This window comes from [Flexibacter] sp. ATCC 35208, assembly GCF_001975825.1.
Taxonomy (GTDB): domain Bacteria; phylum Bacteroidota; class Bacteroidia; order Chitinophagales; family Chitinophagaceae; genus Chitinophaga.
Genome location: NZ_MTKN01000024.1, coordinates 57672 through 110126, shown reverse-complemented (window position 1 = coordinate 110126; position 52455 = coordinate 57672). Strand labels below are relative to the sequence as shown.

General features: G+C 44.6%; 52 protein-coding genes (1 of these 52 cut by a window edge). 19 read left to right on the top strand and 33 right to left on the bottom strand.

The features are described 5' to 3' along the window. Positions 1-297: 297 nt before the first annotated feature. A complete protein-coding gene (locus tag BW716_RS16830; protein WP_143708880.1) occupies positions 298-1026 on the top strand; it encodes a hypothetical protein in 729 nt (242 codons plus the stop codon). Positions 1027-1135: 109 nt separating this feature from the next. On the opposite strand, the gene BW716_RS16825 is transcribed toward BW716_RS16830, so the two are convergent. The 11 genes from BW716_RS16825 to poxB form a co-directional block, all read right to left on the bottom strand. Next, positions 1136-1420 (bottom strand): chaperone modulator CbpM, encoded by a 285-nt coding sequence (locus BW716_RS16825; protein WP_072362329.1) that lies wholly within the window; start codon positions 1418-1420, stop codon positions 1136-1138. A gap of 4 nt (positions 1421-1424) precedes the next feature. Beyond that, positions 1425-2345, bottom strand: a complete 921-nt coding sequence (locus tag BW716_RS16820) for a DnaJ C-terminal domain-containing protein (RefSeq protein ID WP_083724022.1) — start codon at positions 2343-2345, stop codon at positions 1425-1427. Between the two features lie 729 nt (positions 2346-3074). Further along, positions 3075-3740 (bottom strand): response regulator transcription factor, encoded by a 666-nt coding sequence (locus tag BW716_RS16815; protein WP_083724020.1) that lies wholly within the window; start codon positions 3738-3740, stop codon positions 3075-3077. Between the two features lie 58 nt (positions 3741-3798). Continuing rightward, entirely contained in the window at positions 3799-5580 is a 1782-nt protein-coding gene (locus tag BW716_RS16810; RefSeq protein WP_179091164.1) for an ATP-binding protein, read from the bottom strand. A 46-nt stretch (positions 5581-5626) separates the two neighbouring features. Next, positions 5627-6334 (bottom strand): urea ABC transporter ATP-binding subunit UrtE, encoded by a 708-nt coding sequence (gene urtE, locus BW716_RS16805; RefSeq protein WP_083724016.1) that lies wholly within the window; start codon positions 6332-6334, stop codon positions 5627-5629. Then, positions 6331-7086: an urea ABC transporter ATP-binding protein UrtD gene (gene urtD / locus BW716_RS16800; protein ID WP_083724014.1), complete on the bottom strand. Its 756-nt coding sequence runs from the start codon at positions 7084-7086 to the stop codon at positions 6331-6333. The genes urtE and urtD overlap by 4 nt, the downstream gene beginning before the upstream one ends. Continuing rightward, entirely contained in the window at positions 7077-8114 is a 1038-nt protein-coding gene (urtC, locus tag BW716_RS16795; RefSeq protein WP_083724012.1) for an urea ABC transporter permease subunit UrtC, read from the bottom strand. The genes urtD and urtC overlap by 10 nt, the downstream gene beginning before the upstream one ends. A gap of 26 nt (positions 8115-8140) precedes the next feature. Beyond that, entirely contained in the window at positions 8141-9757 is a 1617-nt protein-coding gene (gene urtB / locus BW716_RS16790) for an urea ABC transporter permease subunit UrtB (protein WP_220388777.1), read from the bottom strand. Positions 9758-9782: 25 nt separating this feature from the next. Further along, a complete protein-coding gene (gene urtA / locus BW716_RS16785; protein WP_083724010.1) occupies positions 9783-11072 on the bottom strand; it encodes an urea ABC transporter substrate-binding protein in 1290 nt (429 codons plus the stop codon). Positions 11073-11105: 33 nt separating this feature from the next. Beyond that, positions 11106-12380: a hypothetical protein gene (locus BW716_RS16780; protein ID WP_083724008.1), complete on the bottom strand. Its 1275-nt coding sequence runs from the start codon at positions 12378-12380 to the stop codon at positions 11106-11108. Positions 12381-12607: 227 nt separating this feature from the next. After that, positions 12608-14332 carry a ubiquinone-dependent pyruvate dehydrogenase gene (gene poxB / locus BW716_RS16775; protein ID WP_083724006.1) on the bottom strand — a complete coding sequence of 575 codons (1725 nt, stop codon included), beginning with the start codon at positions 14330-14332 and terminating at the stop codon, positions 12608-12610. A 338-nt stretch (positions 14333-14670) separates the two neighbouring features. On the opposite strand from poxB, the gene BW716_RS16765 reads away from it, so the two are divergent. Further along, positions 14671-15822, top strand: coding sequence for a putative sensor domain DACNV-containing protein (locus BW716_RS16765; protein WP_083724002.1), 1152 nt, complete (start codon positions 14671-14673; stop codon positions 15820-15822). A gap of 344 nt (positions 15823-16166) precedes the next feature. Further along, complete coding sequence (locus tag BW716_RS16760; protein ID WP_083724000.1) at positions 16167-16373, top strand: hypothetical protein; 207 nt, start codon at positions 16167-16169, stop codon at positions 16371-16373. A gap of 255 nt (positions 16374-16628) precedes the next feature. On the opposite strand, the gene BW716_RS16755 is transcribed toward BW716_RS16760, so the two are convergent. After that, complete coding sequence (locus BW716_RS16755; RefSeq protein WP_083723998.1) at positions 16629-17489, bottom strand: hypothetical protein; 861 nt, start codon at positions 17487-17489, stop codon at positions 16629-16631. Between the two features lie 224 nt (positions 17490-17713). Between BW716_RS16755 and BW716_RS16750 the strand changes: the two genes are divergently transcribed. From BW716_RS16750 to BW716_RS16715, 8 genes are read left to right on the top strand one after another with little or no spacing between them, the layout of a single operon-like run. Beyond that, a complete protein-coding gene (locus BW716_RS16750; protein WP_083723996.1) occupies positions 17714-18826 on the top strand; it encodes an NAD(P)/FAD-dependent oxidoreductase in 1113 nt (370 codons plus the stop codon). 12 nt (positions 18827-18838) lie between these two features. Beyond that, entirely contained in the window at positions 18839-19549 is a 711-nt protein-coding gene (locus tag BW716_RS16745) for a methyltransferase domain-containing protein (RefSeq protein ID WP_220388776.1), read from the top strand. After that, positions 19546-20598, top strand: a complete 1053-nt coding sequence (locus BW716_RS16740; protein ID WP_083724034.1) for a type III polyketide synthase — start codon at positions 19546-19548, stop codon at positions 20596-20598. Before BW716_RS16745 ends, BW716_RS16740 begins: the two co-directional genes overlap by 4 nt. A 57-nt stretch (positions 20599-20655) precedes the next feature. Further along, positions 20656-21549, top strand: coding sequence for an SDR family oxidoreductase (locus BW716_RS16735; RefSeq protein ID WP_083723994.1), 894 nt, complete (start codon positions 20656-20658; stop codon positions 21547-21549). Positions 21550-21552: 3 nt separating this feature from the next. After that, a complete protein-coding gene (locus BW716_RS16730; RefSeq protein WP_083723992.1) occupies positions 21553-22002 on the top strand; it encodes a 3-hydroxyacyl-ACP dehydratase FabZ family protein in 450 nt (149 codons plus the stop codon). A 17-nt stretch (positions 22003-22019) separates the two neighbouring features. Next, positions 22020-23297 carry a beta-ketoacyl synthase gene (locus BW716_RS16725; RefSeq protein WP_083723990.1) on the top strand — a complete coding sequence of 426 codons (1278 nt, stop codon included), beginning with the start codon at positions 22020-22022 and terminating at the stop codon, positions 23295-23297. Next, positions 23290-23538 carry an acyl carrier protein gene (locus BW716_RS16720; protein WP_083723988.1) on the top strand — a complete coding sequence of 83 codons (249 nt, stop codon included), beginning with the start codon at positions 23290-23292 and terminating at the stop codon, positions 23536-23538. The genes BW716_RS16725 and BW716_RS16720 overlap by 8 nt, the downstream gene beginning before the upstream one ends. After that, on the top strand, positions 23535-24173 hold the full coding sequence (locus BW716_RS16715; protein WP_220388775.1) for a 4'-phosphopantetheinyl transferase superfamily protein: 639 nt from the start codon (positions 23535-23537) through the stop codon (positions 24171-24173). Before BW716_RS16720 ends, BW716_RS16715 begins: the two co-directional genes overlap by 4 nt. Here BW716_RS16715 and BW716_RS16710 read toward each other — a convergent pair. From BW716_RS16710 to BW716_RS16700, 3 genes are all read right to left on the bottom strand, one after another. Beyond that, positions 24157-24519, bottom strand: coding sequence for a four-helix bundle copper-binding protein (locus BW716_RS16710; protein WP_235643745.1), 363 nt, complete (start codon positions 24517-24519; stop codon positions 24157-24159). The genes BW716_RS16715 and BW716_RS16710 overlap by 17 nt on opposite strands. A gap of 153 nt (positions 24520-24672) precedes the next feature. Next, complete coding sequence (locus BW716_RS16705) at positions 24673-25692, bottom strand: aldo/keto reductase (protein ID WP_083723986.1); 1020 nt, start codon at positions 25690-25692, stop codon at positions 24673-24675. A 69-nt stretch (positions 25693-25761) separates the two neighbouring features. Next, positions 25762-28227, bottom strand: a complete 2466-nt coding sequence (locus BW716_RS16700) for a hypothetical protein (protein WP_083723984.1) — start codon at positions 28225-28227, stop codon at positions 25762-25764. 121 nt (positions 28228-28348) lie between these two features. Between BW716_RS16700 and BW716_RS36785 the strand changes: the two genes are divergently transcribed. Both BW716_RS36785 and BW716_RS16695 read left to right on the top strand, forming a co-directional pair. Continuing rightward, the gene (locus BW716_RS36785; RefSeq protein WP_179091163.1) at positions 28349-28522 is read left to right on the top strand and encodes a hypothetical protein; all 174 of its coding nucleotides are present in this window, start codon (positions 28349-28351) and stop codon (positions 28520-28522) included. Positions 28523-28531: 9 nt separating this feature from the next. Further along, positions 28532-29113, top strand: coding sequence for a Crp/Fnr family transcriptional regulator (locus BW716_RS16695; protein WP_083723982.1), 582 nt, complete (start codon positions 28532-28534; stop codon positions 29111-29113). Positions 29114-29189: 76 nt separating this feature from the next. On the opposite strand, the gene BW716_RS16690 is transcribed toward BW716_RS16695, so the two are convergent. From BW716_RS16690 to BW716_RS16660, 7 genes are all read right to left on the bottom strand, one after another. Next, positions 29190-29810 carry an alpha/beta hydrolase gene (locus BW716_RS16690; RefSeq protein ID WP_083723980.1) on the bottom strand — a complete coding sequence of 207 codons (621 nt, stop codon included), beginning with the start codon at positions 29808-29810 and terminating at the stop codon, positions 29190-29192. 50 nt (positions 29811-29860) lie between these two features. After that, positions 29861-30154 (bottom strand): GNAT family N-acetyltransferase, encoded by a 294-nt coding sequence (locus tag BW716_RS16685; protein WP_083723978.1) that lies wholly within the window; start codon positions 30152-30154, stop codon positions 29861-29863. A gap of 96 nt (positions 30155-30250) precedes the next feature. Beyond that, positions 30251-31186, bottom strand: a complete 936-nt coding sequence (locus BW716_RS16680) for a ring-cleaving dioxygenase (protein ID WP_083723976.1) — start codon at positions 31184-31186, stop codon at positions 30251-30253. 55 nt (positions 31187-31241) lie between these two features. Further along, on the bottom strand, positions 31242-32090 hold the full coding sequence (locus BW716_RS16675; RefSeq protein WP_083723974.1) for a pirin family protein: 849 nt from the start codon (positions 32088-32090) through the stop codon (positions 31242-31244). A gap of 124 nt (positions 32091-32214) precedes the next feature. Next, positions 32215-32526, bottom strand: a complete 312-nt coding sequence (locus BW716_RS16670) for a hypothetical protein (protein WP_083723972.1) — start codon at positions 32524-32526, stop codon at positions 32215-32217. Positions 32527-32538: 12 nt separating this feature from the next. Then, positions 32539-33117, bottom strand: a complete 579-nt coding sequence (locus BW716_RS16665; protein ID WP_083723970.1) for a nitroreductase family protein — start codon at positions 33115-33117, stop codon at positions 32539-32541. A 63-nt stretch (positions 33118-33180) separates the two neighbouring features. Further along, on the bottom strand, positions 33181-33897 hold the full coding sequence (locus tag BW716_RS16660; protein ID WP_083723968.1) for a pirin family protein: 717 nt from the start codon (positions 33895-33897) through the stop codon (positions 33181-33183). A gap of 109 nt (positions 33898-34006) precedes the next feature. On the opposite strand from BW716_RS16660, the gene BW716_RS16655 reads away from it, so the two are divergent. Together BW716_RS16655 and BW716_RS16650 are read left to right on the top strand one after the other, a co-directional pair. Beyond that, complete coding sequence (locus BW716_RS16655) at positions 34007-34300, top strand: hypothetical protein (RefSeq protein ID WP_083723966.1); 294 nt, start codon at positions 34007-34009, stop codon at positions 34298-34300. A gap of 71 nt (positions 34301-34371) precedes the next feature. Further along, positions 34372-34974 (top strand): hypothetical protein, encoded by a 603-nt coding sequence (locus BW716_RS16650; RefSeq protein WP_083723964.1) that lies wholly within the window; start codon positions 34372-34374, stop codon positions 34972-34974. Between the two features lie 46 nt (positions 34975-35020). On the opposite strand, the gene BW716_RS16645 is transcribed toward BW716_RS16650, so the two are convergent. Continuing rightward, positions 35021-35185, bottom strand: coding sequence for a DUF1328 family protein (locus BW716_RS16645; protein WP_083723962.1), 165 nt, complete (start codon positions 35183-35185; stop codon positions 35021-35023). A gap of 476 nt (positions 35186-35661) precedes the next feature. Between BW716_RS16645 and BW716_RS16640 the strand changes: the two genes are divergently transcribed. After that, positions 35662-36807 (top strand): PAS domain-containing sensor histidine kinase, encoded by a 1146-nt coding sequence (locus tag BW716_RS16640; RefSeq protein ID WP_083723960.1) that lies wholly within the window; start codon positions 35662-35664, stop codon positions 36805-36807. A gap of 386 nt (positions 36808-37193) precedes the next feature. After that, entirely contained in the window at positions 37194-37553 is a 360-nt protein-coding gene (locus tag BW716_RS16635) for a hypothetical protein (RefSeq protein ID WP_083723958.1), read from the top strand. Positions 37554-37915: 362 nt separating this feature from the next. Here the strand turns inward: BW716_RS16635 and BW716_RS16630 are convergent, their stop codons facing one another. From BW716_RS16630 to BW716_RS16585, 10 genes are all read right to left on the bottom strand, one after another. Next, a complete protein-coding gene (locus BW716_RS16630) occupies positions 37916-38527 on the bottom strand; it encodes a hypothetical protein (protein WP_083723956.1) in 612 nt (203 codons plus the stop codon). Between the two features lie 257 nt (positions 38528-38784). Further along, complete coding sequence (locus BW716_RS16625) at positions 38785-39966, bottom strand: TlpA disulfide reductase family protein (protein ID WP_083723954.1); 1182 nt, start codon at positions 39964-39966, stop codon at positions 38785-38787. Positions 39967-40027: 61 nt separating this feature from the next. Continuing rightward, a complete protein-coding gene (locus BW716_RS16620; protein ID WP_083723952.1) occupies positions 40028-41383 on the bottom strand; it encodes a RagB/SusD family nutrient uptake outer membrane protein in 1356 nt (451 codons plus the stop codon). Between the two features lie 70 nt (positions 41384-41453). Continuing rightward, positions 41454-44795 (bottom strand): SusC/RagA family TonB-linked outer membrane protein, encoded by a 3342-nt coding sequence (locus BW716_RS16615; RefSeq protein WP_083723950.1) that lies wholly within the window; start codon positions 44793-44795, stop codon positions 41454-41456. 398 nt (positions 44796-45193) lie between these two features. Beyond that, entirely contained in the window at positions 45194-46330 is a 1137-nt protein-coding gene (locus BW716_RS16610) for a FecR family protein (protein WP_083723948.1), read from the bottom strand. 80 nt (positions 46331-46410) lie between these two features. Then, the gene (locus BW716_RS16605; RefSeq protein ID WP_083723946.1) at positions 46411-46992 is read right to left on the bottom strand and encodes an RNA polymerase sigma factor; all 582 of its coding nucleotides are present in this window, start codon (positions 46990-46992) and stop codon (positions 46411-46413) included. A gap of 19 nt (positions 46993-47011) precedes the next feature. Beyond that, positions 47012-47653: a bifunctional 2-polyprenyl-6-hydroxyphenol methylase/3-demethylubiquinol 3-O-methyltransferase UbiG gene (locus BW716_RS16600; protein ID WP_083723944.1), complete on the bottom strand. Its 642-nt coding sequence runs from the start codon at positions 47651-47653 to the stop codon at positions 47012-47014. A 28-nt stretch (positions 47654-47681) separates the two neighbouring features. Next, positions 47682-49226, bottom strand: a complete 1545-nt coding sequence (locus BW716_RS16595) for a DHA2 family efflux MFS transporter permease subunit (protein WP_083723942.1) — start codon at positions 49224-49226, stop codon at positions 47682-47684. A 28-nt stretch (positions 49227-49254) separates the two neighbouring features. Further along, positions 49255-49998 (bottom strand): SDR family oxidoreductase, encoded by a 744-nt coding sequence (locus BW716_RS16590; RefSeq protein ID WP_083723940.1) that lies wholly within the window; start codon positions 49996-49998, stop codon positions 49255-49257. 51 nt (positions 49999-50049) lie between these two features. Then, positions 50050-50634, bottom strand: coding sequence for a TetR/AcrR family transcriptional regulator (locus BW716_RS16585; RefSeq protein WP_083723938.1), 585 nt, complete (start codon positions 50632-50634; stop codon positions 50050-50052). A gap of 270 nt (positions 50635-50904) precedes the next feature. Here BW716_RS16585 and BW716_RS16580 point away from each other — a divergent pair, with 270 nt between their 5' ends. Together BW716_RS16580 and BW716_RS16575 are read left to right on the top strand one after the other, a co-directional pair. Next, positions 50905-51672 (top strand): hypothetical protein, encoded by a 768-nt coding sequence (locus BW716_RS16580; RefSeq protein ID WP_083723936.1) that lies wholly within the window; start codon positions 50905-50907, stop codon positions 51670-51672. A 65-nt stretch (positions 51673-51737) separates the two neighbouring features. Continuing rightward, on the top strand, positions 51738-52455 hold the 5' portion of the coding sequence (locus tag BW716_RS16575; RefSeq protein ID WP_083723934.1) for a heavy metal translocating P-type ATPase. The gene runs 1190 nt beyond the window's last position; the window shows 718 of its 1908 coding nt (coding positions 1-718); it begins with the start codon at positions 51738-51740; its stop codon lies off the right edge, out of view.

Genomic DNA, 52455 nt, shown 5'->3' with positions numbered 1-52455 from the left:
GGATGGTTGTGATTTAATGGTAAATGCGGTGATTGCTAAGGCTGAATGCTGATTATAGTACGGGTAGGACATCTTTGTGGATGCGAGGCTGGCAGGTATTGAATGGAAAAAGCAGTGATGCCTGCGGCTGAATGCTGATTATAGCACAGGCAGGACATCTTTATGGATGCGAGGCTGGCAGGTATTGAATGGAAAAAGTATTGATGCCAGCGGCTAAGTGCTGATTGATGATAACCTGGCCAGTAGCAACCATATGGATGCATTACTGAGCTACAATGATTGGAAAAAATTGCGACCATGCGTTTATTGTTATTACTATCCCTATGCGTGGCTTCTTTTCAGGATGGAGGTTTACTCCTGCGAAACTGGAAGTCACAACCTATCCCGAAGGACTCTACTACTTTGTCAAAGTATGAAAAGAGTGCTGTCGACTATGTCGTTTACATGAAATACGGAGAGGTGTATGCCACAAAAGATTTGATTGGTGCTAATCAATTATTACCTTTTTTAATCACGCCTACGCCAGAAGATTCAGGTAAACTGACAGGTAATCGTTCTGTTTTGAAAACCGATGATGGCTACTTGGTGGCTTTTTACAGGGCAGCAGGAGGAGGGAGTCTGTATAGGTTTGCCCCGAATGGCAAAAGCAAAAACAAATTAGCCGAACTACCGGTTATTAAATTGCTGGAAGGGGAAAATCACACCTATGGCGTTGTTGCTGACACTACACATGGTATTGTGAAAATATCAAAAGGGAAAGTAAAGCCGTTTAAAAAGCTTTCTGCTATGCCACTGGCGGCAGACTTAGATGAAGCAGGTAATATTATTGTCATTACAGAAAAGTCATTGTTGTCAATTGATAAGAATGGCGTATCGCATTCGTTGATAGAGAAAGGGTTTTGGAAAGGGTATTTGTTTCCGCGGTCATTGGTGGTATATCAGGGTAAGGTATATGTGGGGATGAGAAATGGGGTGCTTACTTATGAGTTGGGTACGAAGAAAACAGCATGGCTAATGGAAGAGTAAAGGGCCGTCCATAAAACTGGCTTGAGCCTAAGGAAGACTGCGTGACTATAAAAAAGGTAAATAACTGAAATAGAAAAAGCTACCGGGCACCCCGGTAGCTTTTTCTATTTCAATCCCCATCTTCATACAACCGTAACCGCATCCTGAGATTATGCATCTCCTGCTGCATGTCACGCACTCTCCCCAACAAATGCCTGATCACATCAATTCCTTCCGTATTCACGCCCATCTCATAATGCCAGCGTGTATAACTTTCCAGATCAGGCAACTGCTCTTCTTCTATAAAAGGTCCGTCAGTTGCAATGGTGAGTACAATTAATCCCTCATCTGCTAATGCATGTATAAAAGATGTATCGATATTATGAATCGTGCAATAATGCGTAATGGAAATCATGATACTAGTTTTTGGATGAAATATTAGCCAACTCACGGATCAGTTCTTTCTCTTTCTCACTCAGTCCAGTAGGTAATTTCACATTGTACGTGATGATAAGATCACCAGATTCCCCGTCCTTCTTGTAAATAGGGAACCCTTTACCTTTCAGTCTCACCTTCGTGCCACTCTGCGTTTCAGGTTTTACCTTCAGTTTTACTTTTCCATTCAAGGTATCAAATGTGATATCACCACCCAGCAATGCTGTATAAAGATCTACATCTACTGTAGCATACAGGTCATCACCAGAGCGTTTAAAGTTTTCATCATCCTCCACTATAAAGGTGATATAAAGATCCCCGGCGGGACCACCATTACCACCCGGTGCACCATGTCCTTTCAGTTTGATGACCTGGCCATTCGCTATACCCGCAGGAATAGTAATGCGCACGTTCTGGTCATTTACTTTCAGGGTGTGCTGATGCGTAGTCGCTGCTTCCCTTAAACCAAGATGTAACTCAGCCTGGTAATCCTGTCCACGATATTTACCACGTGTACGACCACCAGCACCTGCGCCGCCACCGCGACCAAAAAGTGATTCAAAGAAATCTGAGAAATGCTCTTCTGAGAAATTTCCGCCAAAGCCTTCAAAACCCGTTTGACCACCATAGGTGTAGCCCTGTTGCTGTTGTTGCTGCTTCGCATGTTCAAACTGCTCCGCATGACGCCAGTTTTCGCCGTACTCGTCGTATTTCTTACGCTTTTCAGGGTCGCTTAACACCTCGTTCGCTTCGTTGAGCTGTTGAAATTTCAGGTTCGCATCCTTGTCATTCGGATTCATGTCGGGGTGTAGCTTCCTCGCCAGCTTACGGTACGCTTTCTTGATATCATCTGCTGAAGCTGTCTTTGCCAGTCCCAGTACTTTATAATAATCTATAAAAGCCATATGTAATATTTGTTCTCTTGTGATAGTTATAACAAAAGTCAGTCCGGAATGGATGCAGGTGACGGAAAGTCCGGTTCGCTATAAAAACCTGACCAAATGACAAAAGCCGGAATATGAGTATTCCGGCCATTTCTTAAACCTACAACTGTTACACTGTTTTGTAACTGTTTATTTTTAATATGATGATGATCAATTTAGTAACACAAAAATAGGAAGGATAGGCAAGGGGGACAATGCACAAAACACGGAAAAAATTGTACAAATTGATCCTAACTATCCTAAAAAGCTCAAAACCGGTAGAGAATTCAATATTGCAGGATGCAAAACTGAATTCTCTACCGGTTTTATTAAAAGGAAATAAAACATTCATGAAAGAGGGAATTCACCAACGTGGGATGAAAACCATTTTCAGAAAAAAACATTCATGAAAGAGGGAATTCACCAACGTGGGATGAAAACCATTTTCAGAAAAAACATTCATGAAAGGGGGAATTCATCAACGGGGGATGAAAACCATTTTCAGCAAAAATATTCATGAAAGGGGGAATTCACCAACGGGGGATGGAAACCATTTTCAGGAAAAAGGTCAAATAAATGCAGGGGAAAAGGCTATAAGATCTTGTAGCTATAAAATGAAAAGGCAATAAGGTTATAAGATCAAAAGGCCGCAAGGTCATGAGGTCATAAGGTTATAAACCTATAAGACTATAAGGTCCGTGAACCAGACACCTACTCCTCCTTCAACAAATTCGCATTTCTGCAATACTCAATCACCTCTTCTATACTATTCACCTGAAACTTCCTCAGTATATTCATTCTATGCGCCTCTATCGTTCTAATACTCAATCCCAGGCTCTCTGCTATATCTTTATTGTTCAGCCCATTATTCACCATTCTGATGATCTGCTCCTCCCTTCTGGACAATGATATATCCGCTGCCTGCGGCCCGGGTTGTGCTGCACTCAGCCTCGCCGCCTGGTATTTCTTGACCAATACATCACTTACCTCTCCAATAAAATAGTACTTCCCATTATGTATCGTCCGGATCGCATTCAAAAAGATCTTATTGCTCGTATCTTTCAAAATATACCCACTCGCCCCCATCTCCAGCGCCGCCGCTACATAATCCGGTTCATCAAATAAACTAAAGAACAGGATATGCGTGCGCGGACTCGCCTTCAACAATGCCGTACTCGTTTCCAGACCATTGATACCCGGCATACGGATATCCATAATCACGACATCAGGTTGTGTACTGCTCAGTGCATGCAAAGCATCTTCGCCAGTACTGGCTTCTCCTGATACCTCCATATCCGGCTCACTGTTTATCAATTGTTTCAAGCCATTCCTGAAGATTTCATGATCGTCTACTAAAAATACCGAGATTTTATCCATGGGTGTAAAATGAGATTTCTAATTGTTTAATCGCGCTCAGGCGAAAAGTCCTTCAACCTTAAAATGAGATTTCCAGCTGTATATTTGTGCCCTTTCCGGGTTGTGATTGGATGCTAAGGGTTCCTCCCAGCAAGTCTGCCCGCTCCTTCATATTCCGCAACCCATTTATTTTCTTCACCTGCTCTCTCGAAAAGAAATGCTGACTGTCATAATAAAACCCTTTTCCATCATCATGGATCATCAGGTTCAGGAAATTCTCTTCCCTGTCTATATGCACATCCACCTGCGTAGCATGCGCATGTTTTATCGCATTGTTCAGCGCCTCCTGCAAGATGCGATATACGCCAATCTCCACTTCTCTTGGCAAAGGTTGTGACAGGTTACATTCTTCCAGACTAAACACCACATTGCGTGCCGTTTCTCTACAGGTTTTTATCAGTTCTTCTATCGCTGCACGTAGTCCGAAGTCCTCCAGCACACTAGGCAGGAGGTCAGAACAGATCCTTTTTGTCTCCGTAATAATACTAAACAGCAACCCATTCACTTTGGTGATCTCCGCATTGGGTGCTGGCAGTTTATCTTCCACCTGTTCCATCTTCATGCGCAGACTGGTCAGCATCTGACCAATCCCATCATGGATCTCTGCCGCTACCCGTTTCCGTTCTTTCTCCTGTCCGCTGATCATGGCATAACTACGGATCTTTTGCTCCATATCATGCCTGCGTAGTTTCTCTTCTGTCAGCTGGTGGATTTCCCGCTCTGTATTTTTACGTTTGGTAATGTCACTGCAAATTACCATATACTGATATAATCTGCCTGTGTTGTCAAAGACTGGTATCATCGTTACATCCAGCCAGAATCCCGTACCATCAGCGGCATGGTCAAAGATCTCTCCCTGCCATACTTCCATCTTGCGGGCGGGGTCATTCAGGTGATCGAAGTAATGGTGAAAAAGCGGTTTGCCACGCAACTCCGACATACTATATCGTGTTACATGGCAGTATTTATCATTGGCATAAATTATATGCCCTTCATGGTCTGTTTTTACAAGATAGGTCGCCCTGTCCAATGCATACGTCACTTCCCGCAACTCATTATGGGATTGCTCCATCAGCTTATTGGCCTCCTGTAGCTGATCCGCAAGTTGTTTGGAAGTTTCTTCGGATGCGATCAACCCCTTAATCACTTTCCGGATCCGCATGGATAGCGGGTAAAAGATCACCGCCGCCTCTATCAGCAGTGTGCACAATACCAATGTCAGCATCAGGAATTCCACCTGTTTTAACTTCCGTACCCGCTCTTTCGAAAACCGGTCATAGTCAAATACAATCAGCTCCATCCCCAGTAAATAGGACTTTTCATATGCCAGAATAGTCTGTACATAAGGATGGATCACCGCCGTATCCACAGGTTTATCGCTGCTCAATATCAAGCTCATTGCTGAAGCCGCCTTCCAGATCTCCTGGTGCGGCGTCCGGATGATGTCGAACATCTGTTTCAGCTCATCCTGGTCATTAGCAGGCAAATTCAGGAAATTACTACCACTTTGCAGCCCTTCGTGCGACTTCTGCCATTGCATGAAGGTATTGGTAAACTCCTTGCGGTTCGTTTCAATATCCTGCCCTGATTCGATCAGGAGTGCCAGTTTGCTCAGCGTCTGACTGTAGGTACGTAGTCGTGCGGCAAAGTTGATCACGTGTGAATCGTGCATCTGGTGGCTCAATGCCTGCTGAATTCCGATCTGGCTCACGATGGAGAGCACGGCCAGCGTAGTGAGCGCTACCGCATACATAGCAGTGAAAAATTTAAATACCCGGCGGTCTTCTGAGATACGATGCATATAGCTATGAAGATAGCAAAATTCTGTCCTGCCTGGTAGACTTTTATTATACCGCGATATGCCTTTCCAGTGAAGCAAAGTCCATTTCCTCCGCACTGCCATGATTTATCATTTTGCCTCTGTCCATAAAATAATAATAGTCGCTCACCTGTCTGGCGAAGTCAATCTTCTGCTCCACCAATAGTACGGAGATCCCTTTTTCCTGTACCAGTCGTTGCAGAATATGCCCGATTTCCTGTGCTATACTGGGTTGTATGCCCTCAGTCGGTTCATCCAGCAGCAGGAGGGAAGGCCGGCTTACCAGTGCCCTGGCAATGGCCAGCTGTTGCTGTTGCCCTCCACTTAGGTTCCCGCCAGCTCTCTTCCTGAAATCTTTCAGGATAGGGAAGAGGTGGTAAATTTCTTCCTCCTGGATACCTGCTTTTCGATCGGGGGCTGCTTCAAGACCTAGTAAAAGATTTTCGTATACGGTGAGTTTTGGGATGATTTCCCTTCCTTGTGGTACGTAGGCGATCCCTGCTTTGGCTTTGCCGGCAGGTCCGAGGGGAGTAAGGTCCCTGTCTTTAAAGATAATGCGACCTTCACGGGCAGTGATCACACCCATAATTGTTTTTAAGAGAGTGGTTTTACCCACGCCATTTCTGCCCATTACCGTCGTTACCGCACCAGCCTTTACATCCAGACTGGTACCCCACAAGATGGTACTCTGACCATAAGCGGCCACTACGCTTTGTACCTGTAAGATCTGACTCATAGATTTTCAAGTTGAGTATTGTTACGCCCCAGGTAGCAGTCTATTACACGCTGATCATTTCTGATGTCGTTAAAACTCCCTTCTACCAGCAACTTCCCTCTTTCCAATACTGTTACCCTTTCCCGGGCAATCTGTTGAACGAATTTCATATCATGTTCTATCACGATGATGCCGTGATTGTTAGAGAGCTCGAGTAGTAGTTCGCCTGTTTTGTAAGTTTCTTCATCACTCATGCCTGCAGCAGGTTCGTCAATCAGTAATAACTTTGGATCCTGCAGGACCACGATACCGATTTCCAGCCATTGCTTTTGTCCGTGAGACAATGCGCCGGCGATGGAAGAAAGTACTTTTGTAAGCCCGATCTTTTCTGCTACTTCATGAATGCGTGCTTTCAAGAGCTGCGATGGTCTGAAAAACAAAGAAGAAAGAATATCCTTCTTCATTTTTGCCGCCAGCAATAAATTGTCGTAAACCGTGAGTCCCGGAAATATCGATGGCTGCTGGAATTTACGGCCTATGCCCAGTCTGGCGATGCTTACTTCTGTCATGCCTGCAATGGGTTTGTGATTGAACAAAACTTCGCCTGTATCTGGTTTTGTTCTGCCACAAAGAATATCCAGAAAGGTACTTTTGCCAGCGCCGTTAGGGCCGATGATCACACGTAATTCTTTGTCCCGCAGACTAAACTGGCTGAGTGATAAAGCATGCACACCACCAAAGGATACTGCCAGGTTATTTACACTTAATAGCATGGTTCTTTTCTTTTAGTCAGGGTATCGATCAATCCTACAAAGCCTTTGTCAAAGAATAATACCGTGATCACAAACAGGAAGCCCAGTATATATAACCATGAATCGGGGAATAAACTGGTACAGATGCTATACAGGAAATTTACAAGTAAAGCACCGGCTATAGCGCCTTTCAGTTTGCCACGGCCACCGAGGGCTACCCACATTACCATCTCTACAGATGCTTTTACATCCATGCGACCGGGGGTGATAATACCCGTTTGAGGGGCATAGAGCATACCACCCACAGCCGCCAGCAGTGCAGCGATGACGAAGACCGCCAGTTTATAATCCATGACTTTGTATGCTGTAAAACTTACCCTGGATTCACTGTCGCGGATAGCTTGTAATACCTTTCCGAATTTGGATTGGGTCATTTTATTACAGGCAAAATAGGCGACGCATAAAAGCAGTAAGGATACTAAGTATAATCCCAGTTTTACATAAGGGCTGGATAGCGGTAATCCTATCAAAGTTCTGAAATCAGTCAATCCATTCGTACCTCCCAAACCTGTTTCATTGCGCAGGAATAACAACCACATAGCCAATGCCAATGCCTGTGTAATGATGGCCATGTATACGCCTTTGATCCTGCTACGGAACAATACATACCCTGTGATGAAAGCAAAGAGAGAGGGGATGATCAGACATAAGATCAATGTCAGTCCCAAAGACTGAAACGGTACCCAAAAGAAAGGAAGTGATTCTACCTTGTTCCATACCATAAATTCTGGTAGAGAAGCACCGGCAGTTTTCAATAGCATATGCATCGCAATGCCATAACTACCTAAACAAAAAAACAATGCCTGACACATAGATAGAATACCGGTATAGCCCCAGATCAGGTCAATGCCCAATGCTGCAATGGCAAAACAAAAATACCGGCCCCACAATGATATTGTATTGATAGAAACCAGTCCCATCAGGTGTCCTGCCGGCAAAAGCAGGGCGAAGATAGCGATGAAGAGCAGGTAATAAATTTTCTTTTCCATAAAATTATTCTTCTGATAAAGCCATTTCAATCCTCTGCCAATCTCCCTTTATAAGGAAACAGGCCTTTCGGTTTGTACTGCATAAACAACATGATGAACAAGAGGATGCATACCTTTCCATACACTGCCTGGAAAAAGGCTTCTAATATTTTCGTAAAGAATCCAATTCCTAACCCTGACACAATCGTTCCTACAATTTTGCCAACACCACCCGTCACTACCACGAGGAATGAATCTACGATATACGTTTGCCCCATATCAGGTACTACATTTCCAATCAACGTCATCGCACAACCGGCTATACCGGCTAGCCCTGAGCCAAAGAAGAAGGTCAGTGCGGCTACTCTTTTTGTATCAATACCAAGGCATGCACTCATACCCCTGTTTTGTGTCACCGCTCTGATCTGTAGTCCCAGTCTGGTTTTGTATAGCATAAAATAAGTGAGCGCCACAATCAGAGTAGTCAAACCGATAATGAAAATGCGGTTATATGGTAATACAAGATGAGGTGATACGGCCAATCCTCCTGATAAAAAAGCAGGTGTTTTCACTGCTGTCAAATCACCAAACAGGGATCTTGCTGTTTGAATTAAAATCAAACTCACGCCCCATGTAGCCAGGAGACTTTCCAGGGGCCGTGCGTAGAGATGCCTCACCACCAGTCTTTCCAGTAAAAGCCCCAAAAGACCTGCTACCAGGAAAGACAGGGGGAGGGAAATGATAAAGAGCAGGTCAGTGTAAGGTACCTTCAGTACGTCTGTAAATAATGTTTGAATACAATAAGTGGTATAGGCGCCAATCATAAGGAACTCTCCATGGGCCATATTGATAATGCCGGCAAGGCCATAGACAATCGATAAGCCAAGGGCGATAAGGATCAGGATACTTCCCAAACTTAATCCACTAAAGAGGTTTTGTACTTTTTGCAGGTAGTCATACCTGCGTTCTAATTCTACTGCTTTTTTAGCAGCATAAGCAGCCTGTGGTTTGTTGGTTTTTGCATATTCGGAAAGGAAAACCGGGGCATTATCGCCCCAGTTTTCTGCCAGACTGTCAATGTATAATTTGGCAATACTGGCATCAGCAGTCGTATTCAATTCAAGGTAGTACAAGATGTCTTTACCTGCGCGTAAGGCATCTTTATTGCTTTCCCGTGCAAGTGCCATCCGTAACAAATCTAAACGGTTGGGGGCATGACTGTCTTTCAGCTGGCCATATGCGAGCATTCTTTTCGCAGGCTCAGGGTTGAAAATTTCCAGCATGGGTAGTATACCGTTGAGCAACAGCCTGTCAGAGCGGTTGATCTCTACTACCGTTAACGCATCAATGGAGGTGTGAAGCGGTTGACCATTCGTGTTGACCAACAATTCGTTTTTCGGATATAAAGAATATATTTCGTAGGTCGCAGACGCCGTTTTTTCTCCGGTGGTTACGGCCTGATTATTTAATAGATACAATTTTTTATTGTTAATCGCACTCAGCAGGGGAAACGTTGCCGGGTCCTGCCTGGCAATAATCTGATTGATTGCGTAGGTCTTTTGTGTATCGTGTAATATCTGTGATACGAATATGGTCGTGCTATCGGTAGCAGCCATCGCCCACTGCGTCCAAAACACAAGGGCTGCTATGAGCAATTTTTTCATGATTCCGGTTGTTAAATACGATCTACTATTTGGTATAAGTTCCCTTATGGTTCACCCAGTCACAATCTTTATCAGGAGATGTCAAGGGCGACCATGGTTGCGGGCTTACCAGATTGTCCGTCTTTGAAATAATATCGAACTGTCCATCCGGTTTGATCTCTCCAATCATAACCGGCTTTGCCAGATGGTGATTGCCTGCATCCATTTTTACTTTTCCATCAGGAGAATCAAACTCCAATCCTGACAAGGCAGCTCTTACTTTACTGACATCAAAAGATCCTGCTTTCTCTGCCGCTCTTGCCCACAGATACACACCAGTATACGCCCAGCAAATAGGATCATCAGTTACTCTTTTATTTCCGCCAGGCAGGCCTTTTTTCTCACAAAAAGCTTTGAATGCGTCTACGAATTTTTTATTCTCAGGTGAATCGTTTGACTGGAAGTAATTCCACGCTGCCAGATGACCTACTAAGAACTCAGTATCCATGGAACGTAGTTCATCTTCCGCTACAGAAAATGCCATTATCGGGCAAGTGGCTGAAGACAATCCCTGATTGGCAAACTCCTTATAAAAAGGCACGTTGCTATCGCCATTGATTGTAGACAACACACAGGCCTTTCCATCTGCCGCAAAGCGTTTGATCTTAGATACGATGGTCTGATAATCCTGGTGATGGAAGGGAGTGTATTCTTCAATGATATTTTCTTTAGGTACGCCTTTAGACAACAAATAAGCTTTCAGAATTTTATTGGCCGTACGGGGAAATACATAGTCTGTTCCTAAGAGATAAAATTTCTTATATCCGCCACCTTTCTCACTCATCAGGTATTCTGCCGCAGGGATCAATTGCTGATTGGGCGTAGCTCCGGTATAGATCACATTATTAGAACACTCTTCTCCCTCATACTGCACAGGGTAAAAAAGCAATCCATTATTTTCTTCAAACACCGGTAGTACTGATTTACGGGACACAGAGGTCCAGCAACCAAACACCGCAGATACTTTTTTATCGATCAATAGTTCCTTTGCTTTTTCAGCAAAGAGGTCCCAGTCAGAAGCCGGATCTACGATCACTGGTTCGATCTTTTTACCCAGCACACCACCAGTAGCATTGATCTCGTCCACTGCCATCTGCACGGCATCGCGCAGCGATACCTCAGAAATAGCCATGGTGCCACTCAGCGAATGCAATACCCCGATCTTCACCGTCTCACCATTGTCACTTGTATTTTCACTGGTTTTGGTCGCATTGTTATGACAGGAAGCAAATGCGGCCAATAAGAAACAAAAGAATAAGAAGCGCGTTGTTTTCATATGTGTAATTACATGTAGGGTAAATAAAGTGGATCAGAATATAAAGAACTGCACCTGCAGCCATACCTGTCCGAATGTCTTATTAGCATAGCCGGTGGATTCCAATACATTGTAGGAGCGGGTGGTATACGATAAACGTAGGTTGGTGCCCGTACCATTATAGAAGTAATTGAGTCCTCCGCCTAAAACATAGCTAGAATTAGTTTGGTCGAAATCATACGTTGTGGCGCCGCTTGTTTGCACTTGCTGAGAAATGATGTGTTGATTTTCAAATCTCACCCATGGTTGTAGTTTCGGCTCCTTAAAATAATACCCTAATTCGAGAAATTGTACGGTTTGTCTCGGAATCATTCTGGCAAATGAATATTTCGAAATCGTGTCCGTACCTCCCGTCATGTATTGAAAAGCGGCATTGAGTGTCAGGGAGCCTGCCTGTCCCAATGGTTTGTCTACAAATACATCGGTGCTTAGGTTGTAATAAGATCCTTGTGCATCAAACCCCGCACCCCAGGTAAATGTTTTGCCGTTTCCTAATTTTGTGCCGGCATAATAATAATCCTTGTCCGGTTCCAGAAAACTATAAGCTACTCTGCCAACTGTACGCAAAGGAGCTTTGCCATCTGTATTCCTGCCTGTGAATACCCCAAGGCGGTATTCCAGTTTGTCTTTAGCGAGGAATCCGCGGGCATTGACACCAAGGTCACGGCCAAAGTTCCCGCTCAGTGGACTGGTGGCAAAGAGGTTGTAAGGGTACTGGAAGAAGGTGAAATCGTTCGCCATCAAACCGGCAGCGCCCTGTAACCCATTCCTGTTGTTGGAGACCAGTTGCATACCAGCCACCAGCTGAAAGGCATTTGAGAAATCGTACTCATACTGGCAATCCAGCAGGATAGGGGATACTTTTACATTTTTGTTGCCGGTCGTCAGCTGTACCCCAATGGCTGATGGCAGGTCTGTTTCCATAAAAAAGCTCCCTTTTTTAGAGAGTTGTCCGCCTACGAGTACACGGGCGCGATACAGGGTGAAGCTTTTGCTCCAGTCTTTGGCAGCCGGATCGGCGGTTGGGCTACCAAATCCATCCTGCTCTGCGCCGGCGAACATGTGCACAATGGCGCCCACCTGGATACTGGGCTTGAAAGGGGCAGTTTCACTGCCGGTTACTTCGTTAGCTGTGTCCTTGTTAATAGATGCAGGTAGTTCCTTTAGCAGCTGACTCTTCCTCTTCTTCCTGGGTGGGTTTTCTTCCGCTCGGGCAACATGAGCACATACAATGAAGATAATTAGCAAAGTGGTAGGGAAGAATTTCATAAACACATTTTTATAAAATTAATATTACACTTAAGTAGATGTTTGGTTGAATTTTCGGTATTACTTAAGTATAAAATTAATATTTAGTTTGGTTTATGCAAGTTTTTTTGAGGTTTTGGGCTTTAAAAATGGATATAATGCTGATTGATATGTTGTATATAATTTATTTTAATGCAAAGAGGTGACTACTTAAGTAGTCACCTCTTTATCCTTTTATAAGATGTTTGTTATTCTTTTTGTAAGAAGTTTGTTTTCAATGTATCCCAGACTTCACCTCCTTTTCCGTTCCAAACCTGTTTCATCATATAGATGCCGAACCCTTTCGCCTGCTTTACATCTATCTTCGGTGGCATGACCAGTGCGGAAGAATTAACGACCACATCCACCAGTACGGGGCCATCATGCATAAGGGCCTCGTCAATAGCTCCCGGTAGTGCTGCAGGATCTTCGACCCTGATCCCTTTCATGCCAATGGCAGCAGCCATTTTTGCAAAGTTGGGGTTCTTCAGGTCGGTGGCGTATGGGGGCATGCCTGCCACTTTCATTTCCATGGCTACAAATCCCAGTGAGCTATTATTATAGATAACAATCTTCACAGGCAGGTTATATTGAAGAATGGTGAGGATATCGCCCATGAGCATCGCAAATCCTCCATCGCCGGACATAGAGATGACCTGTCTTCCGGGGTATTCTAATTGGGCACCAATTGCCTGTGGCATCGCACTCGCCATAGACCCATGATTAAAAGAGCCAATGAGTCTGCGATCCTTTGTCATATCAACATATCTCGCTGCCCACACGGTAGGTTCCCCTACATCACATGTAAAAATGGCATCCGGATCTGCTGCGGCACTCAGTACCGTGGTCAGGTATTCCGGATGAATGGGGGTATTGGTACTGCTGGCATGTGTCGACAACTCCTTTTTACTATTTATATAATTATTGAGAGATTGTTCCAGGTGGCTGCGGTCATCTTTTTGCTCAATCAGTGGCAGCAGGGCGGCGAGGGTTTCTTTTATTGTGCCAACGAGGCCAAGGTCCAGTTTACAACGCCGGCCCAATCTCTCAGGACGCAGGTCTATCTGTACTATTTTAGATTTTGTAGGGTACCAGTTGGTATATGGGAAGTCAGTACCCAGTAATAATAAAAGGTCGCTATCTTCCATGGCATGATAGCCGGAGGCAAATCCAATCAACCCGGTCATACCTACATCATAGGGGTTATCGTAGGCCACGTGTTCTTTACCCCTAAGTGCATGTACCATGGGCGATAAGGTCTTCGCTCCAAAGTTGATCAGTTCATCATGGGCACCTGCGCAACCGCTTCCACATAATAAGGTAATTTTCTTCGCAGTATTGATCATGCCTGCCAGCAGATCCAGGTCTGCGTCATGAGGGCGGACAGCCGGTAAACGTTGCATGAGCGTGTGTTCCAGGGAATCGTCTTCTATTTCTTCCAGCGCTACATCACCTGAGATTGCAATGACAGCCACGCCTCGTTGGCCAACGGCATTTTGCATCGCGATCTGCAATACCCTTGGCATTTGCCGGGCTGAAGAAATCGTTTCGCAGTAGTGGCTACATTCTTTGAACAGCAGTTCGGGGTGGGTTTCCTGAAAGTACCCTGTACCTATTTCCATGCTTGGAATATGTGCGGCGATGGCCAACACCGGGGCCATGCTTCTATGACAATCGTACAACCCATTGATGAGGTGCAGATTGCCGGGGCCACAACTTCCGGCACAAACGGCGAGGGTACCTGTCAATTGTGCTTCGGCACCTGCCGCAAATGCTGCTGCTTCTTCGTGTCGGTAATGGATCCATTCTATATTTCCCTGTTTCCTGATTTCATCGACGAAGCCGTTCAGACTATCGCCTACTACGCCATGTACACGCTTTACACCGGCCTTTGCAAGCTGTGCAACGAGTTGGGCTGCTATTGTCTTTGCCATGTATTTTAAGTTTTTATTAGGGACGCAAATTTGTTGCCAGCAGGGGGTAGTGTGTGGATTTTGTCAACAATAAGAGGGAATTATACGAGTTATGCAATTTCAGGTTTGTTGTGAGTTGGGGATAGGAGGCGGATTTTGTCGGCATTATGAGGGGATTTACGGGTTATGCAATTTCAGGTTTGTTGTGAGTTGGGGATAGGAGGCGGATTTTGTCGGCATTATGAGGAGATTTACGGGTTATGCAATTTCAGGTTTGTTGTGAGCTGGGGGGTAGGAGGCGGATTTTGTTGGCAATTGGAGGGGATTATACGAGTTATGCAATTTATTATCTTTGGTATATGGAAGTAACTTCATTTGAATCTACATATCAGGCAGCGTCGAAAGTTGCCGGCACAATAGCAACCCATTTCTTACACCATTTAAATCTGGCCAGCGAAAACGGGGAGGAGGATTTGGCGCATGCGCCTGAGGCGGGCGTGATTGAAAAAATAATTGACGTGGCATTCTGGGCCAGTCTCCGCAGAGAAGAAGGGGCACCGATCCGGATCTCTCTTGCATTTTTGCCACCCTCGCAGGCGGGGAAACCTTTGTTGTTTGAACAACCGATGCCATTGGATCCGAGAGTGCTGACAAAGTTGGCTCCCGGTGTGGAAAGAGCAGGGATTCATATTGGGGTGTGGTACGAAGGTGAGGAGTTGTATATATGGGGAACTACCATGAAACTCCCCAATTATTGTTTTGTACTGGATGTTTCGGAACCGGGGTTGCTGGTGGTGAAACACCGCCGGATAATCGGGATGGGCAAATTTGCCAATGTGGCGATGTTAAAAGGAGACCAGGTAAAGATCGTAGATGAAAACTGCGCACGGAGAATTGATACGCCGGCTATACTTACTTCACTTTTGGGCCAGGATTCTTCTGGTGTATGGAATGACCCTGTCAATGTATTGATCCAGATTGCAGTTTCTATGCGTGCACATCGCCGGGGAGGTATATTATTGGTGGTACCTGCGGAGCATGATAACTGGAAGAATTCGATCATACATCCTTTACAGTATCCGGTGGCGCCGCCTTTTTCTGGTGTAGCGGATCTATTAAGACAAAATTGTGGTAAAGTAACTGAGTTATACTGGCAAAATGCGTTGCGGAGAGAGGTTGAGAATATCTCAGGACTCACTGCTGTAGATGGTGCGACGGTGATCAATGACAAGCATGAGCTGCTGACTTTTGGGTCTAAGATAGCGCGTGCCAGTGATGGTACGACGGTGGACCAGGTGTTGTATATAGAGCCGGTGACGGATGGAACGCCTAAGTTAATGCATCCTTCGAATATTGGAGGGACGCGGCATTTTTCAGCGGCACAGTTTATTCATGATCAGCGGGATGCGCTGGCGCTGGTGGCTTCGCAGGATGGGTACTTTACAGTATTCTCATGGTCTCCGTTGGATCAGATTGTGCAGGCGCATAGAATAGATATATTATTGTTGTAGTTATAGATGCTGTGTGGTCAGATTGTGCAGGCGCATAGAATAGATATATTATTGTTGTAGTTATAGATGCTGCGTGGTCAGATTGTGCAGGCGCATGGAATAGATATATTATTGTTGTAGTAATAGATGCTGCATGGTCAGATTGTGCAGGCGCATAGAATAGATATATTATTGTTGTAGTTATAGATGCTGTTGGATCAGATTGTGCAGGCGCATAGAATAGATATATTATTGTTGTAGTTATAGATGCTGTGTGGTCAGATTGTGCAGGCGCATAGAATAGATATATTATTGTTGTACTGCTGATCTCCGGTTGATCCTATAGAAATCTTATTTGTGTAATAATGAATGGAATAACGTTTATACCCGAATTTATTAATCATGCAGGGGAGCTGTATCAGTTCCTGCATGATCATGCTGACTGGGATACAAGCATGTTGGCCCGCAAAACCGTTAGTTATGGGAAGGCTTATAATTATTCTCAGATGAGAATACCACCTACGGATACACTGAATGGAAGAATGAGTCTGACATTCAGGCAAATCAGCTAGGGTTAGGTCTGTAGGAGTAAGTATTACTCTTATCATTTCTTATAAGTCTCGTAAGGTTATCGCTGCTTAACCTGATCTTTTCTACCATATCACGTCAGATAATCCCCTGTTGGTATTTCGGTATTAATCACCTCCCCATTCATCTCTCTCAATGAATACCTCCTGAAAAAGAGAAAAAGCTGGCCTGAAAAGACCAGCCAGCTCATCCCTCTTATAATCCGGGAATAATAGATTCAGACGACAGAGGGCCCGGAATTATGGTTGCGATGCAACCACACTATTGCTATTCGTTATTGGCCATACACCCGGACCTGGTACGCTCACCCCCTTGTTCTTTCCTCTTGTCATTGCATCTGCACCAAAGTAGTACAGCGGCCATCCTTTGTAAGTCAACTGTACATGTCCATAAATATGTATGGTGTCAAAATCACTTTTCGTCAGCAGTGAAGGTGCGAATTTAAAAGCATCAGACTCATACACCGGCCAGGTAGCGTTATTAGACCAATCTGACTTTGTAAATGTGTTTGTGTTAAACTTATCCGGCGAGAATGCATACAGTGTTCTGCCATAAGCATCAGTAATGTATTGGGTGACTGCATCACCTGCTACATACGCGCTGGTATAGTTTACACCATCATTACCTACCAGCTGTGCATTCACCAGCATCACGCTGTAATCAGGTTTTGCCACATACCAGATGTTACCAATTTTTTCACCCAGCGTTAGCTTTGGCAAAGTATCTTTTACATAATAATACAATGGCCATCCTTTGTAAGTAGTTTGTTTTAAACCATCACGTCTTACGATTGTAGCGAAATCTGAGGTGTGCAGACTTGTATCAGTCAGGCTCAGATTAGCATTGTAAAAAACCGGCCATACAGCCAGACAGCCACCTGTGCAGGTAGAGGTATCGCCTGCATCTTTCGTATAAAAATACAGGGTTCTGCCTGCACTGTCTGTCAGCACTTTTCCTAAAGTCGCATCTGCAGACACCTGTACTTTTGCTACAGGTGTTTCAGGAGGAGTAGTTGTGTTGTTGTCATCCTTACTACAAGCTGTGAGGAATGCACACGATATTGCTGCTACAGCGATCAGGATAGATGTTTTAGATTTCATCTTTTTACGGTTAAATGATTAAATATGGATGTGCACTCCGAAAATGTAATACGGTAATTGAATTCAAAAGGTTGCCTTAGGTGAAAAAAATAATTTATTTCTCCTGGAAATAATACCTTCTATGCCCCTCGCAGGTGATTACCGCCTTGCAAAATCGCATTTGCCGAAAGCGATTTTTTCGCTTGTAAAAAAAAATGTGTACACTTGCTTCAGAATTCTAAACTATGCAACCAGTTCGCGAAGTCATTATCATAGGTGGTGGACTGGCAGGCCTTACCTCCGCTATTCATCTGTCAAAAGCAGGGTTGCATGTAACTGTCATCGAGAAGCATTCCTACCCCAGGCACAAAGTATGTGGTGAGTACATCTCAAACGAAGTATTACCTTATTTACAATGGCTGGGTGCCGACCCTGCTGAACTGTTGCCTGCCCTGATTGAAAGGGTATGTATTTCCACAGTTTCCGGCAAAAAGGTGGAGACCCGTCTTCCTCTCGGGGGGGTCGGTATCAGCCGTTACGCATTGGATGCATTTCTAATGGGAAAGGCAGTGAACAATGGTGTCAACCTTCTACAGGATACGGTCATTAACATTTCTTTTGTAAATGAACAGTTTGCAATCGAAACGGTAGCAAACGGTACATTGTTTGCCGCACATGTAATCGGCGCTTATGGCAAGCGGGCCGCCCTCGACCAACAGCTGAACAGGGATTTCATTTCCCGGAAATCTCCCTGGCTGGCAGTCAAAGCGCATTATCAGGGTCCTTTCCCCGACGGACTGGTGGCATTGCATAATTTCAGAGGTGGTTATTGTGGGGTATCAAAAATAGAAGATAACATTATCAATATCTGCTACCTCGCAAGTTATGAGACCTTCAAAAATTATAAGAATATCGACGACCACCGCCGGGAAGTACTATACGAAAATCCCTATTTAAAAGAGATCTTTTCCAATAGTGAACCGCTCTTTGAGCGGCCATTGACGATCAGCCAGATCTCTTTTTCAGAAAAGGAAAAAGTAGATCGGCATATATTGATGACGGGTGATACCGCTGGTTTAATTCATCCGCTTTGTGGCAATGGTATGGCGATGGCGATAAGTAGTGCCCAGCTGGCGGCTCAGCAAATTTTACAGGGGCAGCCGAGGGCGATATTGGAAAGAGAATATACGCGGCAGTGGAATCAGCAGTTCGCTAAACGTATGAAGGCCGGTAGCTTGCTTTCATCTATATTCACGCATCCATGGCTTTCCGGAATGAGCATGAGAACAGTGGTTGCAATGCCTGCATTATTGCCATTCATCATCAGGCAAACGCATGGAAAGCCGTTAACAGTGTAGTATAAAAAATTAATGATCAATACCAGTCAAAGAACATCCGCACCTGAGAGCATGGACGACTTCCAGATGGAAGGAGACAGCCTGCGACAAACACTTGATGAAATAGCACGGATCAACCAGTTACTTGGAGGTAACCGTATTACAGTTCAGGGCGTAAATCAGTTACTGCAATCCATTCCTATAAGCAATACCGTTAGTATAGCAGATGTAGGTTGTGGGAATGGAGATATGTTGCGTATACTGGCAGATTGGGCGCGCAAAAAAGGGCGCTCTGTACAGCTGAGGGGGATCGATGCAAACTGTTTTACCATCGAACATGCCATTACATTGTCCGCAGGTTATCCTGAAATTAGTTATCATTGTACAGATATCTTTTCTGAAGAATTTACTTACAGTGAATATGATATTGTATTGTGCACATTGACCTTACATCATTTTAGCGAGGCAGCAATAAAAAACTTATTGCAACTGTTACAGCGCAATGCAAGGATAGGGATAGTGATCAATGACCTGCATCGTAGTAAAGTAGCTTATTACCTGTTTTGTCTGTTTAGTTTTGTGTGGGGATTGGGGCCGATGGCAAAGGAGGATGGACGCATTTCTATACTGCGTGGTTTTAAAAGAAAGGAGCTGATCGCGCTGGCAACATCGTTAAATATCGTTCAATATACCCTCAGGTGGAAATGGGCTTACCGCTACCAGTGGATAATATCAAAATTATGAGTGTAAAAATTCAGTCGGTAGCAAAGGCTTTGCCACCATATACCCGTACTACAGAAGAAATTATGCCTTTCCTGGATATTTGGTTGTCCGGACAGGAGGAGCGCTTTGCCAGGAAGGTGAAGAAGATCTTTGAGAATGCGGCGGTGGAGAGGCGATATTCTATTATGGGGCCGGAAGATGTGTTTAGCAAAACCAGTTTTGAGGAGAAGAATGATCTGTATGTCAGAGAAGTGATCAAACTGGGAAAGGAATGTCTGGAAGGGGCGCTGGCTAAGGCGGGTTTATCGCCTCAGTCATTGGATTACATTATTACAGTGAGTTGTACGGGTATCATGATTCCTTCGCTGGATGCTTACCTGATCAATGCGTTGCAATTAAAACAGGATATTATACGACTTCCCGTAACGGAAATGGGTTGTGCGGCAGGGATCTCCGGAATGATTTACGCCAAGAAATTTTTGCAGGCAAATCCGGGTAAGCGTGCGGCGGTTATTGCGGTAGAGTCGCCTACGGCTACTTTTCAGCTGGAAGATTTTTCCATGCCGAATATTGTGAGTGCGGCGATCTTTGGAGATGGGGCGGCTTGTGTGATATTGTCTTCTCATCCTGATGATGAGGGGCCGGAGATATTAGGGGAGGAGATGTATCATTTTTATGAGGCAGAACACCTGATGGGATTTCGTTTGACGAATACGGGTTTGCAAATGGTGTTGGATGTGGAAGTACCAAATCAGATAGCGGCGCATTTTCCTGAGATCATACATCCTTTTTTGGCAAGGAATGGGTTTACGATAGATGAGATCCAGCATTTTATATTTCATCCCGGGGGAAAGAAGATTATACAGACGGTGGAGGAGTTGTTTAAGGATCTGGGGAAGAATATAGATGATACGAAGGAGGTGTTAAGGGCGTATGGGAATATGTCGAGTGCGACGGTGTTGTATGTGTTGGAAAGGTTTATGGACAGGAAGGTGTCGGAAGGGGAGAAAGGGTTGATGTTGAGTTTTGGACCGGGGTTCTCGGCGCAGCGGATTTTGTTGCAATGGTAAGGCTATTGTTTAAAATCATTATTTTAGCAATAAAGGAAGTATTTCAGTACTAGTATAATGGCAAACGAATTCAGCGATCATCATTATTGGGCGATCATTCTTGGTGGTAGTTCGGGCCTTGGCCTTGCAGCTGCTCAAAAACTTGCTGCTCATGGTATGAATCTGTGTATTATTCATCGTGATCCCGGGGTAGAGATGGAAAAGGTGAATGCCGGGTTTGAAGGGATAAGAGAGATGGGGGTGCAGGTGATTACTTTTAATGCAGATGTGACCCGCGCAGATAAGCGTATGCAGATATTGGAGCGTTTGGAGAGTAGTATGGGAGAAGAGGGGAAAGTAAGATGTTTGGTGCATAGTATTGCGAGAGGGACGCTGAAGGCGATGGTGACGGCAGGTGTGAGTAGCAGTGATCGTCTCAACGTTAGGGTCCTTGATAATGGCACTGCATCCAGCATTGACAGTGATAAGATCAAAGCCATGCCTCCTGCCAGCGGAGCGACCCTCAATACAGATGATTTTCGCATTACCCTCGATAGTATGGCCTACAGCCTCTATGATTGGGTAAAAGATGTGTCTCTCAGGAACCTGTTTGCTACTGACGCCCGTGTACTATCCTTCACCAGCGAAGGTAGTCACCGTGCATGGAAGCATTACGCTGCCGTATCTGCCGCCAAAGCGGCACTGGAAGCCATCAGCCGGAATATTGCCCTGGAATTCGCGCCCCTTGGCATTCGTGCAAATTGTATCCAGGCAGGTACTACTAATACCCGTTCCCTGCAACTTATACCCGGTAGCGATCAATTGATCGCCTGGAGCGAAGCCCGCAGTCCTTTCCAGCGGCTCACGACCCCCGAAGATGTAGCTAATGTTGTTTACCTTTTATGTAAAGATGAAGCTGCCTGGATCAATGGCGCTATCATTCCAGTGGACGGAGGCGCACATATATGTTAGATCATGACTACACACGAGATACTTCATTTCCTGCCTTATTCTCCGCCATTCCTATTTGTGGATGGGTTGGATTATATTGATTGTGATAAGGTGGTTGGGCATTTTACGTACCATGCAGACATGGATTTTTATAAAGGACACTTTAAAGGATTTCCGGTTACCCCAGGGGTTGTACTTACCGAGACGATGGCACAGATTGGCCTGGTATGCCTTGGTATTTATATCAAAGGTGGTGTTCCTGAAGGCTCTGGTATGGCGTTTGGGTTGACGGCTACAGAAATCGAGTTTATGCATCCAGTGTTTCCGGGAGAGAAGGTAACGGTGACTTCTGAGAAGCAGTATTTCCGGTTTGGGAAATTGAAGTGTAAGGTGAGTATGCGGAATGAGGCTGGGAGGGAAGTGTGTGCAGGGGTTATTTCCGGGATGTTGATTGCAAAGCCATTCGCTGAATAACAGCAATAAAACAAATTATGAGCAATAGAGTTGTCATCACGGGTTTAGGCGTAGCCGCTCCAAACGGAGTAGGCATACCAGCTTTTACAGAAGCCCTTAGAACCGGCACCTCTGGCATCCGCTATGATCCTCAACTGGCTGAATTACAATTTTCCTGTCAGATAGCCGGTAAGCCGGAAGTATCTGATGAATTGCAATTACAATACCTTGATCCGCTTGAGCTCCGGAATTTTAATAGCAACGGTATCTTATATGGGCTGATAGCTGGCATCGATGCATGGAGAGATGCAGGCCTCCAACCAACCGAAGGTCCCGACCCTGATTGGGACAGCGGCATCATCTTTGGCGCCGGCTCCTCCGGCCTGGATAAACTAAGAGAAGCCATCTATAAAGTAGATGCCTTACAGGTAAGAAGACTCGGCAGCACCGTTGTACTACAAACCATGGCCAGTGGCATCAGCGCCTGGCTGGGAGGTAAACTGGGCCTCGGTAACCAGGTCACGACAAATTCCTCTGCCTGTACCACCGGTGCTGAATCTGTGCTCATGGCATTTGAACGTATCAAAAACGGGCAGGCAAAAAGAATGATCGCAGGTAGTACCAGCGATGCCGGACCTTATATCTGGGGTGGATTTGATGCACTGAAAGTATGTACCTATAAACATAACGATACTCCTACCCAGGGTTCACGACCCATGAGCGCTTCTGCCAGCGGGTTTGTACCAGGCAGTGGGGCCGGAGCGTTATTATTAGAATCTCTGGATAGCGCTCTGGAAAGAGGGGCTGCCATCTATGCAGAAATATTAGGTGGTCATGTCAATTCCGGCGGACAAAGAGGCGATGGCACTATGACAGCTCCTAACAGCGTAGCCGTGCAACGTTGCATTACCCAGGCCATGGCCCAGGCAGGTATTACAAGTAGTGATATAGACGCTATTAATGGTCACCTGACCGCTACCAGCAAGGACTCGCTGGAAATTGAAAATTGGAGTAAGGCGCTGGGTCGTGCAGGAAAAGAGTTCCCTTATATCAATGCCCTGAAAGGAATGATAGGACATTGTCTGAGTGGGGCCGGGAGTATAGAACTGGTCGCTGCTGTGTTGCAACTGAAAGAAGGCTTCCTTTTCCCGAATATCAATTGTGAAGACCTGCATCCTGAAATCAGTGCTATTATTGATGAAGCCTGCGTTCCCCGTGAATTAATAAATGTAAATTTAAATATCATCGCCAAGGCAAGTTTTGGATTTGGAGATGTCAATGCCTGTGTAATCTTGAAAAAATATATCAATGGATAAAGAAACCTTAATTGCCGAGCTGAAAGCTATTGTAAAGCCTTATGCAAAAGACGAAGAAGCACTGGCGAATATTAATGAGAATACAGATTTTATTAATGATCTGAAAATTAATTCTGCCAATCTGGTGGATGTGATATTGGATGTGGAGGAGAAGTATAATATTGTGATTGATAATGAATCTATGGAGAAAATGGTGAATGTAAAATCCGCCATAGAAATCATAGAAACGAAGCTGGCATGATGGGGGCTGGTGTCACGGATAACAGGATTGTAAGTGATATCAAAGCTGGCATGATGGGGTCTGGTGTCACAGATAACCTGATTGTAAGTGATATCAAACCTGGCATAATCAGCACAGGTATCACAGATAACCTGATCATAAATAATATCAAGATCCCCTTAATCGGTAATGATATTATAGACCTGCGCACTGCCGCTGTGGAGAGTAATTGGCGAAGACCCAATTACCTCTCCAAAATTTTTACCCCGGAAGAGCAATCTTTAATCAAAGATGACAAAACAGTCTGGTGGTTATGGAGCGCTAAAGAATCAGTGTACAAAATTATAAACAGGGCTACTTTACAACGCCGCTATGCGCCATTGTCTATTACCTGGTTCTCTGAAAATATATTTAAGTATGAAGGGGAGAAGTTTTTTATTAAAAGTGAAATTACTGACGAATTCATCCACACCATTGCTGTCGCAAATCCTGAATTATTTCCACAATTAGAGGTGTGTAAAGATCCCACGATTAAATACTATAAAGATGAGAATGGTATGCCCATGATAGATAATCAACCTGTGTCAATCAGCCATCATGGGCGTTATTGGGCGATGGTAAAACAAAAAATATTTAAAGCTATCTTACCTGTCTAACTGCATGGTGGGCCATCTCTTCACACGCAGCAGCACACTTCCTACACGCTTCCGCACACTCCCTGCAATGCTCCATACCCATATCCGCATGTCGCTGGCACTCGTCCGCACAAGCATGACATACCTCCGCACATAAATTACAAACCTGCTCACTAAACTGTCCATTCAAACTCATCACCTCTGCCGCCATTCGGCATATAGCTGCACACTCTAAATCTAAGCGGATACAGCGGCGCAAATTTATTACATTCGCCTCATTCAAACAGGATGAAGCGCAATAATCACATGTGTTGGCACATTCCATACATGCATTGATGCATTCCTGGTATTGTTGTTCATTCATCATGGTGGTAATATTTTTAAGAAAGGAGTACAATAACAATGCCCCGAACAAATGTCAACGAAGCCGACATTTGTTCGGGGCTGGAAAGAATGATCGTATTACGGATTAATCCGATCATTCCTTATTATCTATTCGCTCACTTATCTATTTGGTCCTTTATCTATTCGCTCCCTGTCGCTCCAACATCCACCCCGGATACTCCGCCGCCAACTTACTCACCTCATCCAATTGCTTCAACTCTTCCTCACTCAGCACCACATCCACCGCTGCTATATTATCGGCCAACTGATCCGGACGCTTCGCCCCGATTATCACCGTCGTTACTACCTTCTGATGCAGCAACCACGCCAATGCCAATCTCGCCACAGAAACCTGCTTACTATCCGCTATCTCCTGCATCACATCCAATATATCAAACGCCTTCTCCTTATTCACCGGTGGAAAATCAAATGCCACTCTCCTCGACCCCTCCGGCCCCTGCTGATCCCGCTTATACTTCCCACTCAATAACCCTCCCGCCAGCGGACTCCACACCATCAATCCTACCTGCTGATCTAATAACAAAGGCACGATCTCCCTTTCCAGATCCCTTCCCGCAATGGTATAATACGCCTGTAAAGAAACAAAACGAGCTACCTCTTTATATTGGGAATAAGATAACGCTTTCATCAATTGCCACGCTGCCAGGTTACTCGCACCGATATAGCGCACCTTACCACTCTTTACCAGCGTATCCAGTGCACTCAGCGTCTCTTCTAATGGCGTCACCGGATCAAAGCCATGTATCTGGTAAAGGTCTATATAATCCATCTGCAACCTTTGCAAGCTCTGATCCACCTGCTGCAAAATATGCTTCCTCGTCAACCCTACCTGATTCGGTCCAGGCCCCATTCTCCCTCTCACTTTCGTTGCTATCACCAATTCATCCCTATCCAACCCCAGCTGCCTGATCGCCTTTCCTGTCAGCTCTTCAGACAGCCCTTCTGAATATACATTTGCAGTATCAATAAAATTGATTCCCGCATCTACCGCGCTTTTTATCAACTCATTCACCCCATCCTGCTCCACTTGCCCGATAGCCGTCCATATGCCTTTGTCCTTGCCACCAAAGGTCATAGTACCTAAACAAAGCTCTGATACCTTAAGGCCGGTATGGCCCAGTAAATTGTATTTCATATCCTAATTTAAAAGAAAAACCCTCTGCGAAATGCAAAGGGTTTTTACTATTTAAAAAGATATCAAACCTTAGTAAGTCTGTTCAACTCTTCCCACTCTTCCATCTTCTCCAATCCCTTCTACCACTACTCTAAAATGTGAAGAAGGAATATCATTATTGTAGAAAGTCAATGTCGCCGTATGCGTAATAGAATCTATCGCTACATTCGGATTCCAGTACAGTGTGAGTCGTTTATCAGGCAGACTGTAAATTTCCTTACGCTGGCTGTAATCAGGAGCATAGAACTCTTTCACAATGCTATAACCTGCTTTTCTGTACAGCTCAAATCCTTTCACACCATCTGCACCCTGATTATCACCACCTTTTTTGGTGTAAATCGCAATCGCACCATTAGAGCCGCCACCGACACCGCCCATAAACGGAGGTCTGAATACTTTTACCAGCGCAATATCATTGATATTGATCGTGGCCAGCATACTCTTATCTGTTGGCATTTCATTCAGGTAAAGGGTAGGCGTACCACCTCTCCACGTCATACTTGGATTGTTATAATCCCCTGTGATCTGCAATCCCGCTACTCTTGACTGTAAATATTGGAATACGTTCAGCGCAGTCGGCGTTTCTTTTGTCAGGTCAAAGCTATATCCATTGTCAGACGTGAACATACCTGATACATAGCGACTCTCTGTGGTCTGTACCTGTGTTACCTTACGCTCTGTTACATTAAATTCTTTCAGCAATATAGAACGGCTGGCGATTGACTTGGCGATACGACCATTCTCATACGCCGTATTCAGGTAAGCGCTCAGCATATTGGCATCCATTACCACTGGGTTCTTCGTTGCATACGGGGTCTTCACCGGTACACTGTTGTCAAAGAAGTGGTTATTGAATTTCACAATCACATTGCTATATCGTTTCATTTTATCATTACCCTGGTAGAAGATGTTCACTGTATCCATGAACTGTAAACCATCCAGCACAAAGTCCCCTTTATTATCTGTAGGTGCAGATGCAAAAGAGGTGGTGCTATCCAGCGGGTTCTTGATAATGAAATCTACCTTTCCATTTGCCATTACAATGCTACCATTATTGGCATACGCACTACCTTTCAGACGGATACCCTGCTCATAAGGATAGCGGATATTCGGCATGGTATCGTTCAGGATCTTGTTCCATACGAACCTTCTCCATCCATGGGTCAGCATCACCAGGTCCAGTGCATGCAGGGTAGTGGCGGAAGTATCTTTGAAATACCAGGAAGGATTATAAATATATCCTTTCAGGTCAGATGTAAGCAGAATGTTGGAGACGATGTTGTTCTCGTCAATTGCCGGGTGAACCTTATCGGCATCTGTGATAGAAACGGAGAGGCTGGTGGCCATTCTCTCAGGTACCAGCAGCTCAATGGTGCTCTTTTCTCTTTCTTCCCTTCCGATGTTAGCATTTTGCAGACTTAGGTCCAGCTGATCGTTCTTGCGAACAAATACCAGTCTTTCAGACAATGGTACCCCCTGACTGTTGAAGAGGGTGATCTGCAGGATGCCACTAGGCAGCTGGTTGGTAGGGATAAAACCGCTGATACGGCCTTCAGATACTTTCAGCATGGCCCGGTATACCATCTGGTGCTGCATTTGTGCAAAGACCATGAGTTCATCGTACGCAGTATCCAGGGTATTGGCGAGGGTGGTCTGGTAAAAAATGCGCGCCCCCCGGTTGAACACTTTCAGCATGGCGCCTTTGCCACTGGCCGCTGGCAGGGTAAATTCCTTGCTGCTGCCGTCCGCACTCTGCATCTGTGCTTTGTAAGTTAGTCCCTTGGCAGGTTCCAGGTCAAAACTACCCATGCCATCGTGTTCTGATTTGATCTGTGCCACTACTTTACCTTTACTATCTACGATCTTACCATCTACCTCTGCAGGATAGCCATCTGCCTTGAGGGCTTTGAATGCCACGGTGCTGCTTACACCGTTCATCAGGCTACCACCTTCGGGGAAGAACTGTACAGAGAAGTCGTTGCTTACGATCGCGGTACTAGTATCCAGTTTCTGCAAAGCATTACGTTTGCGGCTATCGTAGATGGCAATATTTTTATAAAACAGGTAATCTGTGTCATAGTTGAGCATCCAGGCGGTGTAGGCACGGAGCTGGTAGTTACCTGCAGGAAGGGTGTCCGGTAGCACAAAATTGCCGGATGCACCAGCGCCACCCACAGGCAGCAGTTTTTTCATTGCGATACTTCCTTTCTTATCCAGTAATTCCACGTACAGGTTGGTCGCGGTCAGGGAAGGCTGGTTCTGCAACATCACATATGCTTTGAACCAGATGGTTTCTCCGGTAGCATAATAATCTCTATCTACATGCAGATAGACTTTCTCCTGCGGATTACGTTTGGCAAATTCTTCCAGCGCTTTCATTACCTTTTCAGGCAGCCCATCTATCGGCAGACTGGCGAAAATCGAGCAAATTCCAATCACACAGGCTGGGATGATCCATTTTAACCGGGTGTACTTTCTATTCGTTATAGAGGCCATGCGGAACTTATTTATTACACTGCAATATCAATAATATGTGATAAATATACTAAGATGATGTTTTTAAATGGACGAATAATTACAGGATTGGTTTTTATTAGTAAAATAAATAATTTATATAATGAGTAAAATTAATCTCTTTTGGCCTGCCGCAGGCCATCCACACACGAAAAAAAAGCATTCACCCAAAGGCGAATACTTTTTTAAAGGGTATTTAAATTTTCACCCGTACTTTAAAAAGATTACCGGACAAACTCCTACTGAATATATGCGTAATCTGGCCGGGGTGGTTTAAATTTGCCTCATGTTTGAAGCACTTGACCAGTTCGTCTCGAAATACATAAAACTCACTTCCGAGGAAACTGAAATCTTTCATTCCCTTTTGGAATTCAAAAAGGTAAAGAAGAAACAATTCCTGCTTAGAGAAGGGGAGATCTGTCAGTTTGAAGCATTCATCCTGAAAGGATGTATCCGTACCTATTATGTAGATAAAAGCGGTACAGAGACGATATTGAACTTTGCTGTAGAAGGGTGGTGGGTCAGTGACCTCAGCTCTTTTTCGGAACAACAACCTTCCTCACAGAACATAGAAACGCTGGAAGATAGTGAGCTGCTCGTCATCAATTTTGAAAATAAGAAGATTCTATTTGATGTGATCCCTGCCTTTGAAAAGGTGTTTCGTATATTGGTACAGCGCTCACTGGGTGTAATGCAACAACGCTTTTATGCAACTCTTACCCAGACTGCAGAAGAGCGCTATCTGGCTTTTATTGACAAATACCCTCAAGTCGTACAGCGGGTACCACAACACCAGATAGCGCGATATATTGGTGTATCACCAGAGTTTCTCAGTAAGGTAAGGAGCACGATGTATAAAAAACCGTAAAGGAGGATTTAAATACCAGGGTATATCATGTCGCTTACTTAATACCAGGAGGAACCTGTACAAGTGGCTCCCGGGCTTACTTAAATACCAATGCATTCGCGGTTTCCACCTCATCCTGACTCACGGTGTGGCCCATACCCGGATACACTTTTACAGTAATATCCGCGCCCATTGTTTTCATGATCGTTTCACTCTCACGAACCCTTGTCACCGGTACATGCATATCCGGATCGCTGCTGCCGATGAACACTGGTGTGCCGGCAAAGTCTCCGTTATAATTAGACATCTCTAGCGAAGCGCCAATCAGACCACCGGTGAAAGCCACCACGCCACCATACTGCTGTGCATGACGGGTTACGTATTCCAGCGTAAGACAGGCCCCTTGTGAAAAGCCCATAAAGTAGATGTTGGTTGCCGGAATGCCTGCGGCAATTACATCGGCTACAATAGATTCCAACACCGTAATAGCACTGCTCAATCCCGGTTCATTCTGCGCCACCGGCGCCATAAATGAATAAGGATACCAGGTATGCCCACTTGCCTGAGGGGCAAGCAATGCATAATCGCCTACATTCAGATAAGTAGCCAGGGAAATGATGTCCTGTGCACTCGCCCCACGTCCATGTATCATGATCAGGGCCTTCTTTGCCTGAGTGAGCGGCACTCCTGCCGTCACTATATTTTTCTGATGCGTCATTATTATCTCCTTTTTTGCTGAAAAAGGGTATCCTTTTTCATAACTGTTCTTTATTGCTGCAACCAGATATCTGCGTATTCTTCCGGATGCCTTTTGAACTGTGCCTGTACATACATACACAAAGGCCTTACCTTCAGTTTATGCTCCCTCGCATAAGCTACCATCGCATTCAGCAGGTGTTTGGCCAGTCCTTTACCTTCCTGTGTATGATGTATTTCAGTGTGAAAGGCAGTAAGCACTTCTCCATCAATCCCAATCATCATCTCACCTACCTGTTCGTTATCCAGCATCAGGTAAAAAGCACCATGATTTTTCTGGTTAAGTCTGATTACAACTTCCTCCATAAATATTGTTTAAAAGGAGGGAATATTTGCTAATCAGGTAGTACCTTCCAATAATAAAGGATTACCTGATCAACAACTATCCCCTGCCAATATTATTTATTTTAAAGCGGGTAATACCTTCTCAATTTCATCTTTCATCGCCCTGTACTGTGCAGGCAATTTCAAATCCTGCCCCAGTTCTGCCAGCGGCTCATCCACAGTAAAACCTGGATTATCTGTTGCTAATTCAAACAACACGCCACCTGGCTCTCTGAAGTAAAGAGAGAAGAAATAATCCCTGTCAATCTTCGGTGTGATGTTCAATCCTTTCTTCATCACTTTCTCACGGAACTTCATCAGGATCTCATCATTCTCCACACGGAAGGCCACGTGGTGATTGGTACCTGCTGCATTTCTACCTGCCGCTTCTTTTGGAGATTCAATCAGATCTACGATATTCGCGTTACCAATTGCATCCGTTACAAAGCGATGTCTGTTGCCTTCCACACCCTGTGGCTGATAACCTAAAATCTCTGTCAACACAGTCGCTGTGGGGCCAATGCTACGCAAATTTAAAGTCACATTGTGAAAACCTTTTGTTGCTTGTGCAGCCTTTACATCCGCAGTTTCCCATGCTTTACGATCATCCACATGCTTAGGTACGATCAGGTTCAGTTTCAGTCCATCCGGATCTTCCAGCGGAAGGTACAATTCACCAAAGCGTTCTGCAATTTCACCATGCTTCACACCTTTTTCTTTAAAGCGTGCTGCCCAGAACTCAAGGCTACCTTCAGGTACAGCATACCCGATTTCAGTAGCCATACCGGTACCGGTAGTACCTTTGCCAATGCCCTCCCATGGGAAGAAAGTAAGAATAGTGCCGGGTGTACCTGTTTCATTACCAAAATAGAAATGGTAAGTACCCGGATCGTCGAAGTTCACGGTCTTTTTTACAAACCGTACTCCCAGTATATTGGTATAAAAGTCAAGATTCCGCTTAGCGTTGTCCGCGATTGCAGTAATGTGGTGCAATCCTAAGATTCTATCTTCCATAAATGTCGATTTTTAAAAGTTGAATATGTTGTAACCTTCGGCCAATAAGGTAGGGCTAGTAATTCAGGGTGCCGAATAAACCATTTTTATAATCTTCAATGGCCTGGTCTACATCTGCCATTGTGCTCATTACAAAGTTATCTTTTGCTGCTACTGGCTCGTCTATGACTTCGCCGGAAAGGAAGAGCAGCTGCGTATCTTCCGTAGTGGTGATGGTAAATTCATCACCTGTTTTATCGAATACAATTAAATGATGTTCTGCTACTTCAGTCACCTCATTCACTTTCACACTTCCATGCGCGATATATACGAGCGTCCAATAATTTGCGACTACATTAAATGTTAAGGTTTTGCCAGCTGGCACCTCGCCCACAGCGGATATAACCGGTGTATAAGAAATATTTACCGGACCGGTTTTTCCATCAAAATTACCACTCACCAATCTCAAATAATCCAATACGATTGGCATTGCTGATTTATGCGCAAACTGGTATTTAGGATCATCCCATTTATTCGCTGCAGGCACATTCACCCATAACTGTAAAATCTCCTCCACACCACCATTACGGTGTTCCTGTTCTGAAGGGCCTTCGCTGTGAAGGATCCCTTTCCCGGCAAACATCCACTGTGCATCGCCTGCATTCAGCAACTGATCATTGCCAAAACTATCTTTGTGGTGTGCCTGTCCCTGTAGCTGAAAAGTAACAGGCGCAAAACCTCTGTGCGGATGCGGATGAATACGGCTGTCAGATCCTTTTGGAATCACATCAGGACCGCCATGGTGCAATACGATAAAGGGGCTTGCAAACCGGAAATCCGCATGTGGCAAGGGTTGTAACACCGTCTGCGTAGCAGTGATGTTTTTGCTCCTGCCATCCAGGATATGGGTAATGTCCTTTTTCATAAATTATCATTGATCTAAAAGATATAAAATTTCGCTCCTCAGCAACTTCCTGCCATGATCTCATTTATCTCTGATCTAAAAGATATAAAATTTCGCTCTCAGCAACTTCCTGCCATCATCTCATTTATCTCTGATCCAAAAGATATAAAATCTCGTTCCTCAGCAACCCGCTGCCACCACCATAATGTCTGGTGATGATGGCAGCAGGGGCAAGGGCTGACAACCGTTCCCTCAGCGCTGTCTCCTCTTCAGGAGAAATTCCTGCACACAATAGAATGATGTCGTATGGTGCGTTTAGCAAGGCCTCGTACGCTGCTTCATCTGTTGTCACGGCCTGTCCGGACCAGTCTTCAGGAGCATTCAGCAATCGCTGCATCACTGTCATGATCTCTTCATTGCGTCCGATTGCGAGTATGTTAGTATGCCCGGTTGTCATAGTGCAATGTTTTTAAACCAGTTTGGTAAATTCAGACAGTGGCTTCCGTGTTCTTGGCGCCAGCTCTCTTGATTTGTAAGGTTCTTCAAGTTTCTCTGCATCGTCTCTGCGACCCAGGCTGATGATCACCAGTGGTTCTTCAGTCGCCAGCAGTTCCAGTGATTCAGCAATTTGCTGTTTGTGGAAACCTGCCATCACGTGACCATTGATGCCCATGCTATCTGCCTGTAACAGCAGGAACGCGTTGCTCATACCAGTGTCGTGTGCATAGTAGTGATTCTTCTGTTCCAGGTCAGGCAGTTCTTTGATACCTATGCTCAGTACCAGTGCTGCTGCATTCTTTGCCCATGGCTGGTTGCCCGGCATCAGTGCAGAATACAGTTTGTCAAAACCCGGTGTACCTGCTAATGCGTATACGTATCGCCATGGTTGTGAGTTGTTCGCACTTGGTGCCCAGCTGGCACCTTCCAGGATGGTCAGTACTTCTTCTTCCGTCACTGGTGTACCAGAGTAGGAGCGGGGGCTCCAGCGTTCTTTGATTAAATCCAATACCTTGTGTGATGTCTGTGCGATCTTAACTGATGATGACATAAAAGAGAATTTTGCAAAGTTATAGCCCACATTATTAGCGGGGCTGATTAGTATTTGTATAATTTACGGTTTTAAAGGTACATCCATCAGCAATATTTCCGCATCGCTTTCTAAAGCCGTCAGCAAAAAACTGTCTGTATCCCATATACCAAAGCCATCTCTCGCATCCAGTGCCTGTCCGTTTATGTTGAAGCGACCTTTAATCACGAATGCATATACGCCATTGCCTGGTTTTTGAATGTGGTAGGTAGTAGAAAAGTCCTTATCGAAGCGACCTAAGTTGAACCATGCAGCCTGGTAAATCCAGGTACCTGCATCGTCAGGATAAGGGCTGAGGATCTGGTGCAACTGGTTCTTTTGTGTCAGATCGGGTGTGATCTGGTCATACCTTGGTGTCACATTCAGCTGGTTTGGAAATACCCAGATCTGAAGAAACTTGGCTGGCCGGTCGGCGTTAGCGTTGTATTCACTGTGGAATACCCCGGTGCCGGTGCTCATCACCTGGATGTCACCCTGTTTGATGATGATTTTGTTACCCAGGTTATCCTTGTGCTCCAGATCGCCTTCGATGGGAATACTGATGATTTCCATATTGTCGTGCGGGTGGGTGTCAAAACCACGTCCACCAGCTACGATATCGTCGTTCAATACCCTGAGGGCACCGAAACTCATTCTGTCAGGATTGTAATAACCTGCGAAACTAAATGTATGATGACTATCGAGCCAGCCGTGTGCGGCATGTCCTCTGGTAGTTGCTGTATGAAGAATTGTTTTTGCCATTGTATGTTTCATTTGTTGGAACAAATATCGAACTTTTTACTTGAGTAAACCATTAATCTGGATTAAGAAAATTGATATCTTTAGGCCCGTTTTACCCTAATACCTATATATGAAAGCTACATTGCTATTACTTGCTTTAGGCATATTGTTTTTGCAACACATTGTGGCCCAGCAGTATACGTTTGGAGTGGGCGCTAGTGGCGCCAATGAAAGTGAAATTTCCATTGTGCCCATGGGGGCCAACCGTTTTAATCCGGGGAGTTATATAGGGGGGGCCTATTCCACAGAGAATGGCTATACAGGGACGTTTAAAAATGTTACATATCAAAGCACAGGCGCCATCGTAAATGAAGGTGCAGGTTTTATAACGTGGAACTCCGGGTATATTATGCAAAAGGTATGACCCATGAAAAGCCGGATGTGCGTGGCGGGACAATTTCTTACTTATTTTAAATCAATACTTTACACCCAAAGATGAAAAAAGTTTTACTCCTGGCTGCAGTAGCCTTATTGTCCATGCAATCGTCTTTTGCCCAACATTTTAAGAATGGTTTTGGTGCGGGTATCTCAGTAGAAGATGCTCAGTACATGGATACCAAAGTTAATTTTACCTTTACCTATTCACCGGCTTTGTTTTTTGCTGAGCAGGAGAATACCTCTTTTTCTGTCGGTATTCCTATTAGCGTGGGCGTGAACGAGGGGTATTCGTCAGATTCCTATGATGGCTATTATTATAATAATACCAGCAGCATTGGATTTATGCTGGATATTCCTGTGATCCTGAACTTCAACTATGGAGCGGGTGCGGTGAAAGGTGGCCATAAGAAATGGGGGTTCTTTGCAGGTGCGGGTTATGGATATCACCTGTCTACCGATGAATATAGTGAGTATTATGATGACAATGGAAATTACAAAACTTCGGACAACAGTACACTGGGAGTGACTGGTAATGCGGGTTTCCGTATAGGTATGGGGCATCGCCGCCGGCATAACCTGGAAATCAAGTTCACTTATATGAAGGGGTTGACCAGTTACAGGCCAGATGTATATGGCGTAAACTGTATATTCAATTTATAACAATAAGAACGCTTCTGCTATTCAACAGCAGAAGCGTTCTTATTAATTATATGCGGCTTCTTCTGCCCATAACCAGTGAAATAACCAGCAGGATCAGGAAGATGAAGAAAATAATCTTTGCAATGCCTGCTGCACTGGCTGCGATTCCACCAAAACCAAACAAAGCAGCGACTAAAGCGATAATTAAGAATGTAATTGTCCAGCGTAACATAACTTTAAGATTTTATAATGAGTAAATGTATTGTCATGGTATATGAATCTAAAATAATGCCGGAGAAGAAAAGCAGTTCTGGAGGGTGATTTGGGAAAGAATGTGTGACCTAACTTCCACAAAGTATGTATCGGGACCCCATCAGTACGGTGAAACTACCCTTTTTTCTAAATATAGCATATTCCCTTATAGCAGGGGCTGCCTAATTCATCAATTTAGAAAAAGTTTCCATGGATTGTAAATTTTACAGCTGTCAGTGTTTATAAATTGTAAGGGTGTTCTATATTCAGATTGCCGGTAAGAGGGAATCGTAGGTACCTGAACGATAGGTAGCATGGCCGATATGCGGATATTATGGCCAATTAAAGATTTACTTTTTTGGAGGTGTCTATTTCCTATATTAACGGTATGTTTGGTACTGGTAACTAATTTACCATTTTTTTAGTAAGTGTCTTTTATTAATTTTACTCCCAGCAATGATTAGTAAAATAGGCTTCGACGTATTATTCAATAATGCCACGATTGGTATTATTGTAACAGATGAAAAGGGTAGGATTATACTCGCAAATCCTTTCCTGCTCAACCAATTTGGCTATAAAGAAGATGAGGTGCTGGGCCAGCTCATAGAGCTTCTTGTACCTACCCGTTTTCAGCACCAGCATGTTCACCACAGAGATGGTTTCAATAAGCATCCCCGGAATCGTCCTATGGGCGCCGGTCTGGAACTTTTTGGCCGTCGTAAGGATGGGAGTGAGTTTGCTGTGGAGGTGAGTCTTGGTAACTATGTTACCGATGGCGGCCACTTTGTGATCGCCTTTGTGAGCGATATTTCTGCCCGCAAGGCTTCAGAGCAGGCACTCATTAACCTCAATGCAGAGCTGGAAGCGAAGGTAGATGAACGTACCAAGGCGCTTAGTGAGATGTTGGAGAAGGAGAAAGGGCTGAATGAATTGAAGTCGCGGTTCGTAACCATGGCGTCGCATGAATTCAGAACCCCACTGAGTACGATCCTTTCTTCGATCTTCCTGATTGCCAGGTATGAGACTACGGAGGAGCAGCCCAAGCGGTATAAGCACATAGAGCGGATCAAATCGGCCGTGAATATGTTGACGGATATTCTGAATGATTTCCTATCGGTAGGGAAGATAGAAGAAGGAGCGATACAGGTACGGTATTCGGAATTTGATATCAGGGCGCACATAGAGAATATTATCAGCGAACTCGTTGGACTGCTCAGACCAGGGCAGGAAATAGAATATGACCATATAGGGAAGACGATACTGACGCTTGACCCGGTTTTAATTAAGCATATTATTATCAATTTATTGTCTAATGCGATAAAGTTCTCGCTAGGTGAAAAGCCGGTGGTGTTGACGACCACGTATGTAGGGGATGAGTTGGTGCTGTCTGTGAAGGATCATGGGGTGGGGATTTCGAAGGAGGATCAGCAACATTTGTTTGAAAGGTTTTTTAGAGGGGAGAATGTGTCGAATATACAGGGGACTGGGTTGGGATTGCATATAGTGGCGAAGTATACGGAGTTGATGAATGGGAGGATTGAGTGTATTAGTGAGTTGGATAATGGGACGGAGTTCCGGATTACGTTGAGATCACATAATTGATTGATATTTATAGATGTATGGCCCGGTAAGCCATCTTTTCGCGAGCCGGTCGTTAGGTATAGAAGTTTGTTTTATTTTAGGTTTGTTTGTTTTCGAATTTTCTCCGTTTAGCATTTACGCCAGTTTATCCCGGTTTATTTCCCTACCTCTTATCTTTTGCCTTTTGCTTCAAATACCCCCGGTTTACCTGGCAATGCCCCATTCCCCCTACTGACTGATCTTAAGCATCCTGCCCCCTGATTACTATCATTGCTGACCAATGACAGCCGTCCTAAATTTATCTCCTAAAGACGAGTAACCAGCCCTTTACGACCGACGCCATTTACGAAAATTACGAACTCATTAAAGCGACTACTATGCTTTTATCACAGTTAAATACGTGCACCATGGAAATTTATATCAGCGAAGAAGACGTGCTGCAAAATATCCAGGACAAGTTTCAGGAAGCATATCCTCATCTCAGACTGGAATTCTATAAGCACCCCCATGAAGCAGGGGAAGGATGTCCCCGCAATGAGAAGTGGCCATTGAATACCCCCATCGAAGATATTCGTATGATCCACAGCTTTGGCTGGATCGACATCAGTGAAGATCGAACCGTAGCTGAACTGGAAAAGAATTTTTACAGACAAATAGGCCTGTCTGTGCAAGTGCTGCGTCAGAGCGGTCTTAACTGGCTGCTCACCACACGTACCGATCACCTGACACTTAAGATACAGGATGAGATGGGAGCTGGGGTACTATAAGGACCTTTTGGTCTGAAATCAGGTACCAGCCTGCTATTACCACAAATAGGTTAAAGTGCTGAAATATAGGAACCTATAAACTGAAGAATAGGCTTCTATATGCAGAAAAAATCAAAAACGAATCAACTCATAAAATCGCTGTATCAAAGAGTGGGCAGCCCCCCTGCAGCCATGGCAAGGGCTGAACAGTAAGTACAAACCACTCAGCCCCTTTTCAGTAAAACGAAAGGGGCTGATCTTTTTAGAGACCAGCCCTGCATCGGGATTGCACCTTGTTACGATGGATTTTGGGTTAACATTGCTCGTCGTCGTCGTTGTTAAGATTTAGTCATAGGTATAGTGTGATATAGGTAATGAATGTGTTAGTTATTGCAGACAAACAATGCCTGGCTGGACATCCGCTGAGATGGCAGCTCATTGTTCACTACAATAAATGCCCTTTCCTTACATCCCAGGTACTCTCTCAACTCGGGCAGTGTATGATGTGTAAAGGTCACATCTCTGTAATGGCTGGTAAACCATTTTCCCAGTTCCTCCTCATGTGCAGTTAAGCACACTACGTTTACCGGCAGATCTTTCAGATCCGGGAACAGGTAAGTAAATTGTTTGATAGCGTTAATACTGGCAGCTTCACCGTCGTAGATGAATACCAGCTGGTCTAATCCTTCAAAATGTGAGGGCATTACCACAACAGGACATGCTGCACCATGCAGCGCTATACCATCGGGTTGTAGCAGTACCAGGTCTGCAAAACGGCTTTCTGCAACCACACCGGCACTTGTAATCACCGTATGAGGGTGCAGCGCTCCTACTATACTCCTCGCATCACATGCCTTTTTAAAACCGCTGGCAGCACTATTTTGCAGGAAAATACCCGTCAGTTTTGATTTAGATAACTGACAGATAAAACCGGCAAAATCCATTGCTTTGTTGCTTAGTTGCTGTGCGTCGGTTACAAAGAGAATCTTTTCCATAGTATAACTGGTTTTAACAAAGGTATTACCGACGTGAGCGTTTTTACATGATAGCGGTCAAGAATGAGGGTGATGTTCGTAAGGGGATTTTTCTACTTCAGAAGTCGATTTGTCTGGTTCAGGGAATTCCGTTTGTTGGTTCAATCATGATCAGGCAATTTTATGCTGCTTTAAAAAAAGTGTAACAATAAGCGTATATAACAGTTGTAGGTTTACGTAGTAAGCCGGGATATTCTTATCCCGGCTGTTTTACATTTTTATTTTAACAACTCCGCCAGCTTCTCTTCCAGCCTGGCACCTCTCAATCCTCTCGCTATTACCTTCCCATTGCTATCCAGCAGCAAGTTATCCGGCACGGCATGAATATCATACAACGTCGCCACCGGCTCTTCCCAGCCTTTCAAACTACTTACATGATACCATGGCATACCATCTTTTTCAATCGCCGCCTCCCACTTTTCGTGCTTGCTATCCAGCGATACACTAAGAATATTAAACCCTTTCTCATGATATGCCTGATACGCCTTCACCACATTCGGATTCTCTGCTCTGCAAGGTCCACACCAACTCGCCCAGAAATCCACCAATGTTACCTTACCTTGTTTTAACACCGTATATAGTGCCAGACTATCCCCTTTCAAGTCCGTAGAAGTAAACGCCGGCGCTTTCGCTCCGGGAGCCAGGTTGCGGGCAATGGAGAGTCTTTCGCCGAAGGCAATCCCTAAAGGTGTTTTACGCAACCACTCATCAATTCCCTCAAATAGCGGATTGTATTTCGTATAGTCTACTGCCGCCCCTGCCATATCACTAATGGTTTGCAATGCAATAAATGAATGCGGATGTGCTTTTACAAAACTCAATAAATAATTTGTGATGGAATCCTGCGTAGCTGCATAATCATCCTTTACTGTTTTTGCAAATGAATCACGCTGCGGACCTTTGGGGTATTTTTCAATCGCCAGGCGCAGCTCCATCATATGCTTGTTCAAAGGAATGATCACATTAGATCGCTCTTCATACACCGTATTCACTGGTCCGCCTTTTATTTTTGCGTACTTTAAAGAATCAGTACCAGTCACCCTGACCGTACCTTTCTCTACATAAATTTTGATAACATCCGGTACCTGTTTTTCATGTGTGAAATCGAGCTTCCGGATGTACATCAATGCTGGCTGTTCCAGGTTGAATCTGAGGGAAAATTTACCATCGTGCGCCACAATGGTATCATGCTTGTTGTCAACAAAATAGGTGAGGGAATCAATTCCTTTCCAGTTGGACATTTTACCTTCTACTTTGTAATCACCTTTTTGCGCAAATGCAAATGCAGGAAGGAGTAATAGTGTGAATAATAATCGCATGGTAGTAGCTTTTGTTAAATTATAACCTTCGTTTTGAGTTAAATTCGGATCACGCAGGGTGATAGGGAATAGTGTAATCATACCCTTTGTTTGGATTTAAGTTCGAATCACAGTGGATCTTTACAGACGGCAGAATGATTTTTTAATTATAACCTTCGTTTTGAGTTAAATTCGGATCACGCTGTATATCAGTCAATGGAAGAGGAAATAAGATATCCGTCGATGTCCAGCCTGATTTCACTGCACCGAAGATCGCATCTGCTTTTCCGCTTCTTTTTACATCCAACCATCTGTGGCCCAGTTCTGAGAATAATTCAATCCTTCTTTCGTGCAGAATGGTGTCTAATAATGCCTGTTGTGTAATACCTTCCATCATGAGTGGCAGGCCAGCTCTGTGCCTGATTGAATCTAAATCAGCGCTGGCGGATGCGATATTTCCTGCATGGGCATAAGCTTCGGCACGGATCAGGTATTGTTCACCCAATCTTAATAAGGTGGTATTTTCTGTTTTTGCAGTACCGGTTCCGAGAGATACTTTGTACTTATAAGGTGCATAGTAGGTGGCATTACTAATCGTCACTTTCGAGAGCCAGCTTGTTTTCCTGTTATCACCTTCTTCGAAACTGTTCAGGAGCGAGTTAGAAGCGAGGTGTGCTTTCAGGTTCACAAATACATAAGCATCCCATGTATACAGGTTGGTACCCGGCGATACGAGTTGTAAAATATTCTCCTTGCCGGCATTGAGAAATACATTGTTCAGTGGCTCTAATGCATAATAACCGGAGTTGATCACCGCAGTAGATTGTTCAATCGCTGCCTGCCATTGCTGGCGATACAGGTACACGCGGGCTAATAAGGCAGTGGCCGCCCATTTATTGGGTCTTACTCTATTGCCAGTGGCCGTGTAATTATTATCCAGACTACCTTGCGCTGTTTGTAAATCGGAAATGATTAAATTATAAACAGAATCTATGGAAGTGCGGGGCAGGTAAGTATTCGTGGTATAATCAGTGGTCAGTGGCATAGGCACAGGTCCATACAAATTCACTAAATAGAAATAATACAATGCACGGCAAAAGTGTGCTTCGCCGCCAATCCATAACTTCGCTGCAGGTGTTACATTGGGAGAATTCTCCAATCCCTGCAGAACGGCATTTGCCTGATAAATGGTGGTGTATAAATTCCCCCAAATGCTGGAACCGCTTTTAGAATTGGAAGTGCTGATGGCATTATTCTGGAAGTCTGTAAAATCGACCAGGGTAGACGTGGTAATGAGTTCATCAGAAGCCAATCCCGGGCATACGCTCAGGCTCCCCCCAAATGGTGCGTATAAGGCGGAAATCATTACACTGTATAAGCCTCTTACGGCAGCAGCAGCTTTGGTGTCGTCATCAAATACCACATTGGATGGGATCTGGTCTATTGGCTCCGCTACTTCTACGAATTTGGTACAACCAGCGAGTGTAAGTGTGATTAAAAATAAATATCGACGGAACATGTAATTTAGTTTTTAAGCCTGGAGAATTACTAATGGCGGCATGTAAAGGATCTTATCAATTTTTCACAGATCAGAGATTCAGTTGTATTCCACCCACAATCGTCCTCAACGGGGGCATGTACAAATAATTCTGTGTTTCCGGATCGCCTCCCTGATAACCAGTAATCGTCAGCAGATTCTGCGCCTGCACATATACCCTGCAGGAAAGAATACGTAGCCTTTTGAGCACCTCCTGCGGAATGGTATATGCCAGGGACACATTCTTCAACCGGATATAAGAAGCGTCGCCATACCTGTAATCCGAGAACATCATCGCATAATATCCACTCGTTCCCGTAATTGACCCTGCGGATAAAGTATACTTCTGATTCGCACTTTGATCCCCGGGTTTCTGCCAGCGATCCAGCAATAATTTAGGCTGGTTGTACATCGTACCGGGAGGGTTATACAATCCATTCGATCTGAAATTCATGCCTGTCTGTTTTACAAACTGAAACAGGAAATCCAGCTGAAATCCTTTGTACGAAATAGTATTAGACAGGCCGCCATACAACCGCTGATCCGTTTTTCCATGTACTCCATAATCACTGGCATTTCCCAATCCATCTTTATTTACATCTTTGATGCTGTACAAACCATTGGAATCAAGACCTGTATAAACACTACCGTAAATCAGATTCAACGACTCGCCCAACTTATACTGATTTGCATAAGTAGAGGTAGCCAGATTCGGATATTTAACAAGCCTGTTCTGCGGAATTGTCACATTCAGATAACTATTCCAGCTAAATGTTTTTGTTTGAACATTCGTAGTATTGATAGAGATTTCAATGCCCCTGTTTTCAATCAATACCCCATTCAGATTCGCCGTAATCGATGAGAATCCTGTTGCATAGGGTAAGGGATACCCCACCAGCGGATCGGAAGATATATTGCGGTACAGGGCAACAGTAGTCAGCAGCTTATCCTTCAGGAAACCCAGTTCCATCGCCACTTCCGTCTTGATATTCTTTTCCCAGTGGAGATTGGGATTATACAGGATAGTAGGGTAGAGGGATGCCGAATCAGTATAGTTATAGCTCGTCGCTTTCCAGCTATCCAGGTATTTATAATCACCAATTTTATCATTGCCCGTCAATCCATAACTGGCCCTGATCTTACCATAACTCAGTACTTGCTGTTTAGAAAGGAATTGTTCATTGGTAAATAACCAGGCACCTGCCAATGATCCAAAATTCGAAAAGCGATATTGTGGACCAAAGCGGCTGGAACCATCTCTTCTACCTGTGAAGTTGATCAGGTACTTGTTGTCATAATTGTAATTGGCCCTTGCAAAGAAAGCCTGGTAGCGGTAGTCGTTATTACTATTGGTAGTTGAAATGCTGTTGGTACCTGCTGCTGCCAGTGAGCCTAATAACTCATCGCTGGTATAGCCAGTCGCAATAATCATTAAACTATTATTCCTGATCGCATTGAAGGTGGCGCCGCCCAATAAAGTAAGTTTCCCTTTGGAGATATGCGTGTTGTATTCAATCTGTGGTTCTACAATCCAGCTCTTAAACTGATTATTACCTAACTGTAATGAGCCGGTAGCCGAACCTTTGGATGGGTTCTGTGCAGCACGTGGCAGTTTCTTTTGCTCATCGGCAATGGTGCTGTTGTAACCCAGGCTGGTGCGGAGTTCTAAGTTAGGCAGGATTCTATAGCCTAACAATAAATTCCCTTGCAGATTGCTGGTATTGATGCGGTAATTTTGGTTCAGGTACAAAGCCAGCGGATTATCTTTCGCGGTGATCCCTCCTTCATTCCATGCATAATTCCCCAGTGAATCATAGATCTGGAAGTTGGGCGGCAACTGCATCACAGAAGAGATATCAGTGGCAGGGATATTATTCTGGTCTACAGAATAACCGCCACTAAAGTTCAGGTTGAACCTTTTATCATCAGATCTGCTGGTGATGCCAATGTGCATAGAACCTCTTTGCTCGTGGCTATCGCCGGGGTATACGGTGGTCTGGTAATGATACCCGGTGCCAAGGATGTATTGAGTATTGACAGTACCACCTGCTATAGAAGCCTGTGCATCCGTTGTTGTAGCGGTATTGCCAATGAAGAGTTTAGTCAGGTCAGTATATCGGGTGGTATCATAAGCGAGCAGGTCATAGGCATTGGCATTCGTCATGGCGGTGTTGGAGTTGGTGAATGCCTCACGACGCATTTGCAGGTATTCCTGTGTATTCATCATGGGTACGGTGCGGGTTACCTTGCTGATGCCATGACTCAGACCTACGTCCAGTCTGGTTTTTCCGGGTTTCCCTCTTTTGGTGGTGATCAATATTACGCCATTCGCACCACGACTGCCATAGATAGCGGTCGCATCAGCATCTTTCAGTACTTCAATGCTGGCGATATCGTTCATATTGATACTGTTGAAAGGGCTGATACCAGAGTTTAGCAGTACACCTGCAGCAGAAGTGAGTTTATTGATCTTGCCATTATTGGCCGCCATAGGTACACCATCTACAATGAAGAGAGGTTGGTCGTCAGAGAGGTTTTTGTCAAATGCCATGCGACCCCTGATCTCCACTTTGAAAGTAGAACCAGGAATACCGGAACTTTGGGTGACGATCATACCGGGTACCCTGCCTTCCAGCGCTGCCAGCGGGTTTTCTACGGGCTGAAGCATGAGTTCTTCGGCAGAGACCTTGTCGATATTGCCCGTGTTGTAGCGTTTGGAAGTAGCGCCATAAGCCTGCACGACTGTCTCATCCAGTTTGTTCAAAGCTGGGGTGAGACTGATGGAGATAATACGTTTTCCTCTAACGGGGATTTCCTGCGTTGTGTAACCGATGAAGGTAAAAACGAGTAGTGCATTTTCATCTACATTTTCGAGGGAGTATAGGCCATGGGCATCTGTCACAGTGCCGTCCTTGCTGTTTTTGACTCTTACTGATACACCGGGGAGGGCTACGCCTTTATCATCTGTGATGATACCCGTGACTTTGATGGTCAGGGGTTGTGCATCCATGACAGGGAGGGCGTAGGGGAGGGGTGCTTTCTTCCTGATGATAATCGTTTTGCTTTCAATCGTATATTCCAGTGGTTGGTCATGGAGTACCAGATCCAGGAATACGGAAAGGTCGAGATGTTTTGCATCTACATTCACAGGTTTTGCGTTGGCGAGTACACTGCCGTTAGAGAAACAGACGTACCCGGTTTGCTTTTCGATAGCGTCCAGTACTGTTTTCATTGGCACATTGCGGCCGGTGAAGGTGATGGACTGCGAAACGCTTTTGGCGCTGACATGCAGGCAGCATACGAACAATAAGTAGGCGATGAATCGCATAGTGCGAAAGATTTTGGTCCAGGGCCCTGGTTCACGCAGGGCTTCGTAATAAGCAACGAATTGCATAAATTTGAAGAGGTTTGGTTGATTAATGAAATGTTTCTTTTAGTCGGGATACATTCAGAATTAAAAGGCCATACTGATTTATGCCGCTACGGATTGCAGTCTGTAGCGGTTTTTTGTGTGGCAGCGTGTACATTCAGCATTTTAAGGCTATGCCGGATGATGCTGTCAGGGATTGCAGTCCGTGGCGGTTGCTTCAGGCATAGTATGCATTTGGAAATAAAGCACTATTGATTTATGCGCTACGAATTACAGTCCGTGGCGGTTTCTTCCACCATAGTAATTATAGTCCATACCCTTTACGAATTGCAGTCCGTAACTTTTTTTCAGGCACAGGCATTCCACCCTGAAGCTTTAGTCAGCCGCTTCAGGTAAATAATGAAATGAAATTTCTGAGAAAATTATGGCAGTACTACCAGGCGCTTATTCGCTTCCAGCCTACAATTCAACTTCATGTAAGAAAAGATTTTGATAATTTGAGATAATTGTAAATGTCTATCCATCTTCCCATCAAACGTGATGGCTGGTATATTCCCTTCATATACGACGTCAATATCATACCACCTTGTCAATTGTCTCATTACCTCCGGCAGCGTGGCATTATGGAAATCAAAGAGCCCGTTTTTCCATGCCAGTACCTGTGCGGTATCTACATTCTGAATCGTCTCAATAGTTGTCAGCCCCGTGCGCGCCTGCTGCCCGGGATGCAGCGTAGCCTGCTCATTCCCGTGGTTCATACGAACAGCGCCGGTAAACAATGTAGTGGCAATACCACCTTCATTGGCATAGGCATTTATGTTAAAACTTGTACCGAGTACGACAATCGTGGTTTGATCATTGACCTTTACTTTAAAAGGTTGTTGCGCATTTTGTGCGATTTCAAAATAAGCTTCGCCCTGTAATTCTACGAGTCGTTCCGATGAGCTTTTGAAAGAAGTAGGATAACGCAGCGAAGAAGCAGCATTCAGCCATACATTACTGCCATCTGGCAGGGTCACCCTAAAAGTACCTCCGTGTGGAGTGGTCAGGGTATTATAACTTATCGCATTATAGGTAGCAGCCCCCGAATAGGCCAGCAACCCACCAGATTGATGCACACTGGTATTGCCCTGCACCCATGATCCTACGCCGGCACTATCCAATGGCACCGTTTGCCCGTTTGCCAGCGTAAGCACTGCTTTTGTAGTACCTGGTGCAACATCCGCAACAACCAGATTTGCCGGTGGAGGCACAGGTTTCTGCAACCACAAAGTGCCTGCCCCCAACAGGAGCAGGAGGACCGCCGCAGCGGCCCACCAGCCGTACCTGTGCAAAGTTGATATAGGATATGGATAAACAGGTGATTTGGACATCATTTGCTGAAAGATGGCATTACGGTCAGCGACTGGCGCATCATCGTAACGTTTCTCTGCCAGGATCTTTTCAATGTACGCAGCCCACTCTTCACGCAGGTCTTCGCGGGCAAGTAAAGCCCGGAATTCCTCCTGTTCTTCTTTGGTCATGCTGTCGGACAAGAATTTTTCCAATAATTCCTTCATATGTATAAAGACGAAAAAAATGGACGGGGTAATCCGTCGGTGAGGAAAATTTTTTCAGAAAAGTTATAACTAGTTATATACTAGTGCCTTATCATTAAAAGTAAAAGCAGTCCCAATTCAATTTGCTTCCCTGCAAGGTATTTTTTGATAGCTACCAGTGATCGTGCTATGTAATTCTGGGAGGTTACTTTGGATATGTTCATCCTTTGTGCAATCTGGTCGTGGGTAAGTCCCTCAAACCTGCTCAGTTTAAAAGCAGTCTGCATTTGCGCGGGTAATTGATCTATAGCTGCATGTAGTTGTTTCTCAATGTCTTTTGTCGTTGCCGGTTGGTGTGCATCCTGATCGCCAGCCAGAAAATAGGCATCTATAAACTCAGCATAATCCGGACTTTGTTGTAACCGGCGCAGCTCATCCAGGATCATATTTTTCGCTACCTTGTACAGCCAGGCATCGAATCGCTCAATTCCGGGAAGTTTATCGCGCATGACCCACACCTTAGTAAATATCTCCTGTGCAAGGTCCTGGGCTAATTCCGGCGATTTTGTAAAATGCAACGCATTGGCATACATGCCATCCCAATATTGGTCAAAAAGCATACGAAAAGCCTTTTGGTCACCATTGGCTACACGGAGTAAGAGAGAATTTTCAGCTGCGTACATCAGGGGACTAAAATAGTAATTATACCGGTTTTCTATAAGCAATTGACTGAATGAAGTCAAAATAGAAGAAACGCTTATGAAGTACCTCGTATTTTCCCTGTTCAAAGCAGGTAGCCATGTTAAAGAGGGAGTTTGCTTCTATATTACAGAACAATCTGAAGAAGGAATACATGATTTTTAGTAGCAATTTATGCCACCAACGGCTTTTTTCTTTGTCATAATAGAAATCTGCGAATAACCACAAACCGTCTTTTTTCAAAGAATTATGTAACTGCCAGAAGACAGATTGTGCCCGTTCAGGGACGAAATTGTCAAATAAGAAAGGGGTGATGATGACATCGTAGTCAAGGTCGGGGGTAAAATCTTCGATAGGGAGGTTGACAAAATCAACTGTATTTTCTTTATAGTCGCGCTTTTGAGAAAGGGTGATCATATTCCCTGAGAGCTCCACATAGGTGATGCGTAACCCATGGTGGTGTAATTGCGCCAGTCTTTCTAAAATCCAGCCGGTACCCCCGCCTACGATGAGGACCTGGCTACCGGCTGGGATATATTTCAATAAACTCACCTGTGCATTTTCCAGCGAGCGGTAAAATACCACTTTGCTCAGCCAGTCATATTGCGAGGCGACGATGTCGTAATTGTTTTTAGTCTGTTGCATGGTGCAACCTAAATGTAAGACATATTCATCAATGATCCGACAGCACCACCTTCACCTGCATCCCCGCCTTCCGCTTCCTGGCCAGTAACAACAATGGCAATGCAAACAAAAACACTATTCCTACCATCAGGTAAGCATCATCATAACTCATCAGATTCGACTGTTTCGTAATCACAGCATCCACTACCTTTAATGCCTTCTGCTTTGCCTCCAACACCCCAAACCCATGTTGCATAAAATATCCCGTATAATCTGATATTCTCTTTACAGCCTCTGGATTATCAACAGTAATATTGCTAACAAGATCGGTTCTGTGTACTGCATTTCTATTAGTCAGGTACGTATTCACCATCGCCAACCCAAAACTACCGCCCAGTTGCCGCATCATATTATTCAACGCTGCTCCCTGTGGAATATCCTGTGGCTCCAGCGATGACACTGCCAACGTGGTCAATGGCACCGTCACTACAGCCAGTCCAACGGCACGCCATATCAAACTGGTCGTGATCAGATTTGCACTTGCATTCAGACTTAAATGCGACATCTGCCAGCTGAAGAGAACAAAGAGCAACATCCCGATTGTAATCATCACAATAGGAGAAACGCCTTTTTGTAACAGCGTAGCAGAGATCATCAATCCGCCGATGGCTAATAAGGCACCCGGTAGCAACAATAGTCCTGTTTGCGTAGGCGTGAATCCTAATAGTCGTTGCGCAAAAACAGGTGTCAGAAATACAGAACTGAATAGTCCGACTCCTGAAATGAAAGTAAGCACAGCCGCTAAGGTAAGGTTCTTACTCCTCAATACTTTCAGGTTCACCACCGGGTTGTTGGTTTTGAGTTCCCACCAGATAAAAAGTAATAATCCAAAGAAGGCGGTCACGCTCAAAAGGATGATATAATTTGCTTCGAACCAATCGTCCGTTTCGCCTCTTTCCAATACTGTTTGCAAAGATCCTACGCCAATTGCTAAGAGGAAGATTCCCAGCCAGTCTACTTTTCCAGCTACCTGTTTGGTAGGTGGTTCTTTTAATAGCACATAACATATAACCGCAACAGTTATACCGATCGGTACGTTGATATAAAAGATCCATGGCCAGTCGTAGAACTCGGTGATATACCCGCCCAGTGTAGGCCCGATAGTGGGGCCTACAAACACGCCGATTCCAAAGAGCGCACTGGCTACATTCCGTTTTTCTTTCGGAAAGATCTCAAACACGATGGCTTGTGATACGGAGAGCAATGCCCCGCCACCTATACCCTGAAGGAAACGGAAAGCCACGAGAGTCCAGATATTCGACGCCTGTCCGCACATAAAAGAGAAGAAGGTAAAGGCGATGACAGAGCCGATATAGTAATTCCTTCTGCCCAGTTTTAAGACTAAAAAACTCGTGATAGGAATGATGATCACATTCGCAATGGCATAAGCCGTAATGACCCACGAAGTATCTTCCAGCGTAGCTCCCAGGTTCCCGCTCATATGAGAGAGCGCGACATTGACGATGGAGGTATCGATTAGTTCCATCACGGCCGCAGCGATGACGGTAACCAACAGAATGGTTTCTTTCTTCATACCGATCGGTATATATTAAGGCAAAGAATTAAATGCCGGCGTTGAGTGCCTGCAGTGCATTTTCAGGAGAGGAGAGGTAGAGTTGGTATATGCCGGCAGTATCGCCTACATGTATTTCATATAAATCATTTTGAAGACCTTCTATCAATCCGGCAGCGACTTGTGCAGGTGGAATACCTTTTTCCCCGCCTATTTCTTTAGAAAATTCTGTATTGACTAATGGGGGCATGAGTTCGAAAACACGTACAGGGGTATCTTTCAAAGTAAGGCGTAATACCCTGCTATAAGCATGCAAAGCAGCCTTGCTGACACTATAACCAGGAATATTGATACTTGGCGCAAAAGATACAATACTGGATACATTCACGATGGCAGCATAGGGTTGTTTACTTAATAAAGGCAGCAACTTTTCATTCAGGCGAAGTACGGAGAGGTAATTGGTTTGCATTTCGGCACTGGCCTTTTCATATGCATTTGCCCCTGGGAGAAATCTGTAAGGAGAGGACGCGGCCCCTGCGTTATTGATCACAATATTTAAAGCAGGGAATTGTTCATTGAGTTGAGCGACGAGCTGGTTGATATCGTCTTCGCTGGTGACATCAGATACAATCGCGGTGGTATTTTTTAATTGCGCGGCCGCTGTTTTCAATCTTTCAGGATTACGACCTGTGATGATAACCTGGTTGCCCTGTGCGCTTAATTGCTGTGCGATTTCGAAACCGATACCGGCACTTCCGCCGGTGATAAGTACGGTATTGTTACTTGTGTTCATCTTGTTTGTTTTTAAATATACCGATCGGTATATTATTGTGCAAAAAAATATTTAGAATGCGTTGATCATGTTTTCGATGGCGTTCATGATAGCAGAGCGGTAATTGAGTTTACCAGTTGCTTTGGTGATCATGATAGCTCCTTCGATGGTGGCGATGAGTGTGAGTGCGGTTTGCTCTATATTCATTCCTGGCTTGAATTCTCCCACTTCAATGCCTTTATTGAGAATATCAGCGAGTTTGTCTTTCCAGTTTCCGATGGCAGCGGCAGATTTCGCCCTCAGTTCCGGGTGAGTATCATCCGATTCCACGGCGGTATTCAGCACGGGGCAACCGCCGGTAGGGAAAGGTGAGTGCAGAAAATTGTCATAGATCCTGGTATAGACCAGGAGTTTGCCCCTGTAGGTCTTTTCCTTTTCGATGGCGCTGTTGATGATGCCGACTACTTTTTTGAAATTGAAGTCAAAGCAGGCGAGGGCCACTTCATCTTTGTTGGCAAAGTTGCCATAGATGGAGCCTTTGGTCAGTCCGGTTGCCTCGGTCATATCAGTGAGAGAGGTGCCGGCAAAACCCTTGGTATTGAAGATAGGAGCGGTTTTCTCCACTATATACTGCCTGGTTTTTTCTGCTTTGCTCATATCAAAACGATTAAGACGGTGTAAAAATATACCGATTGGTATAATTCTCCAAATTTATTTTACTGCGAACTCATGTACAGTTAATATTAATACCTTTATGAAAATAGAGATAACCCGCCTATAATCCGCCTATAACCCGCTCTTATCCCGCCCATAAGCCGCATCTATATAGATACGGGATATCTACGGGTTATATACCTGTTACTTACGGCATAGGTACATTATAGGGTTATCGGTTACCATTAATTGTTAACAGCAGAACCATATCTTATGGCTATTATTAAATCAATATTCAAATTTGAAGGGAAACTGGAAGGAATGAATGCTTACCTGCCTAAGAACAGGGATGAATCCGAGGGATATATTCTCCGAACGAATGGAGGTCCTACCAGGAAACAAATTGAAAAACTACCTTCCTGTGAGTTGGTACGGCAAAACAATCATGAATTTGGAACCAGTTCTGCAGCTGCGAAGGCTGTCCGGATGGCCATCAGACCTGTCAGCCATTTGGCTGATATAAATTTGGCCTCCCAGTTTACATCTTTGTGCAGGCATATGCTCAAGCAGGATAAGAAGAATAAGCGGGGTGAACGAATGGTGTTTTTTTCAGAATTTGGGTACCTGATGAGTGGGGTCAACCTGAATAAAAATCATTTGTTTGATAGCGTGGTGCGGAACCCGGTATCCGCCACTTTAGATCATGATACTGCTACTGCGGAGATTCGGTTTCCTGCATTACAGCCTGATGTGAACCTGGTACTTCCCTGGCAGCGCCCCTTGTTTCGGTTTATCATCAGTTTGGGGGTAGCCGGAAATTATCGTTCTCAAGAGCCGCCGGTTTCTTATAATACTGAGTGGTATTCCTCTCAGCAGGCCGTGGAGGCACAGACGGTTACTTTGCAATTAAGTAATAATAAATTCAGCGAGTATCAGTGTATGGTTGTAGCTGTAGGAGTGGAGATGGGTATGGTGGTGAGTGATGCCCTGGTGGAAAGTGTGAAGCATATAGGGTGTGGGAAGGTATTGATAGCAGGATAGGAGGTGAAGTAGAATTGCTGTCGAATGCAGCTGTAATTTCCCATTGGTTTCGTATCTTCAAACACATGAACGAGCATGAACACCATCACGAACATGATCATGATCACGGACATGGTTGGATGAAATACATAGAGATCATCTGCAGCCTTACCTGTGGCACAGCACTGGCGATTGGCTTTGGTTTATCTTTTGTCAAAGGTATTCCTCCCGTACTTCCTTTATCGTTATATATACTGGCATATATCGCAGGTGGCTTTTTTACTGTCAAAGAAGCCATCGAAAACATTAGAGCAGGTTCTTTCGACATCGACTCTCTCATGATCGTCGCTGCCGCTGGTGCCGCTGTCCTGGGAGACTGGGCCGAAGGCGCGCTATTACTTTTCCTGTTTAGCCTGGGCCATTCATTAGAGCACTATGCCATGAAAAAAGCAAAAAACGCTATCAGTGCATTGGCAAAGCTAGCACCTAAAACTGCTTGGCTGAAAAAGGGCAATGACCTGCAGGAAGTGAAAATCGAAACCTTACAAATAAACGATATTGTCGTAGTAAAACCTGATGCCACGATTCCAGCCGATGGCATTATCATAAAAGGTAACAGTGCAGTTAACCAGGCGGCTGTTACCGGCGAAAGTATGCCGGTTGATAAACAGGTTGACCACAATGTATATGCGGGTACTTTGAATGGCAGTGGTGTATTGGAAGTAAAAGTGACCAAACCATCCAAAGACTCTACCTTATCAAAACTGATTCAACTCGTGAATGAAGCGCAGTCACAGCAGTCGC

Coding starts and splice junctions, on each gene's coding strand:
- BW716_RS16830 (WP_143708880.1), top strand. CDS start 298: ATGCGTTTATTGTTATTACTATCCCTATGCGTGGCTTCTTTTCAGGAT.
- BW716_RS16825 (WP_072362329.1), bottom strand. CDS start 1,420: ATGATTTCCATTACGCATTATTGCACGATTCATAATATCGATACATCT.
- BW716_RS16820 (WP_083724022.1), bottom strand. CDS start 2,345: ATGGCTTTTATAGATTATTATAAAGTACTGGGACTGGCAAAGACAGCT.
- BW716_RS16815 (WP_083724020.1), bottom strand. CDS start 3,740: ATGGATAAAATCTCGGTATTTTTAGTAGACGATCATGAAATCTTCAGG.
- BW716_RS16810 (WP_179091164.1), bottom strand. CDS start 5,580: ATGCATCGTATCTCAGAAGACCGCCGGGTATTTAAATTTTTCACTGCT.
- urtE (WP_083724016.1), bottom strand. CDS start 6,334: ATGAGTCAGATCTTACAGGTACAAAGCGTAGTGGCCGCTTATGGTCAG.
- urtD (WP_083724014.1), bottom strand. CDS start 7,086: ATGCTATTAAGTGTAAATAACCTGGCAGTATCCTTTGGTGGTGTGCAT.
- urtC (WP_083724012.1), bottom strand. CDS start 8,114: ATGGAAAAGAAAATTTATTACCTGCTCTTCATCGCTATCTTCGCCCTG.
- urtB (WP_220388777.1), bottom strand. CDS start 9,757: ATGAAAAAATTGCTCATAGCAGCCCTTGTGTTTTGGACGCAGTGGGCG.
- urtA (WP_083724010.1), bottom strand. CDS start 11,072: ATGAAAACAACGCGCTTCTTATTCTTTTGTTTCTTATTGGCCGCATTT.
- BW716_RS16780 (WP_083724008.1), bottom strand. CDS start 12,380: ATGAAATTCTTCCCTACCACTTTGCTAATTATCTTCATTGTATGTGCT.
- poxB (WP_083724006.1), bottom strand. CDS start 14,332: ATGGCAAAGACAATAGCAGCCCAACTCGTTGCACAGCTTGCAAAGGCC.
- BW716_RS16765 (WP_083724002.1), top strand. CDS start 14,671: ATGGAAGTAACTTCATTTGAATCTACATATCAGGCAGCGTCGAAAGTT.
- BW716_RS16760 (WP_083724000.1), top strand. CDS start 16,167: ATGAATGGAATAACGTTTATACCCGAATTTATTAATCATGCAGGGGAG.
- BW716_RS16755 (WP_083723998.1), bottom strand. CDS start 17,489: ATGAAATCTAAAACATCTATCCTGATCGCTGTAGCAGCAATATCGTGT.
- BW716_RS16750 (WP_083723996.1), top strand. CDS start 17,714: ATGCAACCAGTTCGCGAAGTCATTATCATAGGTGGTGGACTGGCAGGC.
- BW716_RS16745 (WP_220388776.1), top strand. CDS start 18,839: ATGATCAATACCAGTCAAAGAACATCCGCACCTGAGAGCATGGACGAC.
- BW716_RS16740 (WP_083724034.1), top strand. CDS start 19,546: ATGAGTGTAAAAATTCAGTCGGTAGCAAAGGCTTTGCCACCATATACC.
- BW716_RS16735 (WP_083723994.1), top strand. CDS start 20,656: ATGGCAAACGAATTCAGCGATCATCATTATTGGGCGATCATTCTTGGT.
- BW716_RS16730 (WP_083723992.1), top strand. CDS start 21,553: ATGACTACACACGAGATACTTCATTTCCTGCCTTATTCTCCGCCATTC.
- BW716_RS16725 (WP_083723990.1), top strand. CDS start 22,020: ATGAGCAATAGAGTTGTCATCACGGGTTTAGGCGTAGCCGCTCCAAAC.
- BW716_RS16720 (WP_083723988.1), top strand. CDS start 23,290: ATGGATAAAGAAACCTTAATTGCCGAGCTGAAAGCTATTGTAAAGCCT.
- BW716_RS16715 (WP_220388775.1), top strand. CDS start 23,535: ATGATGGGGGCTGGTGTCACGGATAACAGGATTGTAAGTGATATCAAA.
- BW716_RS16710 (WP_235643745.1), bottom strand. CDS start 24,519: ATGATGAATGAACAACAATACCAGGAATGCATCAATGCATGTATGGAA.
- BW716_RS16705 (WP_083723986.1), bottom strand. CDS start 25,692: ATGAAATACAATTTACTGGGCCATACCGGCCTTAAGGTATCAGAGCTT.
- BW716_RS16700 (WP_083723984.1), bottom strand. CDS start 28,227: ATGGCCTCTATAACGAATAGAAAGTACACCCGGTTAAAATGGATCATC.
- BW716_RS36785 (WP_179091163.1), top strand. CDS start 28,349: ATGAGTAAAATTAATCTCTTTTGGCCTGCCGCAGGCCATCCACACACG.
- BW716_RS16695 (WP_083723982.1), top strand. CDS start 28,532: ATGTTTGAAGCACTTGACCAGTTCGTCTCGAAATACATAAAACTCACT.
- BW716_RS16690 (WP_083723980.1), bottom strand. CDS start 29,810: ATGACGCATCAGAAAAATATAGTGACGGCAGGAGTGCCGCTCACTCAG.
- BW716_RS16685 (WP_083723978.1), bottom strand. CDS start 30,154: ATGGAGGAAGTTGTAATCAGACTTAACCAGAAAAATCATGGTGCTTTT.
- BW716_RS16680 (WP_083723976.1), bottom strand. CDS start 31,186: ATGGAAGATAGAATCTTAGGATTGCACCACATTACTGCAATCGCGGAC.
- BW716_RS16675 (WP_083723974.1), bottom strand. CDS start 32,090: ATGAAAAAGGACATTACCCATATCCTGGATGGCAGGAGCAAAAACATC.
- BW716_RS16670 (WP_083723972.1), bottom strand. CDS start 32,526: ATGACAACCGGGCATACTAACATACTCGCAATCGGACGCAATGAAGAG.
- BW716_RS16665 (WP_083723970.1), bottom strand. CDS start 33,117: ATGTCATCATCAGTTAAGATCGCACAGACATCACACAAGGTATTGGAT.
- BW716_RS16660 (WP_083723968.1), bottom strand. CDS start 33,897: ATGGCAAAAACAATTCTTCATACAGCAACTACCAGAGGACATGCCGCA.
- BW716_RS16655 (WP_083723966.1), top strand. CDS start 34,007: ATGAAAGCTACATTGCTATTACTTGCTTTAGGCATATTGTTTTTGCAA.
- BW716_RS16650 (WP_083723964.1), top strand. CDS start 34,372: ATGAAAAAAGTTTTACTCCTGGCTGCAGTAGCCTTATTGTCCATGCAA.
- BW716_RS16645 (WP_083723962.1), bottom strand. CDS start 35,185: ATGTTACGCTGGACAATTACATTCTTAATTATCGCTTTAGTCGCTGCT.
- BW716_RS16640 (WP_083723960.1), top strand. CDS start 35,662: ATGATTAGTAAAATAGGCTTCGACGTATTATTCAATAATGCCACGATT.
- BW716_RS16635 (WP_083723958.1), top strand. CDS start 37,194: ATGGAAATTTATATCAGCGAAGAAGACGTGCTGCAAAATATCCAGGAC.
- BW716_RS16630 (WP_083723956.1), bottom strand. CDS start 38,527: ATGGAAAAGATTCTCTTTGTAACCGACGCACAGCAACTAAGCAACAAA.
- BW716_RS16625 (WP_083723954.1), bottom strand. CDS start 39,966: ATGATTACACTATTCCCTATCACCCTGCGTGATCCGAATTTAACTCAA.
- BW716_RS16620 (WP_083723952.1), bottom strand. CDS start 41,383: ATGTTCCGTCGATATTTATTTTTAATCACACTTACACTCGCTGGTTGT.
- BW716_RS16615 (WP_083723950.1), bottom strand. CDS start 44,795: ATGCAATTCGTTGCTTATTACGAAGCCCTGCGTGAACCAGGGCCCTGG.
- BW716_RS16610 (WP_083723948.1), bottom strand. CDS start 46,330: ATGAAGGAATTATTGGAAAAATTCTTGTCCGACAGCATGACCAAAGAA.
- BW716_RS16605 (WP_083723946.1), bottom strand. CDS start 46,992: ATGTACGCAGCTGAAAATTCTCTCTTACTCCGTGTAGCCAATGGTGAC.
- BW716_RS16600 (WP_083723944.1), bottom strand. CDS start 47,653: ATGCAACAGACTAAAAACAATTACGACATCGTCGCCTCGCAATATGAC.
- BW716_RS16595 (WP_083723942.1), bottom strand. CDS start 49,226: ATGAAGAAAGAAACCATTCTGTTGGTTACCGTCATCGCTGCGGCCGTG.
- BW716_RS16590 (WP_083723940.1), bottom strand. CDS start 49,998: ATGAACACAAGTAACAATACCGTACTTATCACCGGCGGAAGTGCCGGT.
- BW716_RS16585 (WP_083723938.1), bottom strand. CDS start 50,634: ATGAGCAAAGCAGAAAAAACCAGGCAGTATATAGTGGAGAAAACCGCT.
- BW716_RS16580 (WP_083723936.1), top strand. CDS start 50,905: ATGGCTATTATTAAATCAATATTCAAATTTGAAGGGAAACTGGAAGGA.